Origin of the sequence: Gordonia aquimaris, from assembly GCF_026262595.1 — a bacterium.
Lineage (GTDB): Bacteria > Actinomycetota > Actinomycetes > Mycobacteriales > Mycobacteriaceae > Gordonia > Gordonia tangerina.
Genome location: NZ_JAPKFM010000021.1, coordinates 57,672 through 98,968 on the forward strand (window position 1 = coordinate 57,672; position 41,297 = coordinate 98,968).

The window sequence follows — 41,297 nt, forward strand, 5'->3', positions numbered from 1 at the left end:
TGGGAGAGCGGCCTCTGGGAACGCCCCGCCTGGTTCGAGGCCAACCGGCCGCTGCTCGAGCAGAAGGTCGCCGACGGTCTGCAGATCCCGCAGCGCGATCCCTGGGCCGCCCGGCACTGGTCGCCGATCGCGGTCGCGGAGGCGGCGCACACCCGCAGTCATGTCGCCGTGTACGACATGACTCCGCTGACCCGATTCGAACTCTCCGGGCCCGGCGCGCTGGCCCTGCTGCAGCAGCTCACCACCAACAACATGGACAAATCCGTGGGCTCGGTGACCTACACGCTGATGCTCGACGACAAGGGCGGTGTCCGTTCGGATCTGACCGTCGCCCGCCTCACCGACAACCTGTTCCAGGTGGGCGCCAACGGCCCGCTGGACTTCGACTGGATCACCCGCCACCTCCCGGCGGACGGTTCGGTGACGTTGCGTGACATCACCACGGCCACCTGCTGCCTCGGACTGTGGGGACCGCTGGCGCGCGACGTGCTGGCACCGCTGACCCCGGCCGACCTGACCAATGACGGGCTGCGGTACTTCCGCGCGATGACGACCACCGTCGGCGCGGTGCCGGTGACCCTGATGCGGGTGTCGTATGTGGGTGAACTCGGCTGGGAGATCTACACCTCGGCGGCCAACGGCCGGGCGCTGTGGGACGCCGTGATGGCGGCGGGTGAACCGCACGGCATCATCGCGGCCGGCCGGATCGCCTTCAACAGCCTGCGCATCGAGAAAGGGTATCGCTCGGCCGGAACCGACATGACCATCGAGCACACCCCGGCCGCCGCGGGCCTCGACTTCGCCGTCCGCATGTCCAAGGACGATTTCCTCGGGAAGTCGGCACTGGCCGAACGCGGCGCGCCGAGCAGACTGCGCACCCTGCGGTTCACCGACCACGCCGCCGTCGTGCTCGGCAAGGAACCGGTGGCGGTGAACGGCGCGGTCGTCGGCTACATCACCAGCGCCGGCTGGTCGGCGACCGTCGGCGCCTGCCTGGCATACGCGTGGCTGCCCACGGACCTGGCCGACGGTAGCCAGGTCGAGATCTCCTACCAGACAACGCAGTACACGGCTGTCGTCACCTCCGACCCGGTGGTCGACCCCGAGATGGCCCGAATCCGGAAGTGACCCGAGAGGCAGCATGAACGACCACCTCACCACCCCTGCCCGAGCCCGCATCGACCCCACCGTGTTCGGTGTGACCGCCGCACTGGTGGTCGGCTTCCTGATCTGGGGTCTGGCCGCACCCGACAACCTGTCCGCGGTCAGCGCCGGCATTCTCGGGTGGATCACCGGCAGCCTCGGCTGGCTGTTCATCCTGTCCGCCACCGGATTCGTGGTGTTCGCGGTGTGTCTCGCGCTGAGCAAGTACGGCAAGATCCCGCTCGGCAAGGACGGTGAGAGGCCGGAGTACCGCACCATCAGCTGGATCGCGATGATGTTCAGCGCCGGGATGGGCATCGGACTGATGTTCTTCGGCTCCTACGGACCGCTGTATCACTTCGTCGAGGCGCCGCCGGGGATGTCGGCAGGCGATGTGCGCACCGCGATGGCCACGACGATGTTCCACTGCGGATTTCACCCCTGGGCCATGTACGCCGTCGTCGGTCTGGCACTGGCGTACAGCACCTACCGGTTGGGTCGCAAGCAGCTGATGAGTGCCGTCTTCGCTCCCCTGCTGGGCGAGCAGACCAATGGGGCCGGCGGCAAGATCATCGACATCCTCGCGATCTTCGCCACCCTGTTCGGGACGGTCGCATCTCTGGGTCTCGGTGCGCTGCAGATCGGTTCGGGTCTGGCCAAGGTCGGTTGGGCCGACAACCCGGGCACCATGTTGTTGGTCGCGATCATCGCCGTGTTGACGGCCGCATTCGTGGCGTCGGCCGTGTCGGGCGTCGCCAAGGGTATCCAGTGGCTGTCCAACATCAACATGGTGTTGGCCATCGTCCTGGCCGTGTTCGTGTTCGCGGTGGGTCCGACGGTGTTCATCCTGAACCTGATGCCCACCACCCTGGGTGCCTACGCCAACGACATCACCGCGTTCTCAGCACGGTCATCGGCGACCGTCGACGCCGCCGGGGAAAGCTGGTTGGCCGGCTGGACCATCTTCTACTGGGCGTGGTGGGTGACGTGGACGCCGTTCGTGGGCATGTTCCTGGCGAAGATCAGCAAGGGCCGCAGCATCCGCGAGTTCGTGATCGGGGTGATGGTGGTGCCGACGACCGTGTCGCTGGTGTGGTTCTGCGTCTTCGGCGGCACCGCCATCCGGGAGCAAACCGACGGCGTGATGGGTTTCGACGCGGCCACCGCCGCTTCCGAGGACACCCTCTTTCAGGTGCTCGATCATCTGCCGCTGACGGGAATCGCCTCGGCGCTGGTGATGATCCTGGTGGCGATCTTCTTCGTCTCGGGTGCGGACTCCGCCTCCTTGGTGATGGGCACGCTGTCCGAGCGTGGCGCCCACGAACCGTCCCGATCGGTGACCATCTTCTGGGGCGTGCTCACCGGCGCGGTGGCGGCGCTGCTGCTGGCCATGAGCGGCGATGACGGCCTCAACGGGATCAAGCAGATGGCCATCATCGCCGCTCTGCCGTTCGTGGTGGTGATGATCGGGATGTGCCTGTCGCTCTACCTGGACCTGCGTCGCGACCCGTTGATCGTGGCGCGTTCACAGCTCGACGACCAGGTGGATCAGCACATCCGTGCGCAGGCGGAGAAGATCGGGACCGGCGAGATCGTCGTGGTCGATCCGGTGACGCTCGAGCGGCCACCACGCACTCGCCGGCGGATCCGCCGGCGCATCGACACCACCATCGACATCACAGTGGCCGCGGACGGCGCACCCGTTGGCGCGGCAGACGGGGACCCCCGGCCATGACGGGGCGGGCGCATCTCGCGGCCGTACGCGGCGGGGCTCCGGACCCGACGAACCGGACAGGTACCCTGGGCGCTGCGATGGCTGAGGAGAGTGCGGAGACCGACCGACCCGTAGGTGCCGTCGATCGGGCGCTACAGGTCATGGAGATCATCGGCAATGTCGGCTCGGCCGGCGTCACCGAGATCGCTCTCGAACTCGGCGTCCACAAGTCCACCGTATCGCGCATCCTCTCGTCGCTGGAGGCGCGCGGATTCGTCGAACAGGTGCCGGACGGACGCAAGTATCGCATCGGGTTGACGGTCGTCCGCCTGGCCGGTTCGACGATGGCGACGCTCGACATGACCAAATGCGGTCAGGAAACCTGCGACGCGGTGGCGGCGCAGACCGGCGAGACCACCAACCTCGCGGTCCTCAACCAGTCGCAGGCGATCAATGTCATCGAGGCGGCCGGCTCGTCGAGCGTCGCGCTGCGGACCTGGGTCGGACAGGCGTCACCGGCGTACGCGACGTCCTCGGGCAAGGTGCTGCTGGCCGAGCTGCCCGAGACCGAACTCCGCGACATGCTCTCCGGGGAGCTCGAGCGCTTCACGGAATCCACCATCGTCGACATCGACGAACTGGTCGACGAACTCCGCACGATCAAGCGCCGAGGCTGGGCGATGGCGGTGGAAGAACTCGAGGTCGGTCTGGTGGCGTTCGCCGCCCCGGTGCGCGATCACACCGGCGAGCTCGTGTGGGCGCTCAGCGTCTCCGGCCCGCGCTACCGACTCGATCCCGATGATGCACAGGAGATCGTGACAACAGTCACCGCTGCCGCAGCCGACCTCAGCCGACTGTTCGGCTACCGGGCGGCGGGGTCGACCGGCGCCTGACCCTGCGACGTCGTGTTGATCTGCAACCGGCGGTGGCGTACCCGCCCTTCTTCCGAGCCGTAGCCCTGCCGGTCGGCGGCCTGCGCCAGGCGCCGATCCAGGGGTGTCGCCCAGTCGGCGTCGACCTCCGCGTCGAGCGCGGCCATCCGCTCCCGCAGCGCGGCTTGTTGGTCGGGACCGCATTGTTCGCACAGGGTGTCGTAGAGCGCGCGCAGCCGTCGTTGCACCTGAATCGAGCTCCGACCGAAGTGCCGGACCTGGTCGGTGGCGATACCCACATAGTCGCCCCAGGTGCGCCGATACCCGCCGATGAGGGTCAGCGTGCGGTGCTGCTCCTCGGCCGCCACCCGTGGGGCCAGCATCAGCAGCAGATCCTCGGCGTGATCGATCGCCTGCACCGCCCGGCTGGGGTCGTTGATCGACGGTGACAGCGCCTTGAGCGCGACGTCGGAGATGGCCTGCAACGCAGCGGCCGGACTCACTGACGGACGGTGGGTGTCGCCGAACAGCAGACACGACAACAGCTGTGCGGGACGCACGTGACGATCGTCGCCGACGATCTCGAACACCCCGACGTTGTGTGGCACATAGTCGCCGACCCCCACCAGCAGGTCGACCCGGACATCCCATCGGATGGCCAGCCGCTGGATGCGGTCGAGGTTGATCGCCAGCAGCACACGTCCCTGCGTCGGCGCATCGCGCAGGGTCACCACCTGGGTCACCAGTCGCGGGTCGTCGTCGGTGGCGGTGGTGCCGCCCACGGCTTCTCCGGCCGGGTACGGCTGATGATCGGGATACTGCCGATACACCGCAAGACGTCCCTGCGATTCGATCCACCGCAACAACTGCGTCGAGTTGAGGATGCTGCCGACCTTGCCGATCAGCACGATGAACATGAACGCACTGGCCAGCGCCAGCGCGATCGCGATCGAGGTCGACACGGCCGGGGCGTCGGTCCCGTCGGACACCGTGGTCAGATCGACCGCCACGATCAGGGTGAACGCGAACGTCGACAGGAACAGGCCGACCGATGCGCGCATCACCCGGTCCTGCTGCAGCATCGGGATCACCCGGATGGAGATCTGCGAGGCACCGAACTGCATCGCCAGGGTGACCGCGGTGAACACCAGACCGGTGAGGGTGGCCATCGCGCCGGCGATGACGCCGAGCAGGGTGGCCGTGGTGCCGGCGTCGAGGACGTAGGTGGCGAACGAATCGTCGATGGAGATCGCGATCAAACCGGCCACGATCGCCGCCGACACCATGAACGTCGGCAGTCGCCACGGCGGTTCACGTTTCAGTTCGCGACGGGTGCGGCGCCAGCGCACTGCCGTGATCAGCCGGCCGGGTGCGCGATCGACGACAACGGGGTCGACGTGTGGTTCGCGTGGCGGTGTCGCCGGCTGCTCCGGCAACCCGAACCGACCGGCGACCGCCTCCTGCGCGACGATCTTCGCGCGCACGATGGGTTCCCGGTAGCGCATTTCGCGGTCGGCCGCCTTCTGCTGTTTGTGTGGGCGGTTGCCGTATCGCCACCGCGCCCACGGGGAACGGGGTCGGGCCACCCGGATTGCCCCGAACAGCAACAGGAACGGGAAGAACAAGCCGATCAACCCGGTCCACACCTTGCCCTTGAGCAGGGTGATGACTGCAAAGCAGACGTTGATCGTCACCGCCAGGACCACCCCGGCACGGGTTGAATTGTCGGTTGCGTCGCGGAATTCGCCGACCACATCGTTGGCGCCGAAGGGGTGCACGCCCATCAGGAACAACAATCCGATCGCGATCGCCACGAACACCGCGTCGATCGAGGTACGGCCCTCCTCCGACCAGTACACATCGCGCAGGTGCAGCAGCAATGCGAACTCGTCGAGCACCAGCGCCGCACCGATTCCGAACAGCGCCGCGAGAATACAGTCGGCCACCGGCGTGCGGAACGGGTCGACGGCGAAGAATCCGAACCCGGACAGCAGCATCAGCATCATGCCGAAGAACACGTGATGCACGTGCACACCGCCGGGCGTCACATTGCCCGGCCACCAACTCACCTCGGCGCGAATCATCCGGACGCTGAACCGGATGAACAGGAAGGTGAGCACGAACGCGATCAGCAGGAAGAACAGCGGCAGCCGACCCGTCTCGACGATCGTGCGATCGAACCAACCCGCCATGGGGTCGACCCTACTGCGATATCGTCCGCCCGCAGGGCTTCGGCGCATATCCTGGGCCGATGGATCGGCTGGTGACCGCGGTGGTGATCGACGACCACCCGTTCTTCCGGGATGGAGTCTCGCGTGGGCTCACCCAGAGTGGGCGGGTGCGCGTCATCGGGGAGGCGGCCGACGGTGCGAGTGGGTTGGACCTCATCCGCCGCGAGCAGCCCGACGTTGCGGTCGTGGACTATCAGATGCCCGGGGTCACCGGAGTGGATGTGGCTCACGCGGTGACTCGCGACGGCCTGCGCACCCGAGTGCTGTTGTTGTCAGCGGTGACCGACGGCCCGATCGTGTTCACCGCCCTCGAGGAGGGCGCCTGCGGGTACCTGTCGAAGGATGCCGACCGCGACGAGATCGTGGGCGCGGTGACCCGGGTCGCGAACGGCGAGACGGTGGTTCCGCCGCAGCTCGCGGCCGGTCTGGTGGGCGAGATACGGTTGCGGTCGCAGCCCGACGTGCCTGCGCTCTCCGAGCGGGAACGTCAGGTGCTCGACGGTTTCGCCCGCGGCAAGTCGATCCCGCAGGTCGCCGCGGAGCTCTACATCGGTGCGGCGACGGTTAAGACCCACACGCAGCGCCTGTACGAGAAGTTGGGGGTCTCCGATCGCGCTGCCGCGGTCGCCGAGGCGATGCGCCGTGGCCTCCTCGAGTAGCCCGCCACCGCGCCTCGGCCTCGCCGAGCTCGCCGAGGAGCAGCGAATCGACACGATCCTGGTCGCGCATGCGCTGCAGGGCATCCGGATTCAGGTGCTGCTGCGGTTGCTGCTCGCGATCTTCGTGGTGCTGTCGGTGACGGTGGAGCCGCCGATCTATTCGACAACGCTCTGCGTCGCACTGGCCGCGGCCTACGCCGGATGGTGCGCGTTGGGTGCCATCCTGGCGCCACGGGTCGGTCTGCTCGCTATCCGGTTTTCCTGGCTGATCCTGCTCGTCGACCTGTGTGCGCTCGTCGCGGTCACCGCGGTGGCCAGTGGTTCGGATCAGATCAGTTGGACTGCAGACGTTCTGGTGACCGGTTTCGCGATCGTGCCGATGATCGCGGCGATCAGCATGCGTCCACTGGTGTGCGCGGCGGTGGTGATCCCCACGGTGGTGGTCTATTTCGCGGCTCAGGTGATCGCCCGCATCCCCAACGGGCGGCCATGGTCGGTGATCGCGCTCGAGACCCTCGTGATCGTCGTTCTCGCGTTGGGCGCGGTGCTGCTGTCGCGGCTGCAGCGCTCCCGGGTGGAGACCATCGGATCGCTCGCCGCGCAACGTCGTCGGCTACTCGACGACGTGATGCAGATCGAACAGCGTGAGCGTCGCGACCTTGCCGAACATCTGCACGACGGCGCGTTGCAGTACGTGCTGGGGGCACGTCAGGAGCTGGCTTCGCTCGGCGAGGGCCCGTACGACGCCGAGAGCATAGCGCGGATCGACGGGGCACTGCGATCCGCTGCGCAGCTGCTGCGGTCCACCCTGGGCGAACTGCATCCGGCCGTGCTGGATCAGGCCGGCCTCGCCGTGGCGCTGGCGGATCTCGCGCGCTCGGTCGAGCAGCGCTCCACACTCACGATCGCCGTCGACGCTGTCGGTTGGCCGGACGACCTCCGCTCACCAGCCGACCCGCTTCTGTTCGCCACCGCGCGTGAGCTCCTCACCAATGTCGTGAAGCATGCCGGGGCGACGAGGGTGGACCTCACCGTCGAGATCGATGACGGACGCGGGCGGCTCGTGGTGCTCGACGACGGTGTCGGCATCGACGAGGCAGCACTGTCGGATCGCGTGGCCGGCGGACACATCGGGCTGGCGTCGCGACGGGTGCGGCTGGAAGGCCAGGGCGGGTCGTTGACCGTGCGGCGGCATCCCGACGGCGGCACGGTGGCGATCGCCGAGGTACCGATGAGCGAGGTACCGATGGGTGGGCTACACCTCGGTCATGAGTGAGCGCCCGCCCGAGCCGCGAGTTGCTCGGTGAGTTCCTCGGCGTAGGCCAACTGCCGCGCCAGCTTTCGGCACGATTCCTGTGCCCGTTGATGGAATTCGGCGAGTTCGGCACCGGCGGCTGCCTTGCCGTCGGCGGACGCTTCCGGGTCGTCGAGGACCGCTTCGGCATCGAGCAATCGGCGCATGTCGTCGAGACTGAACCCGGCAGGCTTCATCCGGCGGATCACCAATAGTCGGTCGATGTCGCCGGGCGTGTAGAGCCGGAAGCCGCCCGCCGACCGTGCCGACGGGACGACGAGTCCCACCTCGTCGTAGTGCCGGATCGTCTTGATGGACAGTTCGGTGCGATGGGCCACCTCCCCGATCTGGAGCAGATCGTCGGCGGCCGCCGGCGTGTCCGGTTTCTCGGTCCCCGTCATGGTGTCAGTGTGCCCCGGACAGATGACCACTGAGCCGTTCGTGACGCTGTGCGCTGCTGTCGTTGAGGCCCACGATCGTCGCCGTCTTGCCCTTCGCCGCGTACTTGGTGGTGATGGCGTCGAGGGTGGCGACGGTGGAGGCGTCCCAGATGTGGGAGTCGCTCATGTCGATGACGACGTTGCGCGGGTCGCCGACGTAGTCGAACTGATAGACCAGGTCGTTGCTGGAGGCGAAGAACAATTCGCCGCGTACTGCGTAGACGCGTGTGTCGTCGTCAGGGTGCGCGACGTCGACGACCTCGGTCAGATGCGCGACCCGGCGGGCGAACAGCACCATCGCGGTGATCACGCCGACGATCACACCGTAGGCCAGGTTGTGGGTCACCACAGTCACCACCACGGTCGCGAGCATCACGGTGATCTCACTCTTGGGCATGCGGCGCAACGTCTTCGGGTTGATGCTGTGCCAGTCGAAGGTGCCCACCGACACCATGATCATCACCGCGACGAGCGCCGCCATCGGGATCAGCGCCACCACATCCCCGAGGCCGACGACCAGGATCAGCAGGAACACACCGGCCAGGAAGGTCGAGATGCGCGTGCGTGCGCCGGAGGACTTCACGTTGATCATCGTCTGGCCGATCATCGCGCACCCGCCCATGCCGCCGAAGAATCCGGTGACGATGTTGGCCACACCCTGCCCGACGGCTTCCCGGGACTTGTCGGAGTGGGTGTCGGTGATGTCGTCGACGAACTTCGCCGTCATCAACGATTCCAGCAGTCCGACCAGCGCCATGGTGAACGCGTACGGCGCGATGATGGTGAGGGTGTCCCACGTGAACGGGACATCGGGGATGAGCCAGGCGGGCAGGCTGTCAGGCAGTTCGCCTTCGTCGCCGACGTTGGGGACCGAGAGACTGGCGGCGATGGTGACCGCGGTGAGCAGCACGATCGCCACCAGCGGCGCCGGGATCACCGTGGTCATCCGCGGCATGAACACGATGATGGCGATGCCGATGGCGACCATCGGATACACCAGCCACGGCACCCCGATCAGGTGCGGCAGCTGCGCACTGAAGATGAGGATGGCCAAGGCGTTGACGAAGCCGACCATGACGCTGCGCGGGATGAACCGCATCAGCTTGGCCACGCCGAGCCCGCCGAGCAGCATCTGGAAGACGCCGGCGAGGATCACCGCGGCGATCAGGTAGTCGAGGCCATGGCTGTCCACGAGCGGCGCCACGACCAGCGCCACCGCGCCGGTCGCCGCCGAGATCATCGCGGGTCGGCCGCCGACGATGGCGATGGTGACCGCCATGGTGAACGACGCGAACAGGCCCACCCGGGGGTCGACGCCGGCGATGATGGAGAACGAGATGGCCTCCGGGATCAGCGCCAGCGCGACGACGAGTCCGGCGAGCACCTCGGTGCGCAGTCGGCGCGGGGACCGCAGTGCGGCCAGGACCGACTGCTCCTGCTGGGGCGAGACCACAGTGGTGGTCGACGACATGGACGTCTCCTTCGGCCGCGCACGGCGGCACACGGTGATCGCGTCACCTGACGATGCTGGGCACCGACCGCACCGTTGCGGTCGGCGAGAAAGATGCCGGCGGGCAGACCGCCGGACGCAGCTCGGAACTCTACCCTTCGGGGAGGGTAGAGTTGCAAATCCCCGGCCCCGCTGTGGTGCGAAACACCCGGTGCGCGCCCGCCACAGTCCCCTGCCGCCGATCGAGTAGCCCGAGGCGCTAGCCGAGGGCGTATCGAGCTATGGGGCCGGCTTCGCCGGTGACGCGGAGATGCGAAGGTTTGCCGTGGTTGAGTCGGGTGGACGGGCGATACTGGTGGGTGTGTCACGTTGTGAACCCGTTGATCTCTAGCGCCTGCCCACGTGGCGAGCCTGTTATCGAGCTTGGGTCGGAGAGCCTGCCGCGGGAACCGCGGATTGTCGCCGTAGAGCACGCCTTACAGACTTCGTTGAGTTTGTCGCTCTCCCGTGACGCACGCCTTCTGCGGGTCAGACCGGCCCGGTCGCGAACAACGGGAGAACATCATGGAAGTGCTCCATGCGCGATGCGCGGGCATCGACATCGGTAAGAAATCGGCGAAAGTGTGTGTGCGGGTCCAGGGCTCAGGTAGCCGCAAAACGACCAACGAAGTGATCGATTGCGGGTCGATGACCCGCGAGATCCTGCAGTTACGCCAGTATCTGGTGGCCGAGCGGGTGACCTGCATCGTGATGGAGGCCACAAGCGACTACTGGAACCCTACTATTTCCTCCTCGAAGAACTCACCAGCGAAGGGGTCGAGCTGATCCTGGCCAACGCGCGTGCGGTCAAGAACGTGCCCGGCCGCAAGACCGACGTCAACGACGCGACTTGGCTGGCCGATCTGGCCGCGCACGGCTTGGTGCGCGCCTCGTTCGTGCCGCCCCCGCCGATTCGGGAACTGCGTGATCTGACACGCACCCGCACCATCGTGGCCCGCGAACGGGTCCGGGAGATGACCCGACTGGAAAAGCGGCTGGAATCACCGGGTATCAAACTGTCGGTGGTCGTGTCCGACCTCGACGGTGTCTCCGCGCGACGCATGCTTGACGCCCTGGTCGCCGGGGAACGCGATCCTCTCGTACTGGTCAACCTGGCCGTGCCACAGATGTATCGCAAACACGAGCAGCTCGTCGATGCGCTGACCGGCCGGTTCAGCGATCACGACGCGTTCATGATCGGGCTGCACCTGCAACGCATCGATGAACTGGCCGCCACGATCACCACCCTCGACGACCGAATCGAGGAGGCGATCGCCCCTTTTCGCCTAGCCCGTGACCTGCTATGCACCATTCCCGGGGTCTCCACCGTGGTCGCCGATATCATCATCGCCGAAACCGGCGGCGACATGAGCGTGTTCCCCACCGCCGACCACCTCGCGTCATGGGCCGGCGTGGCACCTGGACAGCACCAATCCGCAGCCCGCAAAACCAACGCCAAAACCAGGCCGGGGAGACTGCTACCTCAAAGGCGCTCTGGGTATCGCATCAATGTCGATCGCCCGCAGCAACGCCCACACCCACATTGCCGCCCGCTACCGACGCCTGCGATCACGCCGCGGCTTCAGTCGCGCCCTCGTCGCCACCGAACGCGAAATCCTCGTCGCCGTCTGGCACATGCTCACCACCCACACCAACTACCACGACCTCGGCGAAAACCACTACCAACATGCCCACGCCCAGCAAGCCACACGCCGCGCGGTCCACCAACTCAAACAACTCGGCTACCAGGTCCACCTCGAGAAAGCGTCCTGACCCGAAACCGTCCCGACCCAGCGCCCACGACTCCAGTCAGCGACGCCACCTCACCTAACCTTCCTTACAGATCCCCCCGCACGTCACGGCCCACCGATCGGTGGCCATCACCTCCACCACCGGATCCCCCGGTCGGCGGACCTTGCGAACGCCCAGGTCACGGCAAAGTTCTCGGTGTCACCATCGTCGGCTTCGATCAGTGGCGAGTCCCCGCCGCGCACCGGCCCGCGGCAGTGAAAGCGCAGGTCGGCGGCGCTTGGTTTGTCCGCGCTCAGTCGGCGCGCGCTCGGTCGACCACGAAGTCCCGGAATCGGTCCGCCGCATCCGGCAACGGTCTCGGACGAAACCACGTCAGCCCGATCTCGCGAGACTCGTCGGCCAGCGGGATCAGCTCCACGCCCGGTCGGAGCGCAGTGTCATCGACGGGCACCACCCCGATCCCCAAACCGGCACCCACCAGACCCGTGATGGTGGTCAGTTCGGCGGATTCGAAGGCGATGGTCGGCGCGATATCGGCTGCGGCACAGAGCTCGTCGACGATGCGCCGCATCCCGTATCCGCGCTGCATCACGATGAACTCCTCGTCGGCGGCCTCGGCGAGCCCGATGACCGAACGCCCGGCGAAGCGATGGCCCCGCGGAACCACCAGGGCGAGATTCTGCTGTGCTATCGCGAGCCATGCCATGTCGGTACGCATCGGCCGGGGTGAAACGATCGCGAGATCCGCCTCGCCACGGGCCACGTGATCGACCACCGTGGCCGCCGCATCCTGGGTGAGGGTGAACCGGGCCCCGGGATTGGCGTCTCGGAAACCCTTGATCAGATCGGGGACCAGCGCAACGCCGAAGGAATGCAGAAAGGCCAAGCGGATCGGTCCCTGCGCGGGCCGAGTCATGTCCTCGATCTCCCGTCGCGCGGTGTCGAGTTGGACCCGGGCGCGCCGGGAGCGCTCGAGGTAGACGCGCCCGAAGCGGTTGAGGACGAGTCGCCGTCCGTGCCGATCGAACAGCGGAACTCCGAGGTCGAGCTCGAGGCGCGCGACGAAACGAGACAGCGTCGGCTGCGAAACGTGAACCTGTTCGCCAGCCGCAGTCAGGTTCTCCGCCTCTGCGATGGCGATAAACCAGTCCAGTTCATCGTGCATCAGACTCAATCTACCTGCAATTATTCCCATCTGCATAAGAGACTGGCACATGCTTCATTTTGCGCATCTGCGATGTGGTGCTTGCCTGAGTAGCGATGACGACCACAGCCTCTACAGCCGCGAGGACCGGATACACCCCGGGCACACCCGGGTATCGCCGTGCCACCATCGCGTTGTTCGCCGCCGGCATGACGACATTCATGGCGCTCTACTATGTGCAGGCCCTATTGCCGCAGTTGTCGGATCATTTCGGTGTCTCCCCCACCTCCGCGGCATTGTCGGTATCGCTGACGACCGGTTTCCTGGCCGTCGCGATCATCCCGGCCAGCGTCTTGTCGGAGCGCTTCGGTCGGGTGCGCATCATGGCGATCTCCGCGCTGGCCGCATCGATCGTCGGCATCCTGCTGCCGTGGGCGCCGACCATTGAACTGCTGTTGGTCGGCCGCGGACTCCAGGGCGTGCTGTGCGCTGGGGTGCCGGCAGTGGCGATGGCCTACCTCGCCGAGGAGATCGACGGCGGGTCGCTCGGCACCGCAATGGGTCGCTACATCGCCGGAACCACCATCGGCGGCTTGACCGGTCGCCTGATCCCGGGCTTCGCCGTCGACGTGGTGACATGGCAGTGGGCCCTAGAGATCGCCTGCCTGGTGTCGCTGGCCTTCGCCATCATCTTCTGGCGGACCGTCCCGGCGTCGCAGTTCTTTGCCCCGCAACGTATCTCACCGGCCACCACGATCGGTAACCTGCTCGGCCATCTGCGCAACCCGGGACTGCTCCCACTGTTCCTCCTCGGTTTCGTGCTGATGGGCGGATTCGTCACCGTCTACAACTTTTTGGGCTACCGCCTGCTGCGTGGCCCCTTCGGGCTCAGCGAGGCAGTGGTCGCAACCGTGTTCGTGATGTACCTGGCGGGCACCTTCTCCGCGACGATCGCAGGCCGGTTCGCCGACCGATGGGGACGACGGCCGGTACTGATCGCCGCGGTGTCGAGCATGCTGGTCGGTCTCGGCCTGACCGTGCCCGACAATCTCCCAATCGTGCTGGTCGGCATGTTCGTGTTCACCGCGGCCTTCTTCGCCGCGCACTCGGTGGCCAGCAGCTGGGTGTCGGCGCGCGCCACCGATCACCGTGCCGAGGCATCGTCGCTCTACCTGTTCCACTACTACCTCGGGAGTTCGGTGGTGGGTGCGCTGGGCGGGCTGGCGTTCTCCGCGTTCGGATGGGTGGGTGTAGCCACATACGTCGCGGTGCTGGTGGCGGCGGGTCTGGGCCTGGCCGTATTCGGGCAGGAATGACCCCCGATCAGTACGGTGGTGGGTTCTGTGTGTTCCAGCGTTCCATGGCGCGGGTGTCGGCGCGTTTGACCGATTTCGAGCGTTGCTCGCGGAGGGTGTCGATGCGTTGTCGGGCGGGGTCATCGGGTGGTCGGGTGCTGCGGGTGAGCGAGGTGAACAGGTCGCGGCCGGTGAACGCGTTGCCCAGGTAGGTGTGGCCGGTCGGTGATTGGAAGAACACCGTGCCCAGTGGGTCTTGGTAGTCGCGCCACCCGGTGGCGAAGGTTTTGATGCGGTGGTGAAAACGGCACAGCGGCTTAAGGTTTCGTGCATCGGTGGCGCCACCCTCGGCGTGTGGGACCGAATGGTCGACATCGGCGTGATAGGCGCGGTTGTTGCAGCCGGGAAAGCTGCAACACAGCTCGCCGGCCCGGATGAGGTCGGCAAGTTTTTTCGACGGCGCGTAGCGGTCGGTTTGTGCGAGGTTGGTGGTGTCGGGTGTGACGTAGCAGCGTTTGGCCTCGGCCAACAATGCGCGGGCGGTGTCGGCATCGATGACACCGTGCCCGTCGAGGAAGGCCGGATCATCATCGTGACCGAGCAGGGTGCTCAGGTTGACCACGATGTGAAACGTTGGACGCGGCGCACAGTCCGACGTGACGGTCTCGGCGTCGGCACCGTTCTCGGCATCGGTAACAGCCTCGCCCTGCTTGTCGCGGACCTCGGCCGCACCATTCACGTTGGTGTCAGACGCGGTCACGTCGGAGGCGTCGGTGCCGGTGGCGTCGCTGCCGGTGTCGGGTGATGCGTCGGGTCCGTCGCGTTCCTCGCCGGCGGCGCTGTCATCGTCGGCGCCGGCGGTGGTGGTGCAGACTTCGCACCGGCAGTCCAGACGGGCGGCACCATCGGCCAAAGCGACCAACGCGTCGGCGCGGCGTTGAGCGGCGGTGCGTGGATCGTCGGGATGCACCGAGGCGGCCATCGCTTGGAGTCGGGCATCGATGGCCGCGGCCTGCTCGGCGGGCAACACACCCCCGATACGCGATTGGCCCGGGGTGTGGCGGTCGGGGCGCACACTGATGTTGCGGTCGGTGTCGACCTGCTCACGGCGACGCCGCACCGCGGCCGGATCGATCTTCGCGATGATCTTGTCGATCATCGTGGTGAACCGGGTCATCGACATCGGTTCGCGTGACTCGATGGCCGCAGCGATCTCGGTATCCAACACGGCGAACTTCGCGGGATCGGCCAACACGGTGCGCCGTACCACCACCAGAAACCGCGGTAGGTCGATCCGTCCGGCGACGAGGGTGGCGCCGGTGAACGGCAACTGATGCCGTAACACGCTGCCGGCCTCGATCAACTCCCGCGCCCGGGCCGGGGGCACCGTCAACGCCGCACCGACCTCGGCGATCGCCATCTCCAACCCGGTCGGCCCGTACTGGGCGCGGGGATCCTCCCCGGCCGCCGCACGCTTGGCCAAACGTTCCAAAGTGGCCAGCGACGTCGACTGCTCACCCAACGCCGCCGCCAACCCGCCTGCAACATCCGATAATCGGCGGCCGCGCGCACCGCGTTGCAATGATGAAGCACCTCGACCAACTCGGTAGCGCAATGCCGCTCATCATCGGCCATCTGGGCCAACGCCGGCGCGCTCGAAGTCATGACACCAAACTAACCGCACCCACCGACAACATTCGTCGACGCAGGTCAGACACCGGAAAGGACTGCGAGGAAGGCTTGGCCGGATGACGGCCGAACACGGCAGTCACATCCGGGCCAGCACCGCCTGTGCAGCGTGGAAGCCACCCATTCCGTGCACGCCCGCCCCCGGTGGTGTCGCCGACGAGCACAGGACGACTCCGCGAACGCCTAGAGCGTACGGGTTCGTCGTCATCCGCGGCCGAAAGGCGATCTGCCGGGCGGTGTTCGCACCGGCGCTGATGTCGCCGCCGACGTAGTTGGCGTTGTACTTCTCCAGCGCTGCCGGACCACGAGTCGACGTCGCGATGATCCGCTCCCGGAACCCCGGCGCGAAGCGCTCGATCTGGCCGATGATGGCCTCCGTCGCATCGCCGGCATAGCCATGCGGAACGTGCGCATACGCATAGATAGGATTGATCGAGCCGTTGGATCGGCTGCTGTCAGCGATGTACTGCTGACCCACCAGCACGAAGGGGCGCTTCGACATTCGGCCGCGGACCGTGTCGCGTTCTGCCGCCACGATCTCGCGAGCGGTCCCACCGAGATGGAGCGTGCCCGCCCGGGCGCAGTCACCGTTGGTCCACGGGATGTGACCGTCGATCGCGATGTCGACCTTGAACGCGGCCGGGCCGTATCGGTAACGGCCCACTGCCCGCCGAACCCGATCGGGCATCTCATCACCGACGATCCGCGCCGCGGCGTGCGGGGACGTGTCGAGCACGACCGCATCGGGTCGCCGGCCGGTCAGGTCACGCAACTGGTCCAGCGAGGTGACCCGGATGCCGGTGATCACCTTGCCGCCCAGCGCCGCCAGCTCCGCGAGCAGTGCATCGGTGATGCGTTCGCTCCCACCCTCGGCGACGGGCCAGCCGACGGCGTGCGCGGCGGCGGTCAGCATCAGGCCCACCGAACTGCTGAGCGGGGTGTCGAGCCGGCCGAACGCATGCGCGGCGACACCGGTGAACAGTGCCCGCGCCGGATCGTCGGTGAACCGGCAGGCTGTCCACGTCGCGGGTTGCACCGCATGTAATCCGAACCGCCCGAGCGTGACCGGATGTCGCGGAAGGTGCGCCAGAGGCCGGAACACCTCCCCGATCAGCTCGTCGAAGTGTGTCGTCGCGCCCGAGAAGAGCCGGTCCCAGGAGCGGGCATCTACCCCGAGTGAACGTGCGGTCTCCGCGCGATCCCGCGTGGCGAGGCCTGCGTGTCCGTTGTCGAGCGGATGGGCCAGATCGAACTCCGGCCAACGCCAACGCAATCCGTGCCGCTCCAGATTCAACGACCTGAAGAACGGTGACGCGACGCCGGTCGGGTGGAAGGCGGCACAGTCGTCGTGCAGTACTCCGGGGACGGTCGGTTCGCTGGTCCGCGTACCACCGCCGGGACGGTCATGCGCCTCGAACACCGTGACGTCGACGCCGGCCTGAGCCAGCCGGATGCCGGCAGCGAGCCCATTGGGTCCGCTGCCGACGACGACTGCGTTCGTCATGCCACCGCACCCTTGCCGTGGGTCAGGGTTTCCTGTCGGCAGAAGCCGTCTGCCGTCCACGTAACCTGAAGCCGCACCGGACCGTTCGGCAGCCACGGCTGTTCCTTCACGCAATCGCTCACATTCCAGGTACCGCGTTCCACGACGCCGAGTGCGGCGTCTATGACGCGATACTCCTGCGCCGGATTGCTCCACGGTGTGGCCTGCGACTCGCAGTAGGCGACCACAAGGTCGCCGGGCGCGAGGTTCAGACGCCGCTGGATCGCCGCGATGAGCCGTTCGTCGTGCAGGTGTCCGTCGCCGAAGTTCCAGCCCAGGATGGTGTTGCACATGAACTCGCCTTCCCGGGTCGTCCGCGTGTCGATGTCCTCGAGGTGCTCGTAGAGGACCGACAACAAGCCGCGTCCCTGGCTGTGCATCGAGCGCCAGGCGACGGCCTTCTGCAGAGTCATTTCCGCGTCGTGCCGCTCATACGGTGTGGGAAGCATCCGCTGCAGCTGGTCGATCTGGTTCTCTACCAGGGGGAGTTCGTTGAGCCGCTCTTCCACACCCGGCTTCATCGACCAGATCGCCGACGCCCAGTTGCCCGCGTACTGCCGCATCGACGGAAGGAACGAGACGAGGTCGGGCCGCAGGTTGCCGAGCACCGGACCGAAGCAGAGGATCGCGAAGACCGGTATCAGCAGCCAGGGCTGCGAGAAGTTCCAGATGTTGTAGACCGAGGCGTCGAACCCGACCCACAGCACCAGGGCGATATAGCCGAAGTACACATTCCATTCCAGCGGCACCGCTAGCGGGAAGGTCGAGGTGATGTAGATGTGGAATGCCACGATGATCACCGCGCCGATGACCGCGATCGTGGTGTTGGTGGTAAGCAGCAGGACCAGCGGAATCGCGATCTCGACGGTGGTACCGGCGATGTGGGCCATGAACCAGGCAACCTTGCTGGGCCGGATGTCGTCGGGGCTGTCGCGGTAGAAGAGCCGCTTGACGAAGCGGAACTGTCCCGGACTGTTTGAGACCATCGGTGGCACGACGTTGATGAAGTGCTCGCCGAGCTTGGAGACCCCTGCTCCGATCCAGACGACACAGATGATGATCTTGAAGACCACGACCAGATCCACGAAGTTGGCCGCGTCCGCCCCATCTCCGAGGACCATCGCCCCGAAGATGGCGGAGAACAACATTATCGGCAGATACTGCTCAGAGCGAGCCGCCAGGAAGACGACCTTGTCGCGCAATCCCATCAACGTCATGGTGACCAGGATCGGGATGAACGCCACCGGCGGCACCAGCTCCTGCGGACCCGTGCCGGCCGGTAGGAACTGCACCGGCTGCGCGGTGACCACCAACGGATAGACCAGGCTCGCCACGACTGCGAGGAACAGGACGACATCGATGACGGTGCGGGTGTCGCCGCCGGTGCCGGGCACGTGCCGTCCCCACGGCGCCATCCGAACGGTGCCGGGCCGAATCCAGTACCGGACATTTCCCAGCATGGGGGTGAAGTGGCCGCACAGCGGGCCGAAAGCACCTGCGAGCCCTAGCACCTCCAGGAGCATCAACCAGACGGCGAGCTTCTGGTAGACGACGATGTTGTCGAACCAGCTCGCCGGGTCGGTGAAGTGCACGTACTGCGTGGTCCACGCGGTGATCGCCAGCCCGACAGCGAAGTACAGTCCCAGCATCTTCGCGATGTACACGACGTGCAGGACGCGTGGCGTACCGAACCCGTCGTCGACCCAGTGGGTACTCAGAATCCTCATGCGGTCGCGCAGCGGAAGTCGCACGAAATCCGAGGGTTCCATCGGCTGTGGAGAAGGTTTGATGAACCCCATGTCAAACTCCTTGCTGTGCGGGCTTTTGGGCAAGGCCGGCCCGCAGCCCGGGCTTGTCGATCTTGCCGACCGGGTTCTTGGGTAAGGCGCCCGTGATGGTTATCGAGACCGGCACCTTGATCTTGGTCAGATGCTGTGTGCACATGTCGCGAAGTTCGGTCTCGGTGACCGATCGCTCCGGGTGGAGCGCGACGTAGGCGACGGGGACCTCGCCATAGATCGGGTGCGGCGCACCCACAACGGCCGCCTCCAGCACAGCTGGATGGCCGTACAGAACGGATTCGATCTCTTTGGGGTACACGTTTTCCCCGCCTCGGATGATCATGTCCTTGATCCGGTCGACCAACCGGAGGTAGCCATCGTCGTCCAGGATCCCGACGTCGCCGGTGTGCAGCCATCCGTCACCGAGTGCGTCCACGGTGGCATCGGGCCTATTGCGGTACCCCTGCATCACGTTGGGCCCCTTGATCACAACCTCACCACGCCGCCCGGAGGGCAGTAGAGAGCCGTCGTTGTCCATGATGGCCACCACCTGGCCGGGCAAGGCCGTACCGACGGTGCCGGCTTTACGTGGTCCGTCGACGGGGTTCGCCGTCGACGCGCAGGTGCCCTCGGTGAGGCCATAGCCTTCGATCAGCGGGAAGCCGAACCGCTGTTCGGTTGCGCGGAGCAGTTCTTCGGACGCCGGTGCCGCCCCGCAGATCGCGAACCGTACCGAGGAAGTGTCGGCGGCGACGTCAGACGGCAGTGCGACGAGGTGTGCGTAAATCGTCGGTACCGCGGAGAAGAAGGTCGGCCGGAGGCGTTCGATCGCACCGAGAAACTCCACCGGATGGAATCTGGCGAGAACCGACAGCTGCGCACCGGCGATCATAGTGGCCAGGTAGCTGACGCAGATCGCGTTGACGTGAAACAGCGGCAGCACCAGCAGGCAATGGTCGTCCTCGGTGAGCCGCAGAGCCTCCACCATCGAGCCGGCCATCGCGGCGATGTTGCGGTGGGTGAGTTCGACACCTTTGGGACGGCCCGTCGATCCGCTTGTGTAGACCAGCAACGCCAGGTCGCCGACAGCGGTGACCGGGGCCGGCACGGACCTCGTCGGGGCTGTCCGCAGATCGTCGACGAGCACGCTCCATCGACCACCATCGGGCGCACCCGCGCTGGCGCGTACCACGAGTGCCGCATCCGCATCGGCGATCTGATAGGTCGCCTCCGATGCGGTGAACACCGGATTGACCGGCGTCGCAGCAGCACCGAGACGCCATGCGGCGGCGAGGCACACGAGCAATTCGACGCGGTTCGGCAACATCACTGCCACCACCGAGCCTGGACCGACACCATGATCCGCGAACTGTTCGGCGGCACCGTCGACCCGCTCGGCGAACTGCGCATAGGTCAATTCGGTGTGGCCGTCGCGAACGCACGGTCGGTCGGACTGCTCGGCGGGACGGTGCCAGGGCAGATAGTGCAGTTCCATCGTCGTCACCTCAGAACAATCCGGCGTCGAGGCCGCCGTCGAGCACAAGGCCCGATCCGGAGCAGAACGACGACTCGTCACCGGCCAGGAACAGCACAGCCTTGGCGATCTCCTCGACCGTGCCGTACCTACCCTGCTTTTGTTCGATCAGTGCGTCGAAGCCGTGCGCCGGCAGTCCCAGCGCAGTCTCGAAGCCCTGCACCTGATCGGTGACGAGGTGCGTGGCCACGAACCCGGGCAGAACAGCGTTCACGCGTACCCCGAATGCGCGGAGCTCGGTCGCCGCAGTCTTGGTCAAATTGACGACGCCCGCTTTCGCAGCCGCATACGAGGACACCAGCGGGGTGCCGGCCAATGCGGTCACCGAGCCGATGGTGACGATGCTGCCGCCCCCACTGGCGATGATGGCCGGCGCCGCATAGCGGATGGCAAGGAAGACCCCGTCGAAGTTGATCGAGGTGACCTTGCGCCACGCCGCCAGATCCATCTCCACGATGGGCGCCACCGACGCGATGCCGGCGTTCGGGATCATCACCTGCAGGCCACCGTAGGTCGCGACGGTCGACTCGACCAGGCTCTTGACCTGCTCCTCGTCGCGGACATCGCAGGCGATGGCGGTCGCGTTCGTCAGTTGTCCGGCGGCCTCCTTCGCAGCGGCTTCATCGATGTCGGCGACGACGACGCTCGCGCCGGCCGACGACAGCTGACGGGCGATCTCCAGTCCGATTCCGTGCGCTGCGCCGGTGACGATCGCGGTCTGCCCGGTGAGATCGGGTGCCATTGGATTCCTTCGTTCGGGGGTGTTGGATGCGACGAGCGTATGGAGCAGCGCAAGGCGAAAGATTGTGCTCACGACACGAACTTTCCGCGGATCGTTGTGGCAGGGTTCACATCGAGACCAGGCATCAGGTGGCGGCAGCCAGGAGTGACGCAACGGTCTTGGGTTCTGCGAACAAACCAGAATGCGGAGAGAGGACGACCCGATGGGTGGCGAACTGAGCCCGGAGCAGCGACGTCTGGCGGCGTTACGGGTCGCCGAGGTGGCCAAGACCGTGGGAGCCGAACTGCCGAGTCTCGGTCGGGCGCTGCACGCCGAGATCGCCGACTCGATCCCGGAGTTGCGCGGCGACGACGTCATCCTGGAACTGTTACGCGCGAGCACGGAGAGCAATGTGGAGACATTCCTCCACGTCGCCCAGCACGACATCCACGTCGACGATGTGCGCCCACCACCGGCTGCGATCGAGTATGCCCATCGCTTGGCGCAGCGTGCGATCTCGGCGAACGCACTGCTGCGGGCATATCGCATCGGGCAGAACCGGGTGCTCGATTGGGCGGTCGCCGAGGTCGCGGCCACCGAACGCGATCGGGACGTCGCCTTCGCGGCGTCGCAGGCCTTCCGCACCACCACGTTCGCCTACGTCGACCGGATCGCCGAACAAGTCGTCGCGGAGTACGAGGCCGAACGCGAACGCTGGCTCGCCAATCGCAACACCGTCCGGACCGCAATGCTCACCACGATTCTCACCGGCCGCGATCACGACCTCGGAACTGCGGAATCGGCCATCGGCTACCGCCTTCGGCAGCACCACCTAGGCGTCGTCATCTGGACCTCCGACGAGCACGGCGTGCCGAGCGAACTGCGTCGGATGGAGTCGTTGGTTGCGGCCATCGGCGAAGCCGTCGACGCCGACGGTCCCGCGCTGTTCCTGCCTCAGGATCGCAGCCTGGCGTGGGGCTGGATTCCGCTGGGCCGCAGCCGTGACTGTCATCGAATCGACCGTGACGCCGTCACTCGCCTGATCACCGATGCCGGCCCTGGCGTTGGTGTGGCCTTCGGTCGGCCGCACTCGGCGACGGTCGGTTTCCGTAGGACTCACCAGGAAGCACAGCGCGCGCACGTCGTCGCATCGATTGCCGGTGACCTCCTGGTCACCGACTTCGATGACGCCGGGGTTCAGCTGTGTTCGCTCCTGGCCCGCGACCTCGAAGCCACCAGAGACCTCGTCGCATCGACACTCGGTGGCCTGGCCGCCGACGATGAGAACACGGCCCTGATGCGGGCAACGCTGTTGGCGTTCCTGAAGGCCGGCAGTAGCTACGTCGCCGCGGCCGAGGTGATCCACTTACACAAGAACACGGTGAAGTACCGCGTGGACAAGGCGATCGACGCACGTGGTCGTCCCCTCGACGACGATCGTCTCAACCTGGAGATCGCCCTCACCGCCTGCCACTGGCTGGGCTCAGCGGTGCTCCCCCGGGATCGTCGTCAGGCGCGTGCCTGACGACGATCGCCGAGCTTCCGCATCACCCTCAGCATCGGCAGTCCGATGCTCGGTGCGACATCGACGCCACGCACCAGAACGCCGCGCCAACGCGGCAGTACCCGGAAGAGCTGGCGACTGTCGATCAGGGCCATCCCTGCACGCGCAACGGCATCTTCGTCGAGGGGCTTCGGGCCGGAGAACAGCATCGCCGCGCCCGGGTCAGTGGCATGCGAGGTCACCATCTGGGTGCCGACGACGTCCGGACACAGTGCCCGGGCCCGGATGGGCATCCCGGCATGGGCCAGGTCCCCCTGCAGCGACGTGGTGTAAGACAGCACCGCCGCTTTGGTTGCGGCATAGAGGGCCAGGCCCGGTACGGGTGTGAGCGCCGAGATCGAAGCCACATTGAGGATCGCCCCTCCACCGGCGCCCATCTGCGCGACCGCTGCTGCGGAACCCGCCATGACGCCACGCACGTTGACCTCGAGGATGGTCGCGATCTCCTCGTCCGACTGCTTCCAGGCGTCTCCGGCGAAGAGAACTCCGGCATTGTTGACCCACACCTTCAGCGTGCCGCGCGTTGCGGCTTCCTCGGCGATCATGCGGTGCGACGCGATGTCGCGCACATCCTGGGCGAATCCGACCGCTCCGCACCCGATCTCCGCGGCGACACGTTCGGCAGCGTCGCCGTCGATATCGGTCACGACGACCTGATGTCCCACGTCGGCAAGATGTCGGGCGAGGGCACGGCCGATGCCGCGACCGGCTCCGGTGATGACTGCTGTGGTACTCATGCGACGACCGTAGAGCGCGGCGTCACCGATCTGCTCGTGTTCGCGACACAACCTTTCGTCGCGGACTTGGTCGACGCGTCCAGCCGCCGGCGTCGGTGGATGACCACGAGGTACGCGACCCTCACACAATCGATCCGGCCACGGTGACGCCAAAACCTGGCCGGAGGTCACCGCACTGTAGAAACGAGCCATGAGCACAATCGTCTTCGTCCACGCGCATCCCGACGACGAGGGAACCGGCACCGCGGGCAGCATGATCCGCGCATCACGGGAGGGGCACCGTGTGGTGGTCGTCTATTGCACCGACGGGGATCCCGGCGATGTGCCGGACGATCTCGCGCCCGGTGAGACGGTCGTGAGTCGCCGGCGAGGCGAAGCCGAGGCGTCGGCAGCGATCACGGGCACGGCCCGAGTTGCGTGGCTGGGTTACGGCGACTCCGGCATGACCGGATGGGCACAGAACGAAACCGACGGTGTGTTCTCGCGCGCCGACCTCGGCGAAGCGGCCCGTCGTCTGGCCGACATCCTGGACGAGGAGAACGCCGACGTCGTCGTCGGCTACGACTGGCACGGCGGTTATGGCCACCCCGATCACATCATGCTGCACCACACCACTCGCGCCGCAGCGGATCTCGCGGCGAGGACGCCGCGATACCTCGAGGTGACGATGAACCGCGATCTGATGCGGCAGTTGTTCACCCTCGCCAAAGAGATGGGTATGGAGGGTTTCGATCCGGATCTGCGCGGTGACGACGGGAATCCGGTCGGCACACCGGAAGCCGAATTGCATTGGGCCGTGGACCTCGGGGACGACGTGATGACCAAACGTGAGGCCCTCGCCTGTCACGCAAGTCAGAGCGACGTCAAACAACTCCTGGCGATGCCGGTCGAGATGTTCCCGGTCGGCTTCGGCACCGAGCACTACATGGAACCGGGCCGGCCGGCCGGCATGATCCGAGGTTGGTGGCTCGACGAGGCGGAGCATGGAATACTGCCGTGATGGTCGATTCACCCGAGCAGAGATCGACGATGGGTTACGACGAAGTGGTTCTGGGGCGCCGCAGCATCCGTGGGTTCACGCCCGACCCGGTACCCCGGGAGCTGATCGAAGAGATCCTCGAGCTCGCGATGCGGGCCCCGTCATCGATGAACACGCAGCCCTGGAATTTTCATGTGATCACCGGAGAACCGCTCGATCGCATCCGAGCGGGAAACACCGAGCGCAACCTGGCCGGCGTACCCCATTCGCGCGAGTTCCGGACGGGCGCGGAGAAGTTCACCGGCACCCACCGTGAACGCCAGGTCCAGGTTGCGAAGCAGCTGTTCGGCGCGATGGGTATCGCCCGCGACAACACCGAGCTACGCCACGACTGGGTGCTGCGGGGATTCCGTCAGTTCGATGCCCCGGTGTGTGTGATCGTGACCTACGACCGCATTCTCGACGGCAGCGACGACACACCGTTCGATTGCGGTGCGGTCTCCACCGCGCTGGTGAACGCAGCCTGGTCTCGCGGGCTGGGGGCGGTGATCAACAGTCAGGGCATCATGCAGTCGCCCGTCGTGCGAGAACATGCCGGTATCCCCGACGACCAGGTGATCATGAAGAGCATCGCGCTGGGCTGGCCGGATGACACCTTCCCGGCCAATGCCGTGGTGTCCGAGCGCAAGTCGGTCTCCGAAGCCGCCACCTTCGTGGGGTTCGAACCGTAGCCGGCGCCCGCCGTCACGCGCCGACGGCGGCACCCGTCTGAGGCGGGTGGGCCTCGAGCACCTCGTTCTCCTCCGGACTGAAAGCCCTCGAGCGCGAGAGGAATCGAACCCCTTCCGGCGCTTCCAGACTGAACCCGGCACCGCGGCCGTCAACCACGTCGAGGATCAATTGCGTGTGTTTCCACAGTTCGAACTGATCGCCGTTGATCCACACCCGCACTGCGGGAAGGGGTTCGGTCAGTTCAATCTCGCCGACGAGGACGTCGCGCTGGCCGACCCGGTATTCACCGACCGGATAACACATCGGGGCCGAGCCGTCACAGCATCCACCCGACTGGTGGATCATGAGACCGCCGTGCAGCTCCGATAGTTTCGTCAAGAGCTGCACGGCGGTGTCTGTGGCGACGACCCGATCAGGAACCTGCTGGTCCGACACGGGTTTTCACCTCTGCTTTCTGTTGTGGTGAGATCCAGATCAGAAGAAGCCCTTGGCATTCTGCGCGTAACCGACCAGCAGGTTCTTGGTCTGCTGGTAGTGCTCGAGCATCATCAGGTGGTTCTCGCGACCGATCCCCGACTGCTTGTAGCCACCGAAGGCGGCGTGGGCCGGGTAGTCGTGATAGGTGTTGGTCCACACACGACCAGCCTGGATCTCGCGGCCAGCACGGTAGGCGGTGGCGCCGTCACGGCTCCACACACCGGCGCCGAGGCCGTAGAGGGTGTCATTGGCGATGTGGATGGCGTCTGCGTAGTCCTTGAACGTCGTCACCGCGAGCACCGGCCCGAAGATCTCCTCCTGGAAGATGCGCATCTTGTTGTGGCCGTCGAACACGGTCGGCTTGATGTAGTAGCCGCCTGACAGGTCGCCACCGAGGTCGGCGGGCTCACCACCGATGAGTACCTTGGCGCCCTCTTCCCTGCCGATGGCGAGGTAGGAGCTGATCTTCTCGAACTGGTCATTGGAGGCCTGCGCGCCCATCATCGTCTCGGTGTCGAGCGGATTGCCCTGCTTGATCTGGCCGACCCGGTCCACAGCCTTCGCGATGAAGTCGTCGTAGATGTTCTCCTGGATGAGTGCACGGCTCGGGCAGGTGCAGACCTCGCCCTGGTTGAGCGCGAACATCGAGAAGCCTTCCAGCGCACGGTCCAGGAAACCGTCGTCGGCGCTCATAACGTCGTCGAAGAAGATATTCGGGCTCTTGCCGCCCAGTTCGAGGGTGACCGGGATCAGGTTCTCCGAGGCGTACTGCATGATCAGGCGGCCGGTGGTGGTCTCGCCGGTGAAGGCGATCTTGCGAATGCGGTTGCTCGATGCGAGCGGCTTGCCGGCCTCCACGCCGAAACCGTTGACCACGTTGAGCACACCGGCGGGCAGCAGATCCGCGATCAGGCTCATCAAGTAGAGGATCGATGCGGGGGTCTGCTCGGCCGGCTTGAGCACGATGGCGTTGCCGGCGGCGAGGGCGGGGGCCAACTTCCAGACGGCCATCAGGATGGGGAAGTTCCACGGGATGATCTGTCCGACAACGCCGAGCGGCTCGTGGAAGTGGTAGGCGACGGTGTCCTCGTCGACCTCGGAAATCGAGCCCTCCTGGGCACGTAGCGCGCCGGCGAAGTAGCGGAAGTGGTCGATGGCCAACGGAATGTCGGCGGCCAGGGTCTCCCGGACAGCCTTGCCGTTGTCCCAGGTTTCGGCGACGGCGAGCTTCTCGAGGTTCTCTTCCATCCGATCGGCGATGCGCAGCAGGACCAGCGAGCGCTCGGCGACCGACGCCTTGCCCCACTGCGGCGCAGCCTTGTGCGCGGCGTCCAGTGCCAGGTCGATGTCCTCCGCAGTCGAGCGGGCGACCTCGCAGAACGTCTTGCCGTCCACCGGCGACGGGTTCTCAAAGTACTGTCCCTTGACCGGCGGGGTCCACTGGCCGCCGATCCAGTTGTCGTAGCGGGACTCATAGCTCATCACCGATCCGTCGGTTCCGGGCTTCGCGAAGACGGTCATCTACAGCTCCTCATGTTGTTCCGGTTGAGGTGTCCTGGGGGTTGTCACCCGCCCCACGCAGCGGGGTCGATGTGATCTGGTGCACAGCGTAGGAGCGACCGCGTTGCACCTACGTTGCAGCCACGTACGGAACGTTGCAACGAGCCGAGATACCAGGTCAGGGCGTCAAACGAGGTGTTGTGGGCTCAGCGGACGGCGCGCTGGATCCCCTCCAGACCCGCACGGAGCAGCTCTGGCGAACACCCGACGTTGAGCCGGGCGAAACCGCGGCCCGCCAGACCGAACGCCGGACCGGAGTGCAGGGCCACCCGACCCTTCTCCAGGATCGCGGCGGCCGGGTCGTCGCCGAGGTCGGTGGCTCGGAAGTCGAGCCACGCGAGGTACGACGCAGCCGGCCGATGCAGCCTCACCTCGGGCAACTCGGCCTCGAGCCAATCGGAGAGCAGCCCGATGTTCGAGACGAGGACCTCGAGTGTCGCGTCGAGCCAGGCGTCGCCCTTCGCGAACCCCGCTGCGGTACCCGCACGGCCGATGATGCTGGTACGCACGCCCACCTCTTCGGGTTGGCGATCGAGCATCGAGCGCATGGTGCCGGAAGCGGCGATCATCAACGCACACTTCGCGCCTGCGATGTTGAAACCCTTGCTCGCCGAATGCGCCGCGACACCCACCTGCCGTGCGGCCTCCCCCGTCGCGAGGAATGGCGTGAAGTCGCGGCCGGGGTGGACCAGCGGCGCGTGGATCTCGTCGCTGATCACCACGGCACCGTGTTGCCTCGCGAGATCGGCCAGCGCGACCAAGTCGTCGACCGGATGGATCAGGCCGAGGGGGTTGTGTGGGTGGCACAGCAGAACCGCACGCGCCCCGGCCGCGAGTTCACTCTCGATCCCAGCGAGGTCGAGCGACCAGCTGCGGTTCTCGTCGCATCGCAACGGCACCTCGCACACCTGCCCACCGGCCTCGGGGATGAGTTCGAAGAACGGCGGATAGACCGGCGGTGTGATGATCACCCGGTCACCTGGGGAAATGGCTACCCGCAGCGCCTCCACGATCACCACGCTGACGTCGGTGGTGAGGCGGACGTCAGCGGGCGCGACGTCCCAGCCCCAACGTCGCTGCGCGAACCCGGCGAATGCATCCCCGACCGAACCCGCACCACCCGCGTAGCCCACATCGGAGGCACGAATCTGCTCCACCATCGCGTCGGCGACCACGGGCGCCAGCTCGAAATCCATCTCCGCCACGAACATCGGCAGCACATCGGCGGGGTAGGCACGCCACTTCACACTGGTGCGCCGACGCAGTTCGGAAAGGTCAGGGGCCTGCGGTCGCATCGTCACCCGTCCTGCTTACCACCGCGGCGCAATTCGGACAGTGACGCGGCATAGATCCTTCGGCAGACTGGTTTTCATGACCTTCACAGCTCGCGATTTCCCTGTCCGCGTCGGTGTTCAGCTGCAGCCCCAGCACGCCCCCGAGTACTCGATGATCCGCGACGCCGTGCGCCGTGCCGAGGACATGGGCGTCGACATCGCCTTCAACTGGGATCACTTCTACCCGCTCTACGGCGATCCCGACGGCGAGCACTTCGAATGCTGGACCATGTTGGGTGCCTGGGCCGAGCAGACCAGCCGGGTGGAAATCGGGGCGCTGGTGACCTGCAACTCCTACCGCAATCCGGAGCTGCTGGCGGATATGGCGCGCACCGTCGACCACATGTCGGACGGGCGTCTCATTCTGGGCATCGGCTCCGGATGGTTCCAGAAGGACTACGACGAGTACGGCTACGAGTTCGGTACCGCAGGCAGCAGGTTGAACGACCTCGGCGAGTCGCTGCCGCGAATCACCGACCGATTGGGCAAGTTGAACCCGAAACCCACCCGCGACATCCCGGTCCTGATCGGTGGCGGTGGCGAGAAGAAGACGTTGCGCCACGTTGCCGAGTACGCGAACATCTGGCACTACTTCGTCGATGTGCCGACCTACGAACGCAAGTCCGGCATCCTCGACGAGCACTGTGCAACCGTGGGCCGCGATCCCGCCCAGATCGAGCACTCCGCCGGCCTACAGGCCCGGACCGTCGACGATGCGCTGCGTGAGGCCGACGAATTGGTGGCAGCGGGCATCTCGCTGATCACCGTCGGCGCCGGCGGTCCCGACTACGATCTGTCGGTGCTCGAGGCCGTATGCAAGTGGCGCGAGGGCAACAACAGCTGACCGGGGTGAGCCGGCGCTGACACGGCCGGGACATCCGCCACGCCCGCGGCGTCGGACGTGGCGGATAGATTAGGACGCATGCTTGCCTCCGCCACGCTGCTCCGTCGGCTGGGCCTGACCCTCGTCGTCCTCGGTCTCGTCGCTCTCGTCGCACCCGGCGTGCTCGCCGGCTCCTCCCACGCCGAACCGCCATCACGACTGCCCACGCAGGTCGTGGACTCGGCCAACGTGCTCACCACCACCCAGCGCACCGAGCTCCAGGCATCGATCGATCAGCTCTACACCGATCACGAAGTGCAACTGTGGGTTGTGTACGTGCGCGACTTCGACGGGGTGGGCCCCGAGCAGTGGGCGACGCAGACCGCGACCATCAGCGATCTCGGTGACCGCGACGTAGTGCTCGCCGTCGCCACCGACGACCGCGCCTACTACTTCAACGCGCCCGAATCGGTCGACGGACTCGACCAGGACGCCATCGACGACATCGCGCGCGGCGACATCGTGCCGGCCCTCAAGGACAGTGACTGGGCGGGCGCCGGGCAGGCCGCCGTCGACGGGATCAACTCCGCGATGACACCGTCGAACGCGGGGCTCTACACGGCACTGGCCGTCGGTGGGCTCGCCGTGGTCGGTGGTGGCGGGTTCCTGCTGTATCGGCGTCGCCGCAAGCAGCAACGCATCGAGGCCGGTGTGGAAGCCATGCGGGAACAGGAATTGACTGGCGACCAGCTGGTCGCCCAGCCACTCGATGTGCTCGACCCCTGGTCACGGGAGGTGCTGACCGACACCGACAACGCCATCCGCACCAGCGAGGAAGAGCTGGCCCTGGCCGTCGGCGAGTTCGGGGAGGTGGAGACCGCCCCGTTCACCGAAGCGTTGGCCGAGGCCAAACGCGGACTGGCCGAATCGTTCACGGTGCGTCAACTCCTCGATGACTCGATCCCGGAGACCCCGGACGAGCAGCGGGCGATGCTGGTGCAGATCATCACCACCTGCACCGACGTCGATGCGGCGCTCGATGCCCAGGTGGAGAGCTTCGACGCGATGCGCAATCTGCTGATCAACGCCGATTCCCGGTTGGCCGAACTCACCCAGAAGCTGGTGGCGGTGCGTGCCCGCATGGAGCAGTCGCAGAGCAAACTGGACGCCTTGATCGGCAGGCATGGCGAGACGGTGCTGGTGTCGATCGCCGACAACGTCGATCTGGCGCGCGAGGAGATCGAGTTCGCCGAGCACAGCGCCGACCAGGGACGGGAGGCGGCCTCCGCGCCGGCCGGCGAGCAAGGGCCCGCCGTGGCCGCGATCCGCTCGGCCGAAGGTGCGTTGGAACAGGCCAACCGGTTGCTGGATGCGATCGACAACGCCGAGGCCAACATCGCCGCCGCGCACACCCGGATGCCCGCTCTGATCGACGAAGTCGACGGGGAGCTGGCCGAGGCGGCGGAGCTGACCGGCGACGGCGGGCCCGCGCTGGCCACCGCGGTGCAGAAAGCAACCGCCGCGTTGTCGGCGGCACGGGCGGAATTCCACGACGACCCGCTCGGTACGTTCACCGCACTCGTCGACGCCGACGCCGACCTCGACGACGCGCTCGACGACGCCCGCGCATCCTCGGCGGAGCGCCGGCGCCGGGCCGAACTGCTGAACTCGGCGGTGACGGCCGCGCAGGCCAAGGTATCGGCCGCCAACGACTTCATCTCGACGCGGCGCGGCGCCATCCAGTCGATCGCGCGCACCCGGCTCGCCGAGGCGCAGCGGCTGCTCGCCGAGGCCACCGCCGCGGGGGTCGCCGACGCCGCGCAGGCCGCCCAGAGTGCCCGACGCGCAGGCTATCTCGCCGATCAGGCGTTGATGGCCGCGCAGGGTGACGTGGTGCAGTGGCAGCAGAACCAAACCCCGCACCCGACGGGGCCTTCCGTCGGCGGTGCCGTGCTCGGCGGCATCCTCGTCGACAGCTTCCTGCGCGGCACCATGGGCGGCGGTGGCCGCGGCTGGGGCGGTGGTTTCGGCGGTGGCTACGGCAGCGGCGGCCGCAGCCCCGGATCCTTCGGCGGCTCGGGCAGTTCCGGAAGGATCGGGGTCGGCGGCCGCTTTTGAGTTGCCTCGGGCGTTGCTACTTGCTCGAGGTCCGACGTAGGCGGGTGTTGACGAACTCGCCCATGCCCCAACGGCCGAGTTCGCGTCCGTAGCCGGAGCGCTTCACCCCGCCGAACGGCAGACCTGGCAGCGTGGTGCCGTGTTCGTTGATGTAGGCCATCCCGACCTCGAGCCGATCGGCTACCTGCTGCGCCTTGCCGAGGTCGGTGCTCCACACCGATCCACTGAGCCCGAAACCGACATCGTTGGCGAGTTCCACCGCCTCATCGATCGACGAAACCCGGTACACCATGCCGACCGGACCGAAGATCTCCTCGGCGTAGGCGTCCATCTCGCTGGTGATCCCGGTGAGCACCGTCGGCGCGTAGAAGGCACCATCGCGGTCGAGCTTCTTCCCGCCGGTGTGCAACGTGGCGCCCTGCTTCACGGCGGTGTCGACCTGCTCGGCCACGCCGTCACGTGCCGAGATCGACGACAGCGGTCCCATGTCGGTGTCCGGGTCGGCAGGGTCACCGACGGTGACCGCTTCGAATTGGCCGACCAGCCCCTCCACGAACTCCTCGTAGAGCTCGTCGAGCACGATGAAACGCTTGGGCGAGTTGCAGGCCTGACCGGCATTGGACAGCCGTGCCTGCGCGGCGATCGTCGTCGTCCGCGCCATGTCTGCGGTGTCGAGGAGGATGAACGGGTCTGAGCCGCCGAGTTCGAGCACCGACTTCTTGAGGTGTTCGGCAGCGGTCTGAGCCACCGATGCGCCCGCCTTCTCACTGCCGGTCAATGACACACCCTGCACAACGGGGTCGGCGATGAGGTCCGCGACCTGACTGCTGGAGGCGAAGACGTTGATGTACACGTCGTCGGGCGCGCCCGCCTCGTGCAGGATCTCGGCCATCAGCTGCGCCGAGGCGGCACAGATCGAGGCGTGCTTGAGGATGATCGAGTTGCCGACCATGAGATTCGGTGCGACGAAACGGACCACCTGGTAGTAGGGGTAATTCCACGGCATCACCCCGACCAGTGGACCGACCGGTCGACGCTGCACGATCGACTCGTCGGCACCCTGGGGATCGAGTGTCTCCGTCTCGAGCAGATCGGGTCCGTGTTCGGCATACCAGCGGTAGATGTCTGCGGCCAGCTGCACCTCACCGTCGGCCTGCGCCTTGGGTTTACCCATCTCCGTGGTGATCGCCGACGACAGTTCGTCGGCCCGCTTCTCGTAGATCTCCGCAGTCCTAGCCAGCACCTCGGCCCGCTTCTGCACAGGGGTGTCACGCCACTGGCGGAATCCGGCGTCGGCGCGTTGCGCCACCGCACGGACGTCGTCGTCGGACAGGCCGGGGAACTCCCGCTCGGTCACTCCGGTCGTCGGGTTCGCGGTCACATACGTGCTCATCTATTCCGTCCTTCCTGTCGGATGCAGACCGGGTACCCGCGCCACGGCGGCACCCAAACACTCCGATGCGAACATTCCGATGCGCACGTGGTGTTCGCCCTGGGTTCACGGACACCTTTCCGACGGTTCTCTTTACCTCCCTAACGTCCTCACAGTTCTCGATCCAGCCCACTTGTAGAGAGCGACCCGGAGGGGAAGTTTCCGTGCGTATCCCGTTGCAGCTGTTCACCTCGACCGACCGACCCGGCCGGTCGAAACGTGCCCACGTGACCTGCCAATACAAGTGCGGCGAGGCATGCTGGCACGATCCGGGCAATACCAGCGACAACGAATACTTCCGGGATATCCTGCGGGCGAGTGCTTCTCGACGTACCGTGCTGCGCTCGTCGGCCGGCGCGGCGGTCGCGATCGGCGCAACGTCGCTACTCGCGGCCTGTGGCGCCGACGACACCTCCGACTCCGCGGTGGCGAGCTCGTCGGCGGTCGACGACACTCCCCCGCCCGGGATGAACTTCGCCACCGTGGCACCCAACACCGAGGATGCCGTCGTCATCCCCGAGGGATACCGGCAGGAGGTGGTCATCGCATGGGGCGATCCGGTGCTCCCGGGTGCGCCGGCCTTCGACTTCAACCGCCAGACACCCGAGGCCCAGGCGATGCAGTTCGGCTACAACAACGACTTCGCGGGCCTGATCCCGGTCGACGGTGTGTCGGGCCACTACTACCTGGTGTGCAACCAGGAGTACACCACCGAGGAGTTCATGTTCACCGGCTACCAGAGCGGCGAACCCACCGAGGAGCAGGCCCGGATCTCGATGGCCGCCCACGGCATCACCGTCGTGGAGGTGTCCACCGAGACGGGCACGGGAGCGGTGACCACCATCGTCGGCCCGCGCAACCGCCGAATCACGGCGACGACGCCGATGCGGCTGACCGGCCCCGCCGCCGGCACCGATTTCGTCAAGACCTCGGCCGACCCGACCGGCGAGACGGTGCTCGGCACCTTCGCCAACTGTGCCGGCGGGATCACCCCGTGGGGCACCATGCTGTCGGGTGAGGAGAACTTCGACGGCTACTTCAGCAACGCGAGCGCGGTGACCGACGCGACCGCCGCCGAGCGGCTCGAACGCTACTCGTTTGACGACGACTCCGACTACCACCAGTGGGGTCGGTTCGACCCCCGCTTCGATCTCGCGCAGGAACCGAACGAGGCCAACCGGTTCGGCTACGTCGTGGAGGTGGATCCGCACGATCCGAACTCCACCCCGATCAAGCACTCCGCGCTCGGCCGGCTCAAACACGAGGGTGCCACGATCCACGTGGTGTCGTCGGGTCCCGACGAGGGCACCGTGGTGGCCTACACCGGCGACGACGAGCGATTCGAGTACATCTACAAGTTCGTGTCGAGCCGCAAGATGAAGACCGGGGTGTCGGCGACCGCGCGCGCCCACAACATGGGCATCCTCGACGAAGGCACCCTCTACGTCGCGTCGTTCACCGGCGACAACCCCGACGCCGTCGATGGCAGCGGCGAACTACCCGAGGGCGAGTCCTTCGCGGGCACCGGCACCTGGCATCCGCTACTGACGGTCAACGCCGACGGTTCGGCCCGCTCCCATGTCGACGGGATGACCCCGGAGGAGGTGGCGGTGTTCACCCGGCTGGCCGCCGATCAGGCCGGGGCCACCAAGATGGACCGACCCGAGGACATCGAGACCAACCCCCGCACCGGAAAGGTGTACTGCGCGTTGACCAACAATGACGAACGCGGCACCGACGGCGAAGCGCCGGCCGATGAGGCGAACCCGCGCAACGAGAACAAGAACGGTCAGGTCATCGAGATCACCGACAACCACACCGGCACCGATCTCACCTGGAATCTGCTGCTGGTCTGTGGTGACCCGGCCGCCGCCGACACGTACTACGGCGGCTATGACAAGACCAAGGTCAGCGCGATCTCCTGCCCCGACAACGTGGCCTTCGACCCGCACGGCAACCTGTGGATTTCTACCGACGGCAACGCACTCGACAGCAACGACGGCTTGTTCGCCATCGCCCTCGACGGTGCGCAGCGCGGACAGACCAAGCAGTTCCTCACCGTCCCGGAAGGAGCCGAGACATGTGGTCCGATCATCGGCAGCGACCGGGTGATGGTGTGCGTGCAGCATCCGGGTGAGCTCGACGACCACTCCGCCGACAACCCGGCATCACACTGGCCCGACGGCGGCGACACCCAACCGCGGCCCGCAGTGGTCGCCGTGTGGCGTGACGGCGGCACACCCATCGGCGTCTGAACAGGAGCACTCAGCTCTGCGACTTGCGCCCCACCACGAAGTAGGCGATCGGCCCGAAGTAGTTGAGAAAGCTCAACGCCACCCAGAGTGGCTTCGGGCCCTTCACCTGCTCGGCCGGTCGCCGCTTCAGGTCGCGCAGGGCCGCACCCTGCAGCGCGAACTGGACGATGGCGCCGACGATGATCAGCGCTCGTGACTCCGGCGGGAGTTGGGAGAATCGCTTCTTCTTCGCGCTTGTCATGGATCTCACAATAGTGTGTGCTTTTATTTCGTAAACCTAAGTATTAGCCTGGTCGTGTGTCTGATGACGAGACGTTCCAATTGGCATCGGCCCTGCGGCCGACGGTGACCCGGCTCTACCTGACCCTGCGGCGACGCACACCCATCGCCGAGTACTCGGCCGCGCAGGCATCCGCTCTGGCGGTGCTGCTCGACCACGGGCCGATGCGAATGGGCGAACTCGCCGAGCGCGAATCGATCCGGATGCCCACCGCGACAGCGCTGATCGACGGGCTCACCAAGAACGGTCTGGTCGAACGAACCCCCGACCCGGCAGACCGCCGCGCCGTTCTGGTCGGGCTCACCGACCACGGACGCGATCTGCTCGACCGGGTCCGCGGCCGCCGCGACACCATCCTGACCGCGGCCCTCGCCGAACTCAGCGACGACGACCGCGCCGCACTCACCGCCGCCGCACCCGCCCTCGAGGCGTTGCGTCATCAGCTCGAGTCGCTCCCGAATCCGGAAGCGGCCGACATCACCGCCGAATGATCCCGAGGTAACCATGACCGTCACCGAGAACCGGCCCGTCCCCCAGCCGGCCGAACACCACGAACCATCACTGCTGGAGACCTTCCGCCAACAGCCGCGCACAGTCTGGGTGACCGCATTCGGCGCGGTCATCGCCTTCATGGGCATCGGCCTTGTCGACCCCATCCTCAACAGCATTGCCGAAGCGTTGAATGCGCCACCGGAGAAGCTGACCCTGCTGTTCGGCGTCTACGTCGGTATCCAATGTGTCGCGATGTTGCTGACCGGTTGGGCTGCTTACCGATTCGGCCCCAAACGCACCCTCACCGTCGGTCTCACGTTGATCGTGATCGCCGCCGGGATCTCATCGTTTGCGAGCGGGATCGATCAACTCATCGCCTACCGGGTGCTCTGGGGACTGGGCAATGCGCTGTTCATCGCGACCGCGCTCGCGTTCATCGTGTCCGCGGCCAAGGGGAGCCAGCACGGCGCGATCATGCTGTACGAAGCCGCGCTCGGCGTCGGCCTGGCCGTCGGTCCGCTGTTGGGAGCCGTTCTCGGCGAATGGAGTTGGCGCGCACCCTTCGCCGGCACCGCGCTGCTGATGCTGGCCGGCGCGATCCTGTGCGCGGTCATGTTGCCATCGGATGGCCCGCGCACCACGCGCACGCCGGTCCGGATCGTCGACCCGCTGAAGGCGCTGCGCAACCGCACGCTGCTGATCACCTCGATCGGGTCCGCGTTCTACACCGGGGCACTGTTCACCGTCATCGCTTGGGCGCCGATCGCGATGGGGCTGCGACCGATCTACGCCGGCCTGATCTTCTTCGGTTGGGGCCTGCTGACCGCGCTGGCCGGCGTGTTCATCGCGCCGTGGCTGGCCGAACGGATCGGCCAGAAGGGCGGTGTCATCAGCGCGATCTCGGTGTATGCCATCGTGATGGCGCTCGCCGCCATCGGCGTGCTCACCGACCAGGTGGCGCTGATCGGGATCGCGGTCATCCTGTCCGGCCTTCCCTCGGGTGTGTTGAACACCCTGTTCACTGGTGTCGCGATGTCCTCGGGTGAGGGTTCCACCCCGCGGTCGGTGTCCAGCGCCGGCTACAGCTTCCTGCGGTGGATGGGCGCGGCCGTCTCCGCTGTGCTGGTGGCCCACCTTGCCGACTGGTTCGGCTCGGTGTCCGCGCCGTTCTGGTTTGCCGCACTCTACTGTGTGATCGCCGTGGCCGCCGTCGCGTTCGTCCGTACGCAGGCTGCCGCCGACCACGAGGTCGACGACACCGCGGCACTTATCGGCGCCGAAGAGTACTGACCGGCGGGGCGCCTGCGCTGCCCACCACGCGTAGCGCCTCGGCGCCGATGAGGCGCCCCAGTTGGGTGTAGGCGGCGAACTGTCCCTCGTCGAACCACTGATCCGACGTGCTGTCATGCGGGAAGATCGAATGGGTGTTGGCATACGTCATCAACCAGTCCGGGCAGTTCTGCCAGAGGACCGCCTTCGCCAGGATCAGCCGACCGGTCCGTGACACACCGTCCTTCGGCGGATAGGTGAAGGTCGCGGTGACCACGCACTGACTCGTGATGCGCGCGTTCAACGCAGCGAAGTCGTCGTCGGGGTCGAAGGCTGTTCCAGTCCCGGGAGCCAGATTCTCCGCGGTGTGGTCGTCTCCGCCACCCTGTTCGGGAAAGGAGAACGTGACGCCTAGTTCGGCACGGGCCAAGCGGATCGCGTCGGCCAAGGTACTCAGATTCGGTGGGGTGTCACCGCTGGCGTCGATACACACGATGGTGGTGCAGCGGCGCCGTAACGCCTCGACGAGGCCCAGGTTCTCATAGTGTCCGCCATCGGAAATCTGGAGGAGTCGTCCGCGGGCAGAGTTGAGGCCCAGCACCTCTCGATACAGGTAGCCGGCGCCGCGGTAGCGCGGCAGCCCGTGTGGCCAGGACCAGTTGTTCTGCTGGTGCGTCGACGCGGCCAGGAAGGACGGGTTCGGCAGCCAGGTCCCCAGGCGCGCACCGGAGATGGCGAACAGTTTCTGATATCCCGAGCCCATCCGGCCCATCGCGGAGGCGAACGCCGCCCCGCTCACCGCGACCGCGGCCTGCACGGTCAGGTCTCGTCGGATGCGCGGTGGGGCCAGTTGCTGCACCGCGCTGGTGGACACCCAACCGACGTCCGGGCCACCCACCCAATCGGTGCCGAAGGTGAACGGCACCGCATTGAGACCTGCGGCCGGCTTCTCCTGACCGGAGATCGTGGCCGCGGCAGCGAACACGAAGTGCGGTGTGGCGTCGGGGGTGTCGAAGTCCGCGAGTTCGGTGGATTCGCTACTCGGATACGCCTCGGCGGTCATACCCTCGCCGTCGGCGCTGCGGACCCGGCGGACAGCGAACGCACGGGCCAGCCGACGCCGATAAAACGGCTGCAGACTCGACGAGGTCACGTCGTAGAGCGACAGTGTGATCGCCAGGATGACCGCTATCGACAGGACCCACCACACGCCGCTGTGATCTGCGCCGCCGGCAGAAACATCTTCGCCGGACAGCATGTCGCGGGTCTGCGCTCCTTGATCGACCGGATGGGCGACAAAGGTGTCGAACGTCCACGCTCCGACGCCCCCGAAAGTGGCAAACCACGTCGCGATCACCACCGCCAAAGTCGCCAGCACGAGCAGCAGTTGCACCGCGCCGCGGGGAACTCCCTTGCGCGGCGCGTCCGGCTTGCCCCGGATCCCGGCGACGAGCTTGCCAACGAGTCCCCGGTTGCGCCACAGGATCGCGGCGAGCAGCGCCACATAGTTGAGCAGCGCGACTGCCGACGCGCTCCAGGCGATTCCGGCCGGCGACGACGACAGCACCGAATCGGCCAGCCGCATCAGGCCTGGTGCACCGACCGTCATCACCGCGATGATCGCCACGGCTACCGCGAAACACACGGCGACACCCGACAGTCGCTCCCGCCACCGCTCACCGCGATCACTGACCGACCGCGCCTCGGTGTAGCCGGCGGCGACCAGAAGGGTGAAGCAGATCGCGCCCAGGACTCCCAGGACCCACAGCGTCGCAGTGGAATTGGCGAACAGACTCGCCTGATTCGGATCGGCCGGCGAATCCGCGGTGTTCTCATCGGGTACCGGCACGATCGCCGCCATGGGGATGGTGGCGTAGACGATCCCGGCGACTACTCCGGCGATGACCGCCGGGGTGAACAGGATCGTGAGCGACAACAACATGTTCTTGGCGATGATGGCCAGTGCCGCAATCATCTCGGCCGGACTGTCGGCGATGTAGCTGGCACGGCGCCGGATGTGGTCGTACTCCTCGCTGCCCTCCCCGAACAGGTCGGCGAGACCGACCTGTTGCACGTCGTCCGCGTCGTACCTGGCCTGCATGTCTTTCGGCCACGACCCGGTCCGCGGCGCGTTGCGGCGCATGGCCTGCAGGTAGGCACCCGCGGTGTAACCACCACCGGACACCGACACCACGTAGTCGGGTTCGAGACCGCCGGTCTCGCGTCCGGTGAGGCTCTGCATCGCTCCCAACGCGACCGAGGCCGACCGCACCCCGCCACCCGACAAGCAGATCGCGGTCGTGTCTCCCGTGTCGGTGGTAGGGGTCAGATAGGCGCGGTCCCAGCGGGGTTCGTCGGCCCAGCGGTCGGTTCTCGGTGTCGGCGCCCACGCCTGCGCACCGTGTCTGCGCACCCAGCGGCGCGCCACGATGGCCTTCACCAGTCCGACGAGCGACCACAAGGCGATCACCGAGGCAGGGATCAGCAGCGCGAATTTGGCCGTCGCGAACACCGCCGATGCGGCGAGGTTCCCAAGCGTCCAATCGGTGGCCAGCGCCAGGTTTTCGGCGAGGTCGAACAGACCGGCCGCGACGATGCCCACCCCGGCGACCGTGGACACCGTCCGGTAGGGCGCGGTGAAGGCCAGCAGACGTCCCAGCAACGCCAGCCCGCCCAGCGACAGGACGTAACCGAGGATGAGCCCGAGGTCGGGTGCGAGGGTGCCGCGCAGCTCGTCGAGTTGCGCCTGCTCGGTCGGCGGGTACCCGAACTCCCACGGGACGACTCCAGGAGCAGACGAGGGCAGGCAGGTCACCGCCACCAGCAGCAGGCCCAGCACGATGATGATCACCACCGCGATGACCGTGTTGCGGTCGGTGGGCGAGCGTTCGGCGGAGAATCGAATGCGGGCACGGTTCGGGATCACGCTCGGTTCTGTCATCGATGCCTCGATTCCCCGGATGCGCTCGCTCGACCGATGTGATCTGTCTACACCCGTGGGTATGGTTCTGTCACCGGCGTCGACAGTTCAGATGACTCGGCTTCCGCTGTTGAACGGGCGCTGACCTGCCGGAACGTTCTTGTCGGTGGGGTGTCGTAGGTTGGTGTCAGCGAGATCGACGAAGTGATGTGAGCCAGGTCGGGCCGGTGATTGAGCGGTCTGTTTCTTTCGGAGATATGTGGGTTGTGGTCTCGCGCTGCCCCATAGGTGTCTCTGGAAGGTGTTGCTGGTGTCGGGTCCGGGTTGGTCGGTTGCGTCGTGGTGGAGTGACCCGTCGCCGTGGCCGGAGTTGCCTGCGCTGTTCACCGGCGGCCTGCCGGCCGAGGCTGTCGGGTCGCGAGACACCAACGATCTGCTCGGCGCCTTGATCTCCGATGTACGCGGTGAGGCGTTTACGGCGTGGCATCGCTATCAGATCGCCGCCGAACTCCACACCCGCCTGGTCGGTGCTGAATCCGATGATCACGCCCTGTTGCTGCATGACGGGTTCGCCGACTGCGCCGCCCGGATCGCGGTGAGCCAAGCCATCAGTCAGGGCGCCGCTGAGCAGTTCCTGCATCAGGCCGTCGCGCTCCGGGATCGCCTGCCTCAGGTGGCGCAGCGGTTGCGCGATGGTCGGATCACCGCCGAGTTGATCGTCAAGATCATCTCCCGCACCGAACTGGTCGATGGGCAGCCGTATGCGGCTGCGGTCGATGCCGAGATCGCCGCCAACCTCGACGCCCACACCACCGCCTGGTCGGCGCACCGGCTGCGCGACATGTGCGATCGGATCATCTTCCGGCATCACCCGGATGCGGTACGTGAACGCCGCCGCCAGGCCCTCGACAAACGTGGTGTGCACTCCAAGAACACCGGTGACGGGATGGGCGAGATCTCGGCGACGATGGCCGCCGAAAACGTACGCATCGCCGCCGAGGCGGTCCGTAAGCTGGCCGACGCG

31 protein-coding genes and 1 pseudogene (1 of these 32 only partly in view) are annotated in these 41,297 nt (G+C 66.6%); 16 read left to right on the forward strand and 16 right to left on the reverse strand.

The window, feature by feature from the left end; translation table 11 throughout:
• The 3 genes from OSB52_RS17985 to OSB52_RS17995 all read left to right on the forward strand — a co-directional run.
• Positions 1-1,128, forward strand: partial view of a GcvT family protein gene (locus tag OSB52_RS17985; RefSeq protein ID WP_266062959.1) — the 3' portion only. 1,329 nt of this gene lie to the left of the window's left edge; 1,128 of the gene's 2,457 nt are visible here — the last part of the coding sequence; its start codon lies beyond the left edge, outside the window; the stop codon is at positions 1,126-1,128.
• A gap of 13 nt (positions 1,129-1,141) precedes the next feature.
• Positions 1,142-2,878, forward strand: a complete 1,737-nt coding sequence (locus OSB52_RS17990) for a BCCT family transporter (RefSeq protein WP_266062960.1) — start codon at positions 1,142-1,144, stop codon at positions 2,876-2,878.
• A 77-nt stretch (positions 2,879-2,955) separates the two neighbouring features.
• A complete protein-coding gene (locus OSB52_RS17995) occupies positions 2,956-3,750 on the forward strand; it encodes an IclR family transcriptional regulator (protein WP_266062961.1) in 795 nt (264 codons plus the stop codon).
• Here OSB52_RS17995 and OSB52_RS18000 read toward each other — a convergent pair.
• Positions 3,720-5,921, reverse strand: a complete 2,202-nt coding sequence (locus OSB52_RS18000; protein WP_266062963.1) for a DUF2254 family protein — start codon at positions 5,919-5,921, stop codon at positions 3,720-3,722. The two genes, OSB52_RS17995 and OSB52_RS18000, sit on opposite strands and share 31 nt — an antisense overlap.
• Positions 5,922-5,980: 59 nt before the next feature.
• On the opposite strand from OSB52_RS18000, the gene OSB52_RS18005 reads away from it, so the two are divergent.
• A complete protein-coding gene (locus OSB52_RS18005; RefSeq protein WP_266062964.1) occupies positions 5,981-6,619 on the forward strand; it encodes a response regulator in 639 nt (212 codons plus the stop codon).
• Positions 6,603-7,895, forward strand: coding sequence for a sensor histidine kinase (locus OSB52_RS18010; RefSeq protein ID WP_266062965.1), 1,293 nt, complete (start codon positions 6,603-6,605; stop codon positions 7,893-7,895). Before OSB52_RS18005 ends, OSB52_RS18010 begins: the two co-directional genes overlap by 17 nt.
• Here OSB52_RS18010 and OSB52_RS18015 read toward each other — a convergent pair.
• Together OSB52_RS18015 and OSB52_RS18020 are read right to left on the reverse strand one after the other, a co-directional pair.
• Positions 7,886-8,314: a MerR family transcriptional regulator gene (locus tag OSB52_RS18015; protein ID WP_266062966.1), complete on the reverse strand. Its 429-nt coding sequence runs from the start codon at positions 8,312-8,314 to the stop codon at positions 7,886-7,888. The two genes, OSB52_RS18010 and OSB52_RS18015, sit on opposite strands and share 10 nt — an antisense overlap.
• Before the next feature lie 4 nt (positions 8,315-8,318).
• Positions 8,319-9,824, reverse strand: a complete 1,506-nt coding sequence (locus tag OSB52_RS18020; RefSeq protein ID WP_266062967.1) for a SulP family inorganic anion transporter — start codon at positions 9,822-9,824, stop codon at positions 8,319-8,321.
• Between the two features lie 543 nt (positions 9,825-10,367).
• Between OSB52_RS18020 and OSB52_RS18025 the strand changes: the two are divergent.
• A pseudogene (locus OSB52_RS18025) lies at positions 10,368-11,615 on the forward strand (IS110 family RNA-guided transposase).
• A 271-nt stretch (positions 11,616-11,886) separates the two neighbouring features.
• Here OSB52_RS18025 and OSB52_RS18030 read toward each other — a convergent pair.
• Complete coding sequence (locus OSB52_RS18030; protein ID WP_235726350.1) at positions 11,887-12,759, reverse strand: LysR family transcriptional regulator; 873 nt, start codon at positions 12,757-12,759, stop codon at positions 11,887-11,889.
• A 95-nt stretch (positions 12,760-12,854) separates the two neighbouring features.
• Here OSB52_RS18030 and OSB52_RS18035 point away from each other — a divergent pair, with 95 nt between their 5' ends.
• Complete coding sequence (locus OSB52_RS18035) at positions 12,855-14,054, forward strand: MFS transporter (protein WP_266062968.1); 1,200 nt, start codon at positions 12,855-12,857, stop codon at positions 14,052-14,054.
• Between the two features lie 7 nt (positions 14,055-14,061).
• Here OSB52_RS18035 and OSB52_RS18040 read toward each other — a convergent pair whose 3' ends face one another.
• The 5 genes from OSB52_RS18040 to OSB52_RS18060 form a co-directional block, all read right to left on the reverse strand.
• Entirely contained in the window at positions 14,062-15,615 is a 1,554-nt protein-coding gene (locus OSB52_RS18040) for an HNH endonuclease signature motif containing protein (protein WP_266062969.1), read from the reverse strand.
• 186 nt (positions 15,616-15,801) lie between these two features.
• On the reverse strand, positions 15,802-17,226 hold the full coding sequence (locus tag OSB52_RS18045; protein ID WP_235721404.1) for a phytoene desaturase family protein: 1,425 nt from the start codon (positions 17,224-17,226) through the stop codon (positions 15,802-15,804).
• The gene (locus OSB52_RS18050) at positions 17,223-19,064 is read right to left on the reverse strand and encodes a DUF3556 domain-containing protein (protein ID WP_235721405.1); all 1,842 of its coding nucleotides are present in this window, start codon (positions 19,062-19,064) and stop codon (positions 17,223-17,225) included. The genes OSB52_RS18045 and OSB52_RS18050 overlap by 4 nt, the downstream gene beginning before the upstream one ends.
• 1 nt (position 19,065) lies before the next feature.
• Positions 19,066-20,541 (reverse strand): class I adenylate-forming enzyme family protein, encoded by a 1,476-nt coding sequence (locus tag OSB52_RS18055; protein WP_235721406.1) that lies wholly within the window; start codon positions 20,539-20,541, stop codon positions 19,066-19,068.
• A 10-nt stretch (positions 20,542-20,551) separates the two neighbouring features.
• Positions 20,552-21,322 carry an SDR family NAD(P)-dependent oxidoreductase gene (locus OSB52_RS18060; protein WP_235721407.1) on the reverse strand — a complete coding sequence of 257 codons (771 nt, stop codon included), beginning with the start codon at positions 21,320-21,322 and terminating at the stop codon, positions 20,552-20,554.
• A gap of 202 nt (positions 21,323-21,524) precedes the next feature.
• On the opposite strand from OSB52_RS18060, the gene OSB52_RS18065 reads away from it, so the two are divergent.
• Positions 21,525-22,826: a PucR family transcriptional regulator gene (locus OSB52_RS18065; RefSeq protein ID WP_235721408.1), complete on the forward strand. Its 1,302-nt coding sequence runs from the start codon at positions 21,525-21,527 to the stop codon at positions 22,824-22,826.
• Here the strand turns inward: OSB52_RS18065 and OSB52_RS18070 are convergent.
• On the reverse strand, positions 22,811-23,602 hold the full coding sequence (locus OSB52_RS18070) for an SDR family NAD(P)-dependent oxidoreductase (RefSeq protein WP_266062970.1): 792 nt from the start codon (positions 23,600-23,602) through the stop codon (positions 22,811-22,813). The two genes, OSB52_RS18065 and OSB52_RS18070, sit on opposite strands and share 16 nt — an antisense overlap.
• 190 nt (positions 23,603-23,792) lie before the next feature.
• Between OSB52_RS18070 and OSB52_RS18075 the strand changes: the two genes are divergently transcribed.
• Together OSB52_RS18075 and OSB52_RS18080 are read left to right on the forward strand one after the other, a co-directional pair.
• Positions 23,793-24,602: a PIG-L deacetylase family protein gene (locus tag OSB52_RS18075; RefSeq protein ID WP_235721410.1), complete on the forward strand. Its 810-nt coding sequence runs from the start codon at positions 23,793-23,795 to the stop codon at positions 24,600-24,602.
• A 29-nt stretch (positions 24,603-24,631) separates the two neighbouring features.
• Positions 24,632-25,312, forward strand: a complete 681-nt coding sequence (locus OSB52_RS18080; RefSeq protein WP_266062984.1) for a nitroreductase — start codon at positions 24,632-24,634, stop codon at positions 25,310-25,312.
• Between the two features lie 13 nt (positions 25,313-25,325).
• On the opposite strand, the gene OSB52_RS18085 is transcribed toward OSB52_RS18080, so the two are convergent.
• The 3 genes from OSB52_RS18085 to OSB52_RS18095 form a co-directional block, all read right to left on the reverse strand.
• On the reverse strand, positions 25,326-25,748 hold the full coding sequence (locus OSB52_RS18085) for a DUF779 domain-containing protein (RefSeq protein WP_266062971.1): 423 nt from the start codon (positions 25,746-25,748) through the stop codon (positions 25,326-25,328).
• 39 nt (positions 25,749-25,787) lie between these two features.
• Positions 25,788-27,311, reverse strand: a complete 1,524-nt coding sequence (gene exaC / locus OSB52_RS18090) for an acetaldehyde dehydrogenase ExaC (RefSeq protein ID WP_235721412.1) — start codon at positions 27,309-27,311, stop codon at positions 25,788-25,790.
• A 185-nt stretch (positions 27,312-27,496) separates the two neighbouring features.
• A complete protein-coding gene (locus OSB52_RS18095) occupies positions 27,497-28,651 on the reverse strand; it encodes a MalY/PatB family protein (RefSeq protein WP_266062972.1) in 1,155 nt (384 codons plus the stop codon).
• Between the two features lie 70 nt (positions 28,652-28,721).
• Between OSB52_RS18095 and OSB52_RS18100 the strand changes: the two genes are divergently transcribed.
• Together OSB52_RS18100 and OSB52_RS18105 are read left to right on the forward strand one after the other, a co-directional pair.
• Entirely contained in the window at positions 28,722-29,528 is an 807-nt protein-coding gene (locus OSB52_RS18100; RefSeq protein WP_235721414.1) for an LLM class F420-dependent oxidoreductase, read from the forward strand.
• A 78-nt stretch (positions 29,529-29,606) separates the two neighbouring features.
• On the forward strand, positions 29,607-31,625 hold the full coding sequence (locus OSB52_RS18105; RefSeq protein WP_266062974.1) for a TPM domain-containing protein: 2,019 nt from the start codon (positions 29,607-29,609) through the stop codon (positions 31,623-31,625).
• Between the two features lie 16 nt (positions 31,626-31,641).
• Here the strand turns inward: OSB52_RS18105 and OSB52_RS18110 are convergent, their stop codons facing one another.
• On the reverse strand, positions 31,642-33,018 hold the full coding sequence (locus OSB52_RS18110) for an NAD-dependent succinate-semialdehyde dehydrogenase (RefSeq protein WP_266062975.1): 1,377 nt from the start codon (positions 33,016-33,018) through the stop codon (positions 31,642-31,644).
• A gap of 203 nt (positions 33,019-33,221) precedes the next feature.
• Here OSB52_RS18110 and OSB52_RS18115 point away from each other — a divergent pair, with 203 nt between their 5' ends.
• Positions 33,222-35,312 (forward strand): PhoX family protein, encoded by a 2,091-nt coding sequence (locus OSB52_RS18115; RefSeq protein WP_266062976.1) that lies wholly within the window; start codon positions 33,222-33,224, stop codon positions 35,310-35,312.
• A gap of 10 nt (positions 35,313-35,322) precedes the next feature.
• Here the strand turns inward: OSB52_RS18115 and OSB52_RS18120 are convergent, their stop codons facing one another.
• Positions 35,323-35,553: a PLD nuclease N-terminal domain-containing protein gene (locus tag OSB52_RS18120; RefSeq protein ID WP_266062977.1), complete on the reverse strand. Its 231-nt coding sequence runs from the start codon at positions 35,551-35,553 to the stop codon at positions 35,323-35,325.
• A 56-nt stretch (positions 35,554-35,609) separates the two neighbouring features.
• Here OSB52_RS18120 and OSB52_RS18125 point away from each other — a divergent pair, with 56 nt between their 5' ends.
• Together OSB52_RS18125 and OSB52_RS18130 are read left to right on the forward strand one after the other, a co-directional pair.
• The gene (locus tag OSB52_RS18125; RefSeq protein WP_266062978.1) at positions 35,610-36,083 is read left to right on the forward strand and encodes a MarR family winged helix-turn-helix transcriptional regulator; all 474 of its coding nucleotides are present in this window, start codon (positions 35,610-35,612) and stop codon (positions 36,081-36,083) included.
• 13 nt (positions 36,084-36,096) lie between these two features.
• The gene (locus tag OSB52_RS18130; RefSeq protein ID WP_266062979.1) at positions 36,097-37,374 is read left to right on the forward strand and encodes an MFS transporter; all 1,278 of its coding nucleotides are present in this window, start codon (positions 36,097-36,099) and stop codon (positions 37,372-37,374) included.
• Here the strand turns inward: OSB52_RS18130 and OSB52_RS18135 are convergent.
• Positions 37,352-40,294 (reverse strand): patatin-like phospholipase domain-containing protein, encoded by a 2,943-nt coding sequence (locus OSB52_RS18135; protein WP_266062980.1) that lies wholly within the window; start codon positions 40,292-40,294, stop codon positions 37,352-37,354. The two genes, OSB52_RS18130 and OSB52_RS18135, sit on opposite strands and share 23 nt — an antisense overlap.
• Before the next feature lie 289 nt (positions 40,295-40,583).
• On the opposite strand from OSB52_RS18135, the gene OSB52_RS18140 reads away from it, so the two are divergent.
• A partial coding sequence (locus OSB52_RS18140) for a DUF222 domain-containing protein (RefSeq protein WP_266062981.1) occupies positions 40,584-41,297 on the forward strand: 714 nt, incomplete at its 3' end.

Coding starts and splice junctions, on each gene's coding strand:
- OSB52_RS18075 (WP_235721410.1), top strand. CDS start 23,793: ATGAGCACAATCGTCTTCGTCCACGCGCATCCCGACGACGAGGGAACC.
- OSB52_RS18070 (WP_266062970.1), bottom strand. CDS start 23,602: ATGAGTACCACAGCAGTCATCACCGGAGCCGGTCGCGGCATCGGCCGT.
- OSB52_RS18130 (WP_266062979.1), top strand. CDS start 36,097: ATGACCGTCACCGAGAACCGGCCCGTCCCCCAGCCGGCCGAACACCAC.
- OSB52_RS18055 (WP_235721406.1), bottom strand. CDS start 20,541: ATGGAACTGCACTATCTGCCCTGGCACCGTCCCGCCGAGCAGTCCGAC.
- OSB52_RS18100 (WP_235721414.1), top strand. CDS start 28,722: ATGACCTTCACAGCTCGCGATTTCCCTGTCCGCGTCGGTGTTCAGCTG.
- OSB52_RS18005 (WP_266062964.1), top strand. CDS start 5,981: ATGGATCGGCTGGTGACCGCGGTGGTGATCGACGACCACCCGTTCTTC.
- OSB52_RS18110 (WP_266062975.1), bottom strand. CDS start 33,018: ATGAGCACGTATGTGACCGCGAACCCGACGACCGGAGTGACCGAGCGG.
- OSB52_RS18065 (WP_235721408.1), top strand. CDS start 21,525: ATGGGTGGCGAACTGAGCCCGGAGCAGCGACGTCTGGCGGCGTTACGG.
- OSB52_RS17995 (WP_266062961.1), top strand. CDS start 2,956: ATGGCTGAGGAGAGTGCGGAGACCGACCGACCCGTAGGTGCCGTCGAT.
- OSB52_RS18060 (WP_235721407.1), bottom strand. CDS start 21,322: ATGGCACCCGATCTCACCGGGCAGACCGCGATCGTCACCGGCGCAGCG.
- OSB52_RS18030 (WP_235726350.1), bottom strand. CDS start 12,759: ATGCACGATGAACTGGACTGGTTTATCGCCATCGCAGAGGCGGAGAAC.
- OSB52_RS18050 (WP_235721405.1), bottom strand. CDS start 19,064: ATGGGGTTCATCAAACCTTCTCCACAGCCGATGGAACCCTCGGATTTC.
- exaC (WP_235721412.1), bottom strand. CDS start 27,311: ATGACCGTCTTCGCGAAGCCCGGAACCGACGGATCGGTGATGAGCTAT.
- OSB52_RS18035 (WP_266062968.1), top strand. CDS start 12,855: ATGACGACCACAGCCTCTACAGCCGCGAGGACCGGATACACCCCGGGC.
- OSB52_RS18045 (WP_235721404.1), bottom strand. CDS start 17,226: ATGACGAACGCAGTCGTCGTCGGCAGCGGACCCAATGGGCTCGCTGCC.
- OSB52_RS18020 (WP_266062967.1), bottom strand. CDS start 9,824: ATGTCGTCGACCACCACTGTGGTCTCGCCCCAGCAGGAGCAGTCGGTC.
- OSB52_RS18120 (WP_266062977.1), bottom strand. CDS start 35,553: ATGACAAGCGCGAAGAAGAAGCGATTCTCCCAACTCCCGCCGGAGTCA.
- OSB52_RS18105 (WP_266062974.1), top strand. CDS start 29,607: ATGCTTGCCTCCGCCACGCTGCTCCGTCGGCTGGGCCTGACCCTCGTC.
- OSB52_RS18080 (WP_266062984.1), top strand. CDS start 24,632: ATGGGTTACGACGAAGTGGTTCTGGGGCGCCGCAGCATCCGTGGGTTC.
- OSB52_RS18135 (WP_266062980.1), bottom strand. CDS start 40,294: ATGACAGAACCGAGCGTGATCCCGAACCGTGCCCGCATTCGATTCTCC.
- OSB52_RS18015 (WP_266062966.1), bottom strand. CDS start 8,314: ATGACGGGGACCGAGAAACCGGACACGCCGGCGGCCGCCGACGATCTG.
- OSB52_RS18000 (WP_266062963.1), bottom strand. CDS start 5,921: ATGGCGGGTTGGTTCGATCGCACGATCGTCGAGACGGGTCGGCTGCCG.
- OSB52_RS17990 (WP_266062960.1), top strand. CDS start 1,142: ATGAACGACCACCTCACCACCCCTGCCCGAGCCCGCATCGACCCCACC.